This is a genomic window from Agaribacillus sp. DX54, from assembly GCF_056858335.1.
Map to the genome: position 1 here is coordinate 1 of NZ_JBXEQE010000033.1, position 57,671 is coordinate 57,671.

42 protein-coding genes and 1 tRNA gene are annotated in these 57,671 nt (G+C 42.2%); 19 read left to right on the forward strand and 24 right to left on the reverse strand.

The window, feature by feature from the left end; all coding sequences use genetic code 11:
- Nucleotides 1-23 precede the first annotated feature (23 nt).
- From AC04NP_RS24830 to AC04NP_RS24845, 4 genes are all read right to left on the reverse strand, one after another.
- On the reverse strand, nt 24-872 hold the full coding sequence (locus tag AC04NP_RS24830) for an NmrA family NAD(P)-binding protein (RefSeq protein WP_482862721.1): 849 nt from the start codon (nt 870-872) through the stop codon (nt 24-26).
- Nucleotides 873-971: 99 nt separating this feature from the next.
- A complete protein-coding gene (locus AC04NP_RS24835; RefSeq protein WP_482862723.1) occupies nt 972-1,835 on the reverse strand; it encodes a helix-turn-helix domain-containing protein in 864 nt (287 codons plus the stop codon).
- A gap of 107 nt (nt 1,836-1,942) precedes the next feature.
- Nucleotides 1,943-4,216 carry a TonB-dependent receptor domain-containing protein gene (locus AC04NP_RS24840; protein ID WP_482862724.1) on the reverse strand — a complete coding sequence of 758 codons (2,274 nt, stop codon included), beginning with the start codon at nt 4,214-4,216 and terminating at the stop codon, nt 1,943-1,945.
- Nucleotides 4,217-4,327: 111 nt separating this feature from the next.
- Nucleotides 4,328-4,711 carry a hypothetical protein gene (locus tag AC04NP_RS24845; RefSeq protein ID WP_482862725.1) on the reverse strand — a complete coding sequence of 128 codons (384 nt, stop codon included), beginning with the start codon at nt 4,709-4,711 and terminating at the stop codon, nt 4,328-4,330.
- Between the two features lie 324 nt (nt 4,712-5,035).
- Here AC04NP_RS24845 and AC04NP_RS24850 point away from each other — a divergent pair, with 324 nt between their 5' ends.
- The gene (locus AC04NP_RS24850; RefSeq protein WP_482862726.1) at nt 5,036-8,233 is read left to right on the forward strand and encodes a GEVED domain-containing protein; all 3,198 of its coding nucleotides are present in this window, start codon (nt 5,036-5,038) and stop codon (nt 8,231-8,233) included.
- Here the strand turns inward: AC04NP_RS24850 and AC04NP_RS24855 are convergent.
- Together AC04NP_RS24855 and AC04NP_RS24860 are read right to left on the reverse strand one after the other, a co-directional pair.
- Nucleotides 8,211-8,471 carry a DUF5996 family protein gene (locus AC04NP_RS24855; RefSeq protein ID WP_482862792.1) on the reverse strand — a complete coding sequence of 87 codons (261 nt, stop codon included), beginning with the start codon at nt 8,469-8,471 and terminating at the stop codon, nt 8,211-8,213. The genes AC04NP_RS24850 and AC04NP_RS24855 overlap by 23 nt on opposite strands.
- Before the next feature lie 231 nt (nt 8,472-8,702).
- Nucleotides 8,703-9,623 carry a ring-cleaving dioxygenase gene (locus AC04NP_RS24860; RefSeq protein ID WP_482862727.1) on the reverse strand — a complete coding sequence of 307 codons (921 nt, stop codon included), beginning with the start codon at nt 9,621-9,623 and terminating at the stop codon, nt 8,703-8,705.
- A 103-nt stretch (nt 9,624-9,726) separates the two neighbouring features.
- Here AC04NP_RS24860 and AC04NP_RS24865 point away from each other — a divergent pair, with 103 nt between their 5' ends.
- Complete coding sequence (locus tag AC04NP_RS24865) at nt 9,727-9,849, forward strand: hypothetical protein (RefSeq protein ID WP_482862728.1); 123 nt, start codon at nt 9,727-9,729, stop codon at nt 9,847-9,849.
- A 244-nt stretch (nt 9,850-10,093) separates the two neighbouring features.
- Here AC04NP_RS24865 and AC04NP_RS24870 read toward each other — a convergent pair whose 3' ends face one another.
- Together AC04NP_RS24870 and AC04NP_RS24875 are read right to left on the reverse strand one after the other, a co-directional pair.
- The gene (locus tag AC04NP_RS24870) at nt 10,094-11,848 is read right to left on the reverse strand and encodes a GAF domain-containing protein (protein ID WP_482862729.1); all 1,755 of its coding nucleotides are present in this window, start codon (nt 11,846-11,848) and stop codon (nt 10,094-10,096) included.
- A gap of 11 nt (nt 11,849-11,859) precedes the next feature.
- Nucleotides 11,860-12,159 carry a thioredoxin domain-containing protein gene (locus AC04NP_RS24875; protein WP_482862730.1) on the reverse strand — a complete coding sequence of 100 codons (300 nt, stop codon included), beginning with the start codon at nt 12,157-12,159 and terminating at the stop codon, nt 11,860-11,862.
- 484 nt (nt 12,160-12,643) lie between these two features.
- Here AC04NP_RS24875 and AC04NP_RS24880 point away from each other — a divergent pair, with 484 nt between their 5' ends.
- A complete protein-coding gene (locus AC04NP_RS24880; protein WP_482862731.1) occupies nt 12,644-13,174 on the forward strand; it encodes a PLDc N-terminal domain-containing protein in 531 nt (176 codons plus the stop codon).
- Nucleotides 13,175-13,320: 146 nt separating this feature from the next.
- On the opposite strand, the gene AC04NP_RS24885 is transcribed toward AC04NP_RS24880, so the two are convergent.
- The gene (locus AC04NP_RS24885; RefSeq protein WP_482862732.1) at nt 13,321-24,693 is read right to left on the reverse strand and encodes a T9SS type A sorting domain-containing protein; all 11,373 of its coding nucleotides are present in this window, start codon (nt 24,691-24,693) and stop codon (nt 13,321-13,323) included.
- A gap of 821 nt (nt 24,694-25,514) precedes the next feature.
- Between AC04NP_RS24885 and AC04NP_RS24890 the strand changes: the two genes are divergently transcribed.
- Nucleotides 25,515-25,748 (forward strand): formylglycine-generating enzyme family protein, encoded by a 234-nt coding sequence (locus AC04NP_RS24890; protein WP_482862733.1) that lies wholly within the window; start codon nt 25,515-25,517, stop codon nt 25,746-25,748.
- A gap of 268 nt (nt 25,749-26,016) precedes the next feature.
- A complete protein-coding gene (locus AC04NP_RS24895; protein WP_482862734.1) occupies nt 26,017-28,440 on the forward strand; it encodes a TonB-dependent receptor plug domain-containing protein in 2,424 nt (807 codons plus the stop codon).
- A gap of 578 nt (nt 28,441-29,018) precedes the next feature.
- On the opposite strand, the gene AC04NP_RS24900 is transcribed toward AC04NP_RS24895, so the two are convergent.
- Both AC04NP_RS24900 and AC04NP_RS24905 read right to left on the reverse strand, forming a co-directional pair.
- Nucleotides 29,019-29,684, reverse strand: a complete 666-nt coding sequence (locus tag AC04NP_RS24900; RefSeq protein WP_482862736.1) for a class I SAM-dependent methyltransferase — start codon at nt 29,682-29,684, stop codon at nt 29,019-29,021.
- A gap of 588 nt (nt 29,685-30,272) precedes the next feature.
- Nucleotides 30,273-30,902, reverse strand: coding sequence for a nucleotidyl transferase AbiEii/AbiGii toxin family protein (locus tag AC04NP_RS24905; protein ID WP_482862737.1), 630 nt, complete (start codon nt 30,900-30,902; stop codon nt 30,273-30,275).
- A 186-nt stretch (nt 30,903-31,088) separates the two neighbouring features.
- Between AC04NP_RS24905 and AC04NP_RS24910 the strand changes: the two genes are divergently transcribed.
- Genes AC04NP_RS24910 through AC04NP_RS24920 form a run of 3 tightly spaced genes read left to right on the forward strand, consistent with a single transcriptional unit; the run spans nt 31,089 to nt 34,320 of the window.
- On the forward strand, nt 31,089-32,339 hold the full coding sequence (locus tag AC04NP_RS24910; protein WP_482862738.1) for a tyrosine-type recombinase/integrase: 1,251 nt from the start codon (nt 31,089-31,091) through the stop codon (nt 32,337-32,339).
- A complete protein-coding gene (locus AC04NP_RS24915; protein WP_482862740.1) occupies nt 32,336-33,310 on the forward strand; it encodes a tyrosine-type recombinase/integrase in 975 nt (324 codons plus the stop codon). The genes AC04NP_RS24910 and AC04NP_RS24915 overlap by 4 nt, the downstream gene beginning before the upstream one ends.
- On the forward strand, nt 33,307-34,320 hold the full coding sequence (locus AC04NP_RS24920; RefSeq protein WP_482862741.1) for a tyrosine-type recombinase/integrase: 1,014 nt from the start codon (nt 33,307-33,309) through the stop codon (nt 34,318-34,320). Before AC04NP_RS24915 ends, AC04NP_RS24920 begins: the two co-directional genes overlap by 4 nt.
- Nucleotides 34,321-34,937: 617 nt before the next feature.
- Here the strand turns inward: AC04NP_RS24920 and AC04NP_RS24925 are convergent.
- Nucleotides 34,938-35,011: transfer RNA gene (locus AC04NP_RS24925), tRNA-Arg, on the reverse strand.
- Between the two features lie 376 nt (nt 35,012-35,387).
- Here AC04NP_RS24925 and AC04NP_RS24930 point away from each other — a divergent pair.
- Complete coding sequence (locus AC04NP_RS24930) at nt 35,388-36,125, forward strand: porin family protein (RefSeq protein WP_482862742.1); 738 nt, start codon at nt 35,388-35,390, stop codon at nt 36,123-36,125.
- 241 nt (nt 36,126-36,366) lie between these two features.
- On the opposite strand, the gene AC04NP_RS24935 is transcribed toward AC04NP_RS24930, so the two are convergent.
- Nucleotides 36,367-37,095 (reverse strand): phosphatase PAP2 family protein, encoded by a 729-nt coding sequence (locus AC04NP_RS24935; RefSeq protein WP_482862743.1) that lies wholly within the window; start codon nt 37,093-37,095, stop codon nt 36,367-36,369.
- Entirely contained in the window at nt 37,095-38,543 is a 1,449-nt protein-coding gene (rpoN, locus tag AC04NP_RS24940) for an RNA polymerase factor sigma-54 (RefSeq protein WP_482862744.1), read from the reverse strand. Before rpoN ends, AC04NP_RS24935 begins: the two co-directional genes overlap by 1 nt.
- Before the next feature lie 706 nt (nt 38,544-39,249).
- On the opposite strand from rpoN, the gene asnS reads away from it, so the two are divergent.
- Entirely contained in the window at nt 39,250-40,701 is a 1,452-nt protein-coding gene (asnS, locus tag AC04NP_RS24945; protein WP_482862793.1) for an asparagine--tRNA ligase, read from the forward strand.
- Between the two features lie 316 nt (nt 40,702-41,017).
- On the opposite strand, the gene AC04NP_RS24950 is transcribed toward asnS, so the two are convergent.
- Nucleotides 41,018-41,386: a T9SS type A sorting domain-containing protein gene (locus tag AC04NP_RS24950; protein ID WP_482862745.1), complete on the reverse strand. Its 369-nt coding sequence runs from the start codon at nt 41,384-41,386 to the stop codon at nt 41,018-41,020.
- Nucleotides 41,387-41,679: 293 nt separating this feature from the next.
- The gene (locus AC04NP_RS24955; RefSeq protein ID WP_482862747.1) at nt 41,680-43,209 is read right to left on the reverse strand and encodes an NAD(P)H-hydrate dehydratase; all 1,530 of its coding nucleotides are present in this window, start codon (nt 43,207-43,209) and stop codon (nt 41,680-41,682) included.
- Between the two features lie 324 nt (nt 43,210-43,533).
- On the opposite strand from AC04NP_RS24955, the gene AC04NP_RS24960 reads away from it, so the two are divergent.
- Nucleotides 43,534-44,040, forward strand: a complete 507-nt coding sequence (locus AC04NP_RS24960) for a bactofilin family protein (RefSeq protein WP_482862748.1) — start codon at nt 43,534-43,536, stop codon at nt 44,038-44,040.
- 779 nt (nt 44,041-44,819) lie between these two features.
- Complete coding sequence (locus AC04NP_RS24965; RefSeq protein ID WP_482862749.1) at nt 44,820-45,062, forward strand: DUF2442 domain-containing protein; 243 nt, start codon at nt 44,820-44,822, stop codon at nt 45,060-45,062.
- Between the two features lie 116 nt (nt 45,063-45,178).
- On the opposite strand, the gene AC04NP_RS24970 is transcribed toward AC04NP_RS24965, so the two are convergent.
- Entirely contained in the window at nt 45,179-45,556 is a 378-nt protein-coding gene (locus AC04NP_RS24970; protein WP_482862750.1) for an iron chaperone, read from the reverse strand.
- A gap of 280 nt (nt 45,557-45,836) precedes the next feature.
- Here AC04NP_RS24970 and AC04NP_RS24975 point away from each other — a divergent pair, with 280 nt between their 5' ends.
- Entirely contained in the window at nt 45,837-47,177 is a 1,341-nt protein-coding gene (locus AC04NP_RS24975) for an ATP-binding protein (protein WP_482862751.1), read from the forward strand.
- Between the two features lie 260 nt (nt 47,178-47,437).
- Here the strand turns inward: AC04NP_RS24975 and AC04NP_RS24980 are convergent, their stop codons facing one another.
- Both AC04NP_RS24980 and AC04NP_RS24985 read right to left on the reverse strand, forming a co-directional pair.
- A complete protein-coding gene (locus AC04NP_RS24980; protein ID WP_482862752.1) occupies nt 47,438-47,629 on the reverse strand; it encodes a hypothetical protein in 192 nt (63 codons plus the stop codon).
- Between the two features lie 632 nt (nt 47,630-48,261).
- Nucleotides 48,262-48,540, reverse strand: a complete 279-nt coding sequence (locus tag AC04NP_RS24985; RefSeq protein WP_482862753.1) for a hypothetical protein — start codon at nt 48,538-48,540, stop codon at nt 48,262-48,264.
- A gap of 302 nt (nt 48,541-48,842) precedes the next feature.
- On the opposite strand from AC04NP_RS24985, the gene AC04NP_RS24990 reads away from it, so the two are divergent.
- Together AC04NP_RS24990 and AC04NP_RS24995 are read left to right on the forward strand one after the other, a co-directional pair.
- The gene (locus AC04NP_RS24990; RefSeq protein ID WP_482862754.1) at nt 48,843-49,385 is read left to right on the forward strand and encodes a helix-turn-helix domain-containing protein; all 543 of its coding nucleotides are present in this window, start codon (nt 48,843-48,845) and stop codon (nt 49,383-49,385) included.
- Between the two features lie 638 nt (nt 49,386-50,023).
- Entirely contained in the window at nt 50,024-50,551 is a 528-nt protein-coding gene (locus tag AC04NP_RS24995) for a carboxypeptidase-like regulatory domain-containing protein (protein ID WP_482862755.1), read from the forward strand.
- Here AC04NP_RS24995 and AC04NP_RS25000 read toward each other — a convergent pair.
- The 5 genes from AC04NP_RS25000 to AC04NP_RS25020 form a co-directional block, all read right to left on the reverse strand.
- Nucleotides 50,452-50,952, reverse strand: a complete 501-nt coding sequence (locus tag AC04NP_RS25000) for a hypothetical protein (protein WP_482862756.1) — start codon at nt 50,950-50,952, stop codon at nt 50,452-50,454. The two genes, AC04NP_RS24995 and AC04NP_RS25000, sit on opposite strands and share 100 nt — an antisense overlap.
- Before the next feature lie 305 nt (nt 50,953-51,257).
- Complete coding sequence (locus tag AC04NP_RS25005; protein ID WP_482862757.1) at nt 51,258-51,689, reverse strand: hypothetical protein; 432 nt, start codon at nt 51,687-51,689, stop codon at nt 51,258-51,260.
- A 188-nt stretch (nt 51,690-51,877) separates the two neighbouring features.
- Nucleotides 51,878-52,150: a hypothetical protein gene (locus AC04NP_RS25010; protein ID WP_482862758.1), complete on the reverse strand. Its 273-nt coding sequence runs from the start codon at nt 52,148-52,150 to the stop codon at nt 51,878-51,880.
- Nucleotides 52,147-54,219 (reverse strand): GAF domain-containing protein, encoded by a 2,073-nt coding sequence (locus AC04NP_RS25015; RefSeq protein ID WP_482862759.1) that lies wholly within the window; start codon nt 54,217-54,219, stop codon nt 52,147-52,149. The genes AC04NP_RS25010 and AC04NP_RS25015 overlap by 4 nt, the downstream gene beginning before the upstream one ends.
- Nucleotides 54,220-54,894: 675 nt before the next feature.
- Nucleotides 54,895-55,557 (reverse strand): metal-dependent transcriptional regulator, encoded by a 663-nt coding sequence (locus AC04NP_RS25020; RefSeq protein ID WP_482862760.1) that lies wholly within the window; start codon nt 55,555-55,557, stop codon nt 54,895-54,897.
- A 101-nt stretch (nt 55,558-55,658) separates the two neighbouring features.
- Here AC04NP_RS25020 and AC04NP_RS25025 point away from each other — a divergent pair, with 101 nt between their 5' ends.
- From AC04NP_RS25025 to AC04NP_RS25040, 4 genes are read left to right on the forward strand one after another with little or no spacing between them, the layout of a single operon-like run.
- Entirely contained in the window at nt 55,659-55,835 is a 177-nt protein-coding gene (locus AC04NP_RS25025) for a hypothetical protein (protein ID WP_482862761.1), read from the forward strand.
- Between the two features lie 3 nt (nt 55,836-55,838).
- A complete protein-coding gene (locus AC04NP_RS25030) occupies nt 55,839-56,435 on the forward strand; it encodes a superoxide dismutase (RefSeq protein ID WP_482862762.1) in 597 nt (198 codons plus the stop codon).
- A 1-nt stretch (nt 56,436) separates the two neighbouring features.
- Nucleotides 56,437-56,889, forward strand: coding sequence for a tetratricopeptide repeat protein (locus AC04NP_RS25035; protein WP_482862763.1), 453 nt, complete (start codon nt 56,437-56,439; stop codon nt 56,887-56,889).
- Nucleotides 56,890-56,903: 14 nt separating this feature from the next.
- Complete coding sequence (locus AC04NP_RS25040) at nt 56,904-57,524, forward strand: peroxiredoxin (RefSeq protein WP_482862764.1); 621 nt, start codon at nt 56,904-56,906, stop codon at nt 57,522-57,524.
- Nucleotides 57,525-57,671: the final 147 nt, after the last annotated feature.

Sequence of the window (57,671 nt, forward strand, 5' to 3'; positions counted from 1 at the left end):
GCAAAGAGGTTGGCCGGGTGGTTTCAGGCCTGATTGACAGGTTGTTTCGTTGGACGCCAAATGCCACTTGCAGCCGTCTCTTTGGCATATTCTGAGAAATCCTTCGCTTTTCTCCCAAGTACTTTTTCCGTATCATTAGTAACACTGGCATTCCTGCCATCCAGCACTTCGGTGAAAAGATAGTCAATCAACCATATAAACGTTTCAGGTACCTGGCTACCGGCAAGCATTTTTTTGTACTCTTCCATGGGTAGTGTACTGAACCGGATGTCCCTGCCCGTAGCTTTTGAAATTTCGGCCGTAGCCTGTTCAAAGGTCAAAAGGCGGGGACCGGTCAGTTCATACGTCTGTCCATTATGTTTTTCATCGAGGAGTGATGCGACAACAACATCGGCAATGTCATCTGTGTCAACCAGTGGTTCAGGTGTTTCACACTCCGGCAAGACAACTTCGCCGGCAAGGATTGGCCCCAACAGGAAGCCTTCGTCAAAATTCTGGTTAAACCAACTGGCGCGAACAATGGTCCAGTCGATCCCGGCATCCATGACGATTTGTTCACAAACCCCGGCTTTATCTTCGCCCCTTCCCGAAAGTAAAACCAGCTTTTGTATACCGTTTTTCACCGCTTCAGTTGTAAACCTTTTTATGATATCCGAAGCGCCAGGCATAGCCAGGTCGGGTTGAAATGTCATGTAAACTGTGTTCATTCCTTCCAGGGCGCCGGCCCAGGTTTCAGGGTTTTCCCAGTCAAATGGGGGGTTTTCACGTCTGGAACCAAGGCGAATGGTTTTGCCAAGGTCGGTCAATCGTTCGGCCACTTTGCGGCCGGTTTTTCCTTTTCCTCCGAGAATTAAAATCTTTTTTTCCTGCATGACTAATCTATTTAAATACAACTTTATTTACCTCACAAAAATGCAACTATTGATCCGGTGGCATTTGTCGTAAAAGGATTGAGATTTGCTCGAAAAGGATTACTTTTTTATTTCGCTGGGACGGAAGCCAAATTTTTTGACAAAGGCATTTGAGAAGGAGCTTACGCTTTCATACCCCACTACCCAGGCTGCCTCCTGGATGTTGATATCTCCATCTTTCAACAGGTCATAGGCTTTGTTTAAACGCTCATTCTGAAGGTGCTTGAACACAGGGACGCCAAACAGCTCTTTGAAATTCTTCTTGAGTTTGTAGCTGTTAAGGCCAATGAGCCTCGAAAGCTCGTTTAAAGAAGGGGGTGTTTCAATGTTATTGGAGAGTATCTCTTTGGCCTGGTAGAGTTTTTCCCGGTCCTGTTTTTTGATATTACCCCCATGGCTTTCAGGATCTGAAACCAAAGCAAAAAAATGGGAAAGCAATTCTGTTACCTGACTCCTTAAAAACATCATTCTGGTTGCGCCTTTGTAAGGGGTTTTAAAGATTTTATCGACGGCATTTTGCATGTCATGCGTCATGTAAAAGTTAGGCCCTTCCACAAAGTTATCAACGGGATTGACAAGTTCATCAAGGTAGCTGGTAAATATTACGCCTTCCTGTCTTGGTAATTTCGGAAGGTTTTTGAAAGTCAAAATGATACAAATGCATTGCAGAGGTTGTTCCGAAGATATTTTATGAACAAAATCCACTTTGTGATTGGCATAAAAGGACATGGCAAATCCTTTTGTGTTGTTGAAGGTTCTTTTTTTCCTCCCATGGTTGACGTTTAATGCTACATTTCCCGTACCGTAAAAAGAGAACCCGATAACCTGATCATCAAAGCCACATTGGTCAACGATGGTTTCTTCATCGTTTGATTGTTCGATCAAAACCATAAAATCATTGATTTCTATGATATCCCGTGTCATTTAAGGTAGCTGTTGCTTATGCGTTATAACGGTCATGGCTGGTTTACGGGTTTAAATATAATACATATTTGTGAGTTGTTGGTGAAATTCCGGAGTCATCGTATGACTTAGAAATTAAGATTAAATGAAGTAAAAACATTCCGGCCCGGGGCAAAAACCGGATCGTTGGTGCCCCTGACCGATCTATTCAGGTGTTCATAGTAATTCTCATCAAACAGGTTATTCACACCGGCACTCAACCTGATGGCATCTGAGAGTCGATAAGATAATTTTACATCCAAAAGAGAAAAAGACGGGGTAACCGTTTCCCCGAATTCTGTGGAAATTTGTGATTGCTCCATAACATGCCGGAAAACGACCTCAGGATGCAGCTTGTCTTTCAGATAACTACCGCTTAAAGCGTATCTGAAATCCAGCGGGGCAATCTCGGGCAGGGGATCATCCCTTTCCAAATCCCTGGCATATGTATAGGCGACACTTACCTGGTGCTGCAGCCCGGCAAAAAGCACCTGCGTCCAGTTCAACTCAAAACCGGTTTTAAAGGCGTCATCAATATTGATAAACTGTCGAACGCCCGGGCTGGTCGGAATGCGGGGCGTCAATGTTGTATCTATGAGTGATGATATAAAATCCTGTAAATAAGAGGCAAAAATGTCGACGTTCAATGCTGTTTCATTGGTTTGCCATTCGAAAGTCAGATCTAATTGCTGGTTCACTTCGGGGTCGAGCTGTGGATTGCCCAGCATCTCAAAAGGGTCTTGTCCCACCGGGAAATAGTTGATGAAACGCTCCGTTAAGCTACCACTACGTTGTGCCCTGCCGAGCCATAGGCCCAGTTTGATTCCCTGCGGTAACCTTCTCGATACTCCGAGACTCAGGCTGGGGTTAACTTGTGTTTCCGCTGTTTCAGGATAAACCCTGGTGAATTCCTGGCTGGGCTCTTCGATGTCTGCATGATTCAACTCCGTCCTCGCTGAAAATACAAATTGGTAGTTCTCTCGATCGAGGTGATACTCTGCAAATACACCGGTTTTGCTGATCCTGCCATTTTGCCAGGCGTTATCCTGCACCGTGTTACCGGTATTTGGACCGGTCAGAAATTCGCGGGTGCGAATTCCTTCCGCACCTTCTACCCGCAGATCTGCTCCGGCATATAAAGTGCTACGGGAAAAGCTCCATACACCTTCGGTCCGGCCACCGTAATTGTAGGTATCGGCCGAGGTGGCGGCATCAAGCATGCGTGGATCGAGCGGTTTTAGAAGATTATCCATTAAATGATCGACGATTGATCCAAAAACGGTGGTATTCCATGATTTTAAAGGGCCACTGCCGAAGCTGATATCATGACGGGCATTAAACATCCAGGTATCATCTTCACGTAAATCCATCGGCAAGGCCGGAAAGTCGGCATCCCTGGCCAGGTTATAAAGGGCTGAGACCCTTAATTGCTGGTTCCCGGTCAGTTTTAAACCCAGGTTTGTGCCAATACTTACCCTTAAAAAATCGGCCTGAACCCTCTCGCCATTTCCGGCGCGGTAGTCATTTCCCTGTGACCATGAGCCAAAAATGCCCAGATCATACTTTTCTCCACTGAACCCAACCAATCCCTCACTCCTTAAAATGTCTCCATTATCTTCATATCCACCTGATAACCGGCCGTAAGTATCAGGCTGATCCGTGAAGCGGAGTTTTGATGGAATATAGTTAATAGTGGCACCAAATCCGGTACCATATCTTAAAGCATGAGGGCCTTTAAGTACCTCTATTCTGTCCATCATGTTGGGCGCCATCTGGCTGGTGGGTGGATCCATGCGGTTGGGACAGGCTGCCGTAGCACTTTGCGCACCATTTAGCACGATGTTCAGTCGATCATATTTAAATCCTCTGAAAACAGGATCAAAACCATAATTTCCGCCTTTCCTGATGCTGTTAAAAGCAGGACTTTGATTGAGTACCGAAGCCCCGTCATGTGCCATACGGTCCTGGTATTCAAGACGCAGCTTATCAGACGGAGGCTGGCTTCCCTGCCGGATAGCAATGATGGTAACCGGGTACAGGTTGATTGTAACGCTTTCCCTGTAGTAAGTCCCGGCCCTGATCATTTCTTTCACCCCGGCATCATCCAACTGCCATTCCCCATAACTCACATGAGAAAGTTTCATGGGTGTCCCTTCCCGGTAGGCAAACTCGATGGCACCTTCCTCGTTGGAAATTCCTGACGCTTCTCCATATTGAAAAGTAGCCCCGGCAATTGGTAAAAAGGTACTTTGATCAAGCAGTCGCACCAACGCCATGTTTTGGGCCAATGCTACGGAGGTATACAGGTTGAAGAAAATCACCATGCACACCACCCAATGTATCGATAGTTTGTTTAAATTCATCGTCGTGATTTGTTTGTTGACCGAATCAATTGTGTTAAAACGGCATAAAAAGTAAATTTTGTGCATCCGTGCACATTCGATAGGCAGAACTTTGTTATCTAAAGCGCTGTGTTAAATCACGCTTGGGCGGGGTGGGTGAAAAACCCGATGTATATGAAGTGAAGTGTTGAGCGGTTGGTCATAGCTAAAACCAGCTTTTGTTTGCACAGTGATGTCCTTTATAGATTGTGCTGTGGTTGTGTCAGTATAATAAGTAACTTCCTGCTTTTCCTGTGAAAATGGCCGCGGTTGATTTTGTTGGTCCTCTTCTGCTTTTTTTAGCTGTTCAGACAAATAACAGTTTCCGTTGCATACGGTGATTGGTTCTTCCTTGTTGATGCAAAGTACCCTGGCGATGTATTCCTGGTTGATTTTAAAATCAATCCATACATTCAGCTTGTTCAATGTGGGCAGGAACAAGGTAAAAATCAGTGATATGGACAGCGCTTGTTTCAACGATTGTCAGCTTTCTGCAAATATAGCAATGACCCACCTGATTTTAATAGTATTTAGCGGTTATTAATACCTGAATATCAATTTCTTCCACTATTGACTCCACGCAGGAAAAATCGCCGCAAGTCCATTACCATTTTTCATTCAACCTGATTTTGTTATTATCAATTCAAACGTAATGTTTTTGGTTTGTGTTTTATAACATCGTTTGCGCTTTTTTGACCTCTAAGGCACGCATGTAAGCATTGTGGTATGAGTGTTGGAAACTTTCCTGTTTTAACTGGTATATATTAAAATACCTGGGAAAGCGATTTTATTTAGCGCATCATGACTTTAACATTTTTTAAACATCCCCTGGCAAGTATCAGACTGTTGCCGGGATTTTTTATTACATTATCTATCGGAGTTTTGAATACCTATGCCCAGGTAAATGATTATAACTTTTCCGTTGGTGGCAAGGACTATTATGTTAGCGATGGCGTGCTGGCATTTAGTTATTATGAGCCAGGGATGGTGTTTGTAAATAAAGAAGTAAGCCGGGATGACAAACAAGTCGTTGGTACTGGCTACGAGATCGGCTTTCCCTTCTATTTTGAAGGGCAATACTTCGACCGCTTTTCTATATCCGCAAATGGTTTTTTAAAATTAGGAAATTCCGAAGCGCCGTTTCCGATTTCTACCAGTTCTTCGCTTGGCGCTACTTTTTCGGAGGATGATGCTATATTAAACAGGAATACTATTTCTTTTGCCCAGCGGGATGTTGCCCCCACTGATAAGCCGTTTGTTATGTTATCCAGACATTTATACAATCTGCCGGGTGAACGCATATTGAACTTGTCTGTTTCATTTTTTTATCCGGAAAATGGTTTATCCGTTGGTATTACATTCTTTGAAAAGGATCAATCAATACAGCTAAGGTATGCATTCAGGGATGCGGGTGAGTATCATGATTCCTTCAAAAAAATTTCTGTTGGGTTAAGGGGTAACCTGCTGACCAATGAGCCGGGAAATATACGCCTGCTACAAATTCAGGAAGGAGTCGGCACCTGGGCTAATCCTCAATTGACAAGTGATCCTTCGGCTTATTGCGACTTAAACAGCCATACCTTTGAACCTACCATGGAGGACTTTAAAGGATGGATCTACAGATTTACCCCTCCGTTGGAAAACCTGGATCCCTGTCTGCCCATGTACTTTTATGCCCACAGATCATTTCCCAACTGGACGGTGACACAATACCACAAAAAGCCAGGTGTAGTCGACCATTGTGCCATAGTTAACGGAAATACAAATGTTCCTGCTACCAGGCTGGAAATCGGCTGGGCCAAAAATCTGGCCGGTGAAGCATCTTATGATATCCTTTTAGGCGTGGCAGATGCCACGCCCGATACCCTGGCCCTAGCCACCACTGAAGCCTCATTGTCTCTTCCTAATCTTTCCAAAAGCACCAGCTACCTGCTGCAGCGCAGGGTATACGATGCCGATGGTGAGCTCATGTATACATGTCAGGCTACCTTTTCTACCGGTGAACTGGATGGTTACTGTCAGCCATCCCCACATTTTCAATGGCCAAGAACAGCAGGAGGACTTGATAAGATAAGACAGTTCAGTTTCAATACCATTAATTATAACCGCTCACCCGAAGTGGAGCAGCTACAACTACTTCCCCGCGAAACACCCTATACGACCGAATTACAAGCCGGCGAAACCTACACCTTCCGGTTAACAAATGATCTGTCTAATCACTTCGCATTTAATTTATGGTTATACCTGGATCTGAACCGGGATGGAGATTGGGATTTTGATACCGAAACTACCCTGATTGGCAGGGCCAGCAGAGGGGTTGTGTTGGAAAAGGATATTACCATACCGGAAGACATTGTATCCGGTGAGACCCGCATGCGGATAAAATTCATGTATACCGGGGCGACAAATGCCAATGCTAACCAAGCCTGTGGCAGCACCATCTATTTAGGCAACCGGCAGGACTATATCATTACTTTACTGCCCCCGGCCAATTGCCAGGATCTCTCCATGGCCCCAAAAATCACCGACATCAGTTGCTTTGGCGCCTCAGACGGTACCATTGACCTGGACATGGAAGGTGGTACAACTCCATACAATATCCGGTGGCAAAAAAACGGGGAAGACATTGCGGAAACCTCGGCGGTTCTCTCCCAACTGGGCCCGGGCACATATCGGGCATTTATCGAAGATGCAGCCGGTTGCAAGTATCAAACCGACAGAATGACAGTAACACTACCTCTCCCTTTGGATGCAGCCGTGGCGTCAACGCCCACGCGCTGTTTCAGGTCAAGTACCGGAAGTATAAAGCTCGACATAACAGGAGGCACTGCTCCCTACGATGTCGCCTTAAGCCAGGAAGAAGTGATACATTCCACCACTACCACAGACGCTACTACATTAGATGGCCTTGCGGCGGGTCAGTATAACGTAGCCGTTATTGATCATACAGGATGTACCTGGCAGCAAAGCATCACCCTATTGGAAAGTCAGGACAAACCCCTGTCAGCCCATGCCTCTACCAGGCCTGTCGTTTGTTCCGGGACACCTACAGGAAGTATTGCGCTGGCAGTATCAGGGGGAAATACCCCGTATATCGTTGAGTTAAGTCAGGAAGACATAACGCACACCACCATTACCACCTCAGATGAGGCCACCTTCGATGGTCTTATAGCAGGTCCGTACACTGCCACAGTTACCGATAATACCGGGTGCATTTGGCAACAGAATCTCAACGTAAGTGATAGCCAGGGCGAAATTCTGCAGGTTAACACATCCTCAGAGCCCAAATCCTGTTTTAAAAGCTCCATGGGAAATATCACACTGTCAATAGCCGGCGGAGCTGTTCCCTACAGCGTTACACTGAGCCATCGAGACCAGGTGTACACCGCCACTACCAAAGATGCCGCTACCTTTAACAGGTTGCCGGTCGGTCCATATACTGCCACGGTTACAGATCACACAGGGTGTACATGGCAAAAGCAAATCGACATATCAGCAAACCTGAGTGAACCATTAAAATGCACTTACACCCTGAATGAAAAATCCCCGGGGACGATATCGGTCGACTGTTCCGGGGGAACCTTGCCATATACCTATTATTGGGATGCCAACATTGCCACCGGACCGGTAACAGACCCACTGGAACCGGGAAGATATGCAGTGACTATCAAAGACCATCTGGGATGTGTCACAAGGCTCGACGGCATCAGGGTGACCGGCAAAGATTTGGTTACCGCACTACCCGGCCCGTTAAATCACTCCACCTATCGGTTATACCCAAACCCCGGCTCCGGTAAAGTGTGGTTGATCGCTGATCGATCAAAACAAGTGTCTGTTAGCATATCCAATGCTTCCGGGCAGGAATTGTCGGTTTTTAGCCTTCAATTGTCAGCAGATAATCCCGTAAAACTCCATTTACCCGACAACAGCCATGGTGTGCTGCTAATCGCCCTCACAGATGATGTTACCTCGGAAGTCATCCGCTACGTAAAAAAGTGAGTGATTTTTTGTTGCCTTCCGGATGAAATGACCTTTTTTCGCCCCAACCGGAGGTTATTTCAAAGAGATGATTCAGGAAGTGAAAATCAAATTGAAAATTACCTTTTTTATGCGGCACAGGGCCACTGGTCAATCCTCGCACACGAACCAAAAATGTGATATGCCACCAATGGTTTCTTTGGGGCATCAGATCCGGTTTAACTTTTCCCACAATCTGAAGCCAGAGATGCAAAGTGATCTTAGTATTTTCCTATGCCTCCAGCGGTAAAGGTGGGAAAATTTTTTCAGTCTTTTCTGTGATCATTGTTTAGTTATTTTGGTATTTCGGTGCCTGGTATACAGCTTTTGTTACAGCGGCTCAATATTTTCCCTGCTCATGTTCCCAGACTTTTGTTACTACCATGACAAGGATAGGGAATTGTACCGGGGTTTTCACCCTTTTTTAATCATTCTTAACCGAGCACTGGTCTTAACCGAGCACTGGCAAAACCTTCTCAATTTCAGCCCTTCGAGGCTCGTACATGACGGGTAACTTCAATCCGGAGCCAAGCGCTTCCAACGGTTCGTCGGCTGTGAATCCCGGAGGATCGGTAGCAATTTCAAACAGCACCCCGCCCGGCTCACGGAAGTATATCGACATGAAATAGTCCCTGTCGATAAGGGGCGTTACGTTGTACCCCAGGTTCGCCAATTGCGCTCTGAAGTAAAGTTGTTCCTCATTGTCTTTCACACGAAAGGCCACATGATGTACCGTTCCTCCGGCCACATGTCCCCGGTGACCATCAGGCAGGCAAACCAGGTCAATGATGGCAGCCCCTTCCGCCGCCCCGGATTCAAACCGGTAACGATTGACCACTTCGGCAGTTAACTGAAAGCCAAATAACTCTGTGAGCAACCGGGCGGTTTTTTCATAACCTTCCAGAGAAAGCGTGACATTATAAAATCCCCTGACTGCGTGCTGCGCACCTATTTTACCGCCTGTGTAAGGCTTGCGTTCGTCGTGGTCAACAGCAACTAACTCCAGCTTCAGTCCATCCGGGTCGATAAAGGTCAGGTATTCTTCACTGAGCCGTTTAGCTGGCTTATTGTAGATGATATTTTCTTTCTCAAAGCGCCTGATCCAGAAATCAAATGAGCCCGAAGGCACTGAAAATGCCGTTTCAGTGGCCTGTCCGGTGCCCCTTCTCCCCTGTTGGATTTCCTGCCATGGGAAGAAAGTGAGAATGGTACCGGGGTCACCGGTTTCCTCAAAAAACCTGCCGGCCAGGAAATAAGAACCTTCAAAAGAAAAGGACAGGTATCTTCCCAAGTTGCAGGCCAGCTCAAAGCCCGGCTGATGTCCGATGTACCGGAGAATAGGGCATTTTATCAGGGAAAAACAGGGGTACACGTAAACTTTTCAGCCAGACATTACAGATCGCTGTCATCTGCTTTGCACCACCACAGCAGGGAAAAATTACTCAAACAGCGCGTTTTCAATTTAATGCAGGGCGATGAAGATACATGATGCAGAAGGTTTGGAAAACGACGCGCTCTTTGAAGGTATCCTGGAAGGAGAGATGGCTTGTCAACCTACTTTTTCGAGGTTTAAGAACGGCTCAGCGGGGCGTTTTTGACCTTTGCTCCTGGGGGCATTATAGTAGATTCCCCGGCAGGTCATGGGGAAATTATTATTGATACCGACTCAACAGATGATCCTGCTCATGGCAGCAAGCAACAAAACTTGAAAGATCCATTTTCAAAGGAGCTGAAAGGTACTTCCTTTAGGACCGGTGGGGCAAGCTCACCTCATTATATTCTCATTTGACAGATCAGGTAGTACCGGGACCGGCCTTAAAGCATTTCTGTCCGAAACAGGAACTAATCGACGGAATCAGCCAGTTTTTTGTCCCCTTTTCCCGTCTTATTTCGTCCGTTTATATAAGGAGTGATGTCTACCACAAATTTTAAAACTCTGGTAGGTGTATTGTTCTTGTCATACAGTACGGGGGTCCCTAATTTTGTATAACGGATAAACTCGCCACGGTGAGTAATGCCTTTTGCCAGGTCGTTCCAAAACTGTTGGTATTCTTTGCTCCTGGCGTACTTGTGGTCAACGAATATCCTATGATGATATCCTTTCAGCTCTTCTTTGGAATATTTCATTACTTTGCAGAATGAATTGTTCGTATCAATGATGATCCCTGTCATATCAAATTCAATGGAGCCTATACCACCTTCATCCAGGGCTTTAAGGCGACTTTCAAACTCTGAAGACTTTCGTTCCATGTCCTCTTGGGTAGCGGATAACTCTTCCATATTTTGCTGCATTTCTTCCTCTTGTGCTTTCATAGTTTTCGCTTGCTTTTGTGATTGAGCGTAAAGTACTTTGGTACGTTCATTTACTTTGGCCGAGGTAATGATGGAGGCTATGTTTTTACTCACTTTTGTCAAGAACTCTACCTCATATTCTTCAAAATCACGAAAAGAGGCCAGCTCCATCACTCCTTCTATGATCTGGTCATTCTGGATGGGTATAATGATCAAATTGCTTGGGGTGGACTCACCCAGTCCCGAGGTGATAAAGATATATCCTTCCGGTATTTCCCTAAGGCGTATGATGCTTTTTTCCATATACGCCTGCCCAACAAGCCCCTGGCCTATTTCTATGCGTCTTTCGATGAATTTTTTACGATCGTAGGCATAGCATCCTTTTAATTCAAGATACTGCTCTCCGTTTTCATCTATTAGGATAAACATTCCGCCCTGATTAACATTCAGGTATTTCGCCAGGTATGAGATCACTTTGTAAGAAAGATCATTCAGGTTTTCAGAATACTTTCGTATGATGTCGCTGATCTCAGCAATGCCCACGTTGATAAACTTTTCCTGGCGCTCACGTTCAGCGCTGTGTTTCAGGTTATCACGCATATTGAGCAAAGCAGAGCCCATTTGATCGCCTTCCCTTAGCTCGTAAGAAGTTTTAAAATTTCCTTCTGCAATCTGGTTGGCAAACTCGATATTGTCCAGCATCCCTTCCTCCATTTCTTTGAGTTTAATGATGCTTTCTGCATTCCGGACGGTGTTATTCTCCAGGATATGGGCATAGATCATGGCCAAAACTACGCCTACTGCATAAAGACCTGCGTGAAAGAAAAAGGTAGTCAGGTCCATATATTCGAGCTGTGTGAAATAGATTTTTTGATAGACCTCGTTTTCATTGACCACCCCAAGGTATTGGATATACGCAAAGGAGGAATGGTGTATCACTACAAAGATCAATTGAGGCAGGAACACATATTTGTTTTGGTAGGTGATCAAGGCTATAATAGCAATAAATGCCGTGAAATGCATTTCAAATAAGCCATGCATCTGATGTATGAACTGGGCCATAAAAATACCAGCCACCAGGCTGGCCATATACTGATTGATGTTGCTGCCCTTGAAAAAGGTCTTGGCACTAAAATATAACACCAGGTTAAGGAGACCTACACCAATTCCCACAAAGTAAGTATCATAGAAAAAAGAAAGAAGGATGCCTAAAACAAAATAGCCGATAAGCAGGATTTCGACGATCGTATTTGATTTTGAATGAATGTCATTAAAATAAGTTTTGAGTTGTACTTCAGAAACCATATGATTTGTGTTTATAGGAAATTATAAAAGTATTTTTTAGTTGAGTTAGAAGGTAATTCACAGCCATAAGCTATTTCTGCGAACCGGGTATTTCCGGATAAGCAGAACCTGGCCTTATTATAATTGCCTCTGTAGAACAAAGTATTCTCTTTCTGGGTAACCGCCTGAGGGATGCTGTAGACGCCTAACGCTTGAGCAATCTCTCCTTTCGATTCATGTAAGATTTCTGTGCCCAGGTCATATTTTTTCTTAAACCCGTTTACAGCATTTCGGTCATTATCGTCAGTTTGAAGTACTGCAATGAACCTCACCTGACTGGAGTATTTTCTTATAATAGACTGGAATTCCCTGATGTTGAACCTGGAACAAGGGCCATCATAGTTGTAGAAACGTGTATAAGTGTTTTTATCAAGAGAAACTGCAAAGTATACATTTAAAATATTGACCTTTTTTAAGTTTTCCGGTTTTGGAGTAGGCTGGGCAAACTTATATTCCTATTCCCAAAATATCAATACAATAAGAGATAATATGCTGATAGCTAGAATTACATATAGATAGGTCTTTAATTCCATTGAGAATAAATGATGTAATGGCCTTTCACAGGCTTCTTAACTAACCTTTAAATAAGTTCGTAAATACTTGCGGCGAAAACAGGATAAACTATATGAGAGTTGGTGGTATGTAAGAAATAATAATATTTTAAACGATTTTATTTAATTATTCCACCCAATGTTTAAACGTTAATTCTCTCATGCTCTTTTAAAAACGAGCGCTATCTTAGCAAAGTGGGCTTTAATGGATGGTGATATGACCTGGCATGCTTACAGTATTCTTACCCTGTTTTTTAGTATCTCCTACCTTGTTACTATCTTATTCACGGTATTCATCATCATTTTAGAAGACAATAACCCTATTAAAACCATTTCCTGGCTGATCGTGGTCATACTCCTTCCGGTACTGGGTATGTTGTTGTACCTTAATTTTGGGCGGAACTTCAGAAAGGAGAAGCTTTTCTCCAGGAAAGGACTTGCCGATTATTTAAGTATCAAGACATTAGAACCCCATCAGCTCGATAATCTGGAGGATGAATTCATCCAAAAAGATCCGAAGCTCAAAAGCAAGCGACACATTATGCGGCTTTTACTTAATAACAGTAAGGCATTACTTACTCAAAAAAACAGGATAGAGCTACTGCATAACGGGGCTGATGCCTTTGCTTCTATCCTGGCAGCATTACGTACGGCGAAGGACCATATCCATTTGGAATACTATATCTATGAAGATGATGAGATAGGAAATAAAATAGCTTTGCAACACCCATTTTAAAAAATTATCAGCCTTAACAGCTAATACAGACCCCTTTTTAAAAAAGTGCGGAAAACAGGTGTTGGCGGCTTGGCCTGACTTGTGGAAAGCAACGCCTGTATGGAAACTTAAAAGTTACTAACTGATTTAGGAAAACCGTTTAATTTTTATAGAATAATGATTTTCTTTTTAAACGCCTGTCCGTTTTGCTCTATGATCATAATGTAAATACCACTTCCCATTTTCTGATGAATCTCAAGGGTCCTTTCAACAGCAAAATATTCTGGATCATGGATCTCTCTATAAAATATTTCACCAGCCATGTTAATGATCTTTATGCTGATCTTATTTTCTCTATTGGCTGTCAATACTTTCAGATTGATTTCGCCCTGAAGTGTCGGATTAGGAAAAATGAGGGCTTCCATGGTTTTACCTGTAAATTCATTTTTCACACTTACCACATTTGAATATTCAAATTGTCCATCAAAATCCATTTGTCTCAGGCGATAGAAGGACTGACCGAAGAAGGGGGTTTTATCTACAAAACTGTAATTGATGGTTTCATTAGAAGTTCCATTTCCATCTTTTTTACCAATGACCTCCCAGTTTTCGCCATTTTCAGATCGTTGCACTTCGAAGAAATCATTGTTAATTTCAGAAGCGGTTGTCCAGTCAAGTACTACCTGGTTGTTTTCCAACCTCGCTGTAAAATTCAATAATTCAACGGGCAGCGTATTACTGAAATTCTCCGAAGCAAGGACAAAATCGCTAAAGGTAGTGAAGGCATTGGAAGTTATAAAGCCCGCGGGAGTAGCTGATCCGAACCCTCCTATGCTTACCCAATTTCCCGAACCATCACTTTTGGCAATCCTGAGATCGCCGAGATCAGGAGCATCGGTGGATACATCGTCATCCACACCATAATCAATTCTTACCGTTGCACTGGCTACCGCAGCCGGACTGCTTTGGGTTATATTATAGTATCTTATGGACGAGACATTGGTAAGGCCGCCAGTCAATGTCCTGGTGGTGGGAGGTCCCGAAAATATTTGGGTGGTATAAGTTCTTGAAGTAGGCGTACCGGTTTGTGTTACTGACAATGTCAGGGGCCTGTAGTTGGTACCGTCACCCAATGGGTATACCAGATTGTTGTAGGTGTTGTTATCCGGCACTGTATAGGCCAATACACCGTTGATATGACTCGTGTTGCCTCCCCCACTGATTGAAGCGCCGGTAGCATCTAACGTGAAGAAACCAGTTGGCGTTGAGATAATATCCCCACTGGTAAGTGTCAATGTCCCGCTGAGGGTACTATTTCCACTTAGCGTCAAATCACCTGCACCGTTTTTTGTCAGGTTATTGAAGGCGATCGATCCCGTCAATGCCTGCGCGGCGGTCCCGTCAAAAGTGACTGTTCCTGCACTGGCGAGTGTGGTAGTACCTCCATTGTCAATAAAATCACCCTCCAGGGAAATGGGATCGATGTTGGAAGCATTGAAAGTCGCCCCCGATTCCACGGTAATGCCACCGGAAAGATCCAGGCTTCCGGAAGTGGCGGTGAGTGTTCCGCTGTTAACGGTGACATTTTCGTTGACAGTTATCGAGGAAGTAAAAGTAAAAGGATCCGACCCATCGATCGTCAGGCTCTGAAAGGTCACCGGGTTGCTGACATTTTGGGCGACGGTGCCGTTAAATGTAACAGTCGATGGGCTGGAACTGGTAAAGCCGGTTCCGGCTACATTATTAAAATCACCGCCTACGGTAAAGTTATTGCTACCTAAAGCCACGTTTCCGCCGGTGATGTTAAAATCACCGGTTGTTTCATTATTGTTACCCACAATGTTCAGCGTTTGAGCAGTTTTATCGACTGTAAGGATACCAAAGACCGTGGTACCTGCCATGGATTGGGCGGTGGTGGTATTGTTAAAGGTAACAGTTCCTGTATTACTGAATCCGGAACTTCCGGCAGAGTTACTCCAGTTACCGGAAACATCAATGTTGTTGGCTCCTGCATTTACAATACCGGAGGCGCTCTGGATTGTAAAATTGTTTACAGTGATGGATGAATTAATAGTTTTTGATCCTGTATTGTCAAATGCCAGGTTAAAAAACGTCAGGGATGGCAGGGTTTGGGTGGCTGCTCCGTTCAAGGTAAATGTACCTTGTCGTGGTATCAGCGTTCCACTGTTGGGGGTATTTAAGTTCCCTCCTAAAGTCAAACTGTAGTTTTGCACATTATCTGCATCCAGGGTGCTTGCGTCAATGGTCAGATCCCCTAATACAGTAGTAATAGCACCCAACGTTTTAGTGTCACCACCACTGATGGTTAGATTGTTGTAAATCAAAGGTGAAGATGGCAAGGCATATGGTCCTGCACCATTGTAGTATTCGACCGTACCTTGTCCGGCATCGAAGAATGTCGTTCCTAATGTGGTGTAAGCCGGGAATGTACCGCTGGCTAACCTTAGTGTACCCGTTCCGTCAACCGGGCCAAAGGTATGGCCGGTAGTAGTACCCAAATCAAGCGTTCCGTTGATTGTCAGATCCGAGGCGCTTTGGGTATTACCGGATATGGTAATGGCATGGGCCGCCTGGATCTCAACCTCATTATCGGCGTTCGGCAGACTGGCAGGTGTGCTTCCCGAACCATCAGGTTGGGAATTCCAGTTCGCAAGTGTACTCCAGTCTCCGCTGTTAACACTGTAGAGCTTAGGGAAAATGGCTCCCGGTTCCCCGGCGATCCATTCCGTCATTGTCACTGTGACATTGGTACCTCCCAGGTTGCTGCCAAACCGATTGCTGGCAGGTAAAACAAAATCATTGCCCGGCTGAATCCAGTTGGAACCATCCCAGTATCGGGAAATGTAGCTTACCTCGGTTCCCTGAACATCCGCATCTGCATAGATAAAGTCGAAAGTGGCAGTGATGTTATTAAGTCCTCCTGAAAGATTCACCAGGAAATAACGATTAAGTGCTTTATTCGCATCACCTGAGAGATTACTATTTGCACCTGTAACAGATCTTACAGTCATGCTTCCGCCCGCATTGACTGTTGCAGCATCAATCACGGCAGGTGTGTAGGAAGTTCCTACTCCGATAGGATATGTAAAATCAAAACTGCCGGCCGTGGATGTTCCATTTTTAATCAAAGAAGAACCTGTGGTAGTACCCCCTGTTACAATCATTCTGTCAGCACTGAAAGTACCTGAAATGCTTCCGGCAGTGCCGATGGTTAAATCATGGCCGCTTCCTGTTAAAACGATATTCCCGTCATTTTGCATGTTTAATATACCGGTAACTGTGACGGCATCATTTAAAGTCAAGGTAAGACCGGAGGCCTTGGCCATTGTCAGGTTATTGAAATTCGTTGCCCCAGCTAAAGACTGGTTGCCGGTCAGGTTATTAAAGGTCACTGTCCCCTGATTAGTAATCGCGTCCGCATTTCCGGTGTTATTTGAAAGGTCACCGCCAATAAGAAGCGGATCGGAATTCAGATTTAATATACCGGAAGTAAGGGTAAGATGATTATCGACGGTCAATTGATTAGTGTTATCGAATGTCCTCACACCCGCTGCATTATTAACTACAAGGTTGTAAAACTCTTCAGGCTCAGTTTGCCGGTCCACCTGAATATTCTGAAGGGTTGTACCGTCAAAGGTGACTGTTCCCGTACCAGGCACAAAGGCACTGTTGTTCCGGGCATCCCGGTACCAGTTGCCGGCCAGACTGATGTTAAATGTAGTTGCCTCCAGTTGCACCCTTTGGTTGATGGTAAGGTTACCATTGACGTCGATATTGTCTCCCAGGGTTTTGGTTGATTCCCCTCCGGCATTTACCCCATTGCCTCTTGAAAGCGTAAGGTTCCCATAAGGGGCGCCATTTAATCCTGAAATCACTTCCGTGTCATCTCTGCCATCATAATGAACCGTACTTCCCACATCCAGGGTATAAGTGGCATAATTTGCCGGAAAATTGTCTCCGTCCCCCGTCCGCAAGGTCGTACCTGCCAGCATGGAAAAAGTACCACCATTGGTAGTTCTGTCGGCTGTGAAAGCATTTAAATCAAAACTTCCCCCACTCATGGCCAGATTACCAATCACTGAGATATTGTTTGTTAGTGTTTTGGTCCCGGATCCTGAAATGGTCAGGTTATTATAGGTAGGCTGTACCGGGATATTATAATTATTGCCACTACCATACTCGATGGTTCCGCCTCCTGAAGCCACAAATACAGCGTCTAAACTCGGCAATACCGGAGTAATCGCAGTAGCAGGGCTAAGTTTCAGGATACCGGTGCCTTGTACCGTACCCAGTTGACTAATATCTTCTTCTACAGCATCGACAGTACCTCCGGCATCGATTTGTGTGCTGGCAGATTGTGCAACGGTTCCATTCTGAATGGTAACTGTATGGGTATTAGCGATAATGACAGGATTTGTACTACCGGGAATGCTGCCCGCATCGGCTCCGCCGTGACCAGTAGTAGACCAGGTACCGGTGGCACTCCAGTCTCCGCCGCCTGTTGCATTTCTGCTATAATAAATCAATGGGTTTGAAAAGGGCGACTCTCCGGCAGTGTAAGCCTGACCGCTTAGTGCCCCCGTAGAAGTTACATTAATCTGATCGTTGGGATCATCTACATTTCCCGTATTTCCTTCTGTCCAGGTAGTACCGTCAAAAGAGGCATCAAGATAGTTGGCTTCCGAACCGTTATTGAGATCCGTAACCTCGAGATACTGATAATTATGCGTGATACTGGGATTTCCACCAAATCCTGACGTTGAAATCAGCCAGTAATAATCCAGTGAATTTGTTGGGGCGCTGGGATGTTGACTGGCAACCGGGATTACATTAATTGTACCGGTAGCTGCGTTACCCGTGGTAACGGTCAAAGTAACAGGCCTGTATCCGCCGCCAGTCCCCAGGGGAAATACAAATGTCTCATTGTTTAGTGCAGGAAATGACTTGGTAATACCGGAAGCTGAATTGCTTCCATCGGTTTGGACCATGGTCGTAGCAGAGGGCGTACCCTGAATAGCTGTACTGGCAGTATTGGTTAAAAGTAAACTGTTGGACCCGATATCCAGAATACCACCGCTTAATGTTAGTTGATTGGTCACCTCCGTAGCGCTGCTGGTAACCGTCAACCCGTTGGCATTGTTAAGCCCAAGATCATAAAAAGACACAGGCTGACCTGCTAAAGTTTGGGCAACGGTTCCGTTAAAAGTAACTTGCCGGCTATTGGTGGCGGCGTCAAAAATACCAGCCGTAGTGGTCCAGTTCCCTTCAACCGTTAAATCAGTACCTGATGCCAATTGTACTGAAGTTCCGGTATTATTGATTTCCAGATGATGGAAAGTGGCAGAGCCAGTGATTATTTGTGTACCGGAAATACCATTGAAAGTGGTAGTACTGGGATTGCCGGTTAGAAATGTTCCATTGGTAATGGTAAAATTACCACGGACAGACATGTCGACATCGTCTTGCGTCGGATTACCCCCATTTGCCCTGAACAATTTGAAATCAGCATCTGTATTCATGGTAAAATCGTTCAGCACCACAAAATCCAGTTCTCCATTCCGGGCAGCCCCGACATCAGAGTTACCCGAACCATTACCAATATTCAAATTCCAGAAAGGTGCTCCTGAAGTTACCTGAATTTGACGGTTGGTCACGGTGCTGTTAGTGATTATTTCCACGGTACCACCGGTGACATTATGGTTTACCCCATTAATTATTCTGAATCCGGTACCAGAGCCCGTGGCATTATTTCTCATGATACGGATCGTTCCGTTAGACATGGTAAAGGAACTACCTGCGTTTGTGATAGCAAAATCTCCTAGTACTCCGGAATTGCCGGTTAGTGATTTATTATTTGAAACGATGACCGTGCCACCGGATTGACTATAATCGATAGCAGTGGTTGTAGGGTTGCCCCTGATCGCTCCTCCCACTGTTAATGTACCACCATCGACCGCGATGGCAGGATTGCCGGTGATATATACAATGTCATTGTCTTGCAATCCTGTTGCATCATCCCCGATATGGATGGCTCCATCAGATATTTGTAACGTTCCGGCCAGTAAAAGACTGTTGCTGGCCGAGGTGATTTCCACCTGGGCTCCGGCATCATTAACCCATAACCTCCCGGTGGCCGGCAGACTGTAATCAACACCACCTGTACTTAAAGTAATGGTATGTGCGGAACTTAACTTGAACGTACCATTCTGAATTTCCAGGGACTTTGAAGTACCGTTCGCAGGTGCCGAAAGTGTGAAATTGGTTGATGTTACCTCTAATTCGGGGGTTTGGGAAGTACCTTTGTTAACAATCAGCCTGTTAAAATCAGTGGTAGCCCCACTTCCTGATAATGTGGCATTTGTAGCTCCTGTAAAGGTCACATCAGCGTCACTTCCCGCAGTATTTAAATCAAAAGTATTATTATTTGTGAAATTTCCCCCTATGTTTAAATGATGCAGGGTTGTTCCGGCAGGTATTACATCAATAGTTCCTTCATTGGACAAATTGCCTGAAACATCTATGCTCCTGGCCGTTCCATCCGGTAACCTCAATGTGGCGGTTGCCGAGCTGACATCGATATTCCCTCCCACTGACAGGTTACCAGCCACCGTACCGCTGATCAATGCCGTTGCACTACCTGCAATGGTCAGATTACCGGTCAAGTTAAAATCGGCATCCGGAAAGGTTTTGGAACCACCTGATCCTGAAATACTTAAATTATGAAAAGCTGCAGGCGTGGAGGGTAATGTATAGGTTCCTGACCCACTATAATCAACCGTTCCACCGGAACTGCCTAAAAAGTCGGTGTAGGAACCACCGGGGAATTCAGGTGATGTTGTGGAATTAGACATGATTCTCAGGATTCCGGAACCTACGACTGTTCCAAAATTATGCCCGGTAGTGCCATCGGCAATTTCCAATGTGCCATCTGCCTGCAATTCCAGACTGGCTGCTCCGAGATTACCTACATTGGCGATAATGGTATTGCCACCTCCTATGAATACAGGTCGGTTACTACCGGGAATGGTAGAAGCCACCGGCCCATTAATAGCCGAGGTAGACCAGGAGGAGGCCAAATCCCAATTGCTTGTCCCACCTGTATTAGTACTATAGTAGGTAAGCACTACCCCAAACTCTGAAGGTTCACCGACGGTAAAATCACCATTGAGGTAATTGACAGCCGGGAAGCTAATAGCATTGGTAATGGTATTCACCAACGATATATCACTGATGCTGGTCCAGGTTACCGGAACATATCTCGCAGGAATATAGCCTGCTTCATTGCCCTGAACATCTGCATCCACATACGTATAAGTATGAGTAGCTGTGACATCGCTAAACCCGGTGTTGCTAACAGACCAATAATAATTTAACTCGAGTAAAGCAGCATCACTGGTGAAGGGATTTGCGCCGTTTACAGGTTTAACTGTTATAATTCCTCCTGTCCCGGTGCTGGTTACATTGATGGTAGCGGGCGTATATTTGCCTGATACACCGACAGGCCAGGTAAATGCACCTGTTCCTGCGTAGGCCTTGCTAACACCGCCGGCAGCTACACTGCCTTCTACCCGGATCATTTTATTTTGATCAGGGCTACTCACACTAACCGATCCGGCAGCACCAATGTTTAAAACGTAGGTATCTATATTTAAAATGCCATTGGTCAGGGTCAGTACACCATTTACAGTCTGATCAGCGGTAAATAAGGCATTATTCGTTGCGTCATCCAACTCCAGATTCTCAAATATTCCTGTTCCGTCACCTCCGATACTATGAACCGATACACCACCGGTTACCAAAATTTTACCTGTACCGGTGTGCGTTGAAGAATTAGAAACATTACCATTTACCGTCAATGTGTTCCCTCCATCTGCCAAAACGCCACTTGCGATGGTTACATCCCCTTCTGCGATCAAATCCGTATGCTGGGCCAGTGTTTGCCCATTTGTCAGGTTCACAATCAATGACTGATTACCCAAACCACTCCATTCAGGCGTTTGTGTGGTTTTGTCATTGCCGATATATTCTATCGTATAATCATCGGTGCCCTGCACTGCACCAGTCATTATACCACTGGCATCTGTGTTGGTTCTAAGAATTTTTGAACCGGATGTCATTGTCAAATTGGTTCCGGTAACAAAAGTTCCACCAGATAAGGTCAGGGTAGATCTCACGGATTCAGCAGCACTCAGCGTTTTTGTACCGGTACCTGAGATTGTCAAAAATCCAAATTGTGCTGTTCCGGGAATATCGACTGCTGCATTGCCGGCACCATCATATTCAACGATACTGTTAATATCTAACGAGTAGTTGGTAAAGGCCGTGCTGCTTCCCGGAAAATGGTTGAGTCCATTGGTGTTACCGATTGTTAATTGTCCGGATGCTCCCAATGTAAATGTACCTCCTTCTGCATCCCGGTTGATTGTATTAGTATTGATATCCAAAATACCGGCAGCTACCGTCAAATCACCACTGATTTGATAACTGTTTCCGGAATTAACAATTTCCACAAACCGGTTATCACCCGAAGGATTATTAACGGTAAATGTGCCATAAGTATGGGAGTCATCGATATTCACATCAAACCCTTCCGAAGAGCCGGTTTCAGTGGCAGTTCCATTCCCAAACCTAAAAGTACTGCCGCTAAAATCAACTGGCGAAGGGAAAGCATCTATCCCGCTAAGAAAATCACCGGAAGAAGGGTTTCCCTGTGGAGAAATTCTTAACGCCTGACCACCTCCGGCATTGGCATTAGGATTTACTATGGTAATTATGCCACCGGTAAAATCTACAATACCCCGTTCGAGGTAAAAAATATGGTTAGTGCCTAACAAATTTTGACTGCCCAACGGATTGATATTAAATTCTCCACCACTCATTAAAAACCTTGCATTGGCATCCCGCAATCTGAAGCCACCGTTAAGATTCAGCACGCCCGTTCCCGATATTTCCAAAGCACTGAAGTTAAGGCTACCGAATGCGGGATTTGTATTGTCATTTCCTATATCAAAAATACTATTCCCATCACCTATATTAACCGTACCCCCACTGATGCTTACCTGTGTTGCTGCTGCGGGATTAGTAGCATAAATAAACCGGTTGTTACCGTTACTGTCGGTGGTACCTACATTGAAGGTTCCCCCGGAAATGGTAGCACTGGTTCCGGAATCCACCGTAAAACTGGCGGTAACGTTACAGGTTCCACCATTCATGACAAACCGGGCTCCGGTCGTATTTAAACGAAAGTTTCCAATGTTTCCTCCCCCCACTTGCAACAGACCATCACTATTCAAAGTGACTATGGCATTAGCCCCATCGACGTCCAGTATATTCCTGGTCGCCGGTGTTGGTAATTGGACGGCCAGATTAGGAGCAATGGAGAGTGTGGCTGAACTGGCTCCCCCTGTTCCATCACCGATGGTAAGTATTTCATTGCCACTGCCATTGTTACTCAGGTTAATGGGGTTATTATTGGAAATTGAAGTGAGTCCGGCGTTAGATAATACGTTAAAATTTCCATCATTGATCAATACATTTCCCCCGTCTCTCAACTGAATAAGATTCCCTGCAGTGATAGAGGTAATGCTTTTCCCTACTTCTATGGTACCGCCATTGAGCGTTAAATCACCATCAATCAAAAATCTGGTATCGCTGGCACTGGTTATTAAAGGCTCTATATCGAGCAGCCCGCTGTTCATGGTATAGCTTCCGGTTCCTGAAATAGTTAAACCCGAACCAAATGTAACCGTGGAAGCTCCGGAAGCAATAAAAGCACCCTGGACGCCGGAACCTCCTGTTACACCGGTGTTGTTACCAGCGACAAAAGGAAGTCCATCATTCAGATTTACATTGCCCAATAATACATAGTTTCCAAAAGTAACCGTGGTTCCGGCATCACTGATTGTCAAAGTACTTTCAGTGCCGCTACCGATCACCGACCTCGTGACTCCTGCACCCGATCCTGTCCCCACATTCAATGTCGCCCCATTGCTGATGGTCATATTAACAACAGTAGCTACATTATTTTTCTCAAAATTGTCCTGGATATTCACCACTCCCCCCGAGACATTGAATGTAAATGTTCCTGTGGCGGCCCGGAATCGCACATTACCTTCTCCGGATGTCGGGTTACCAATATTTACCACCCCACCGGTAACTGTAAAGCCGGTATTACCGGCATCAAATATTATGCTCCGGGCATTGGCAGTGGTAGTAGCATTGAGAATATTGAAGGTACCTCCATTAACAATCAACTGTGCCCCGGTCTGATTTAACTCCAGAAGGTCAGGGGCAGCCGTTATATTTTCTCCGATATCTACAGTCCCATCGTTTAGGGTAAAAGTACAATCTTCATTCAAATCAAATACATCACCGAACATGTCGAAGTTAGTGCCTGCATCGTCGATCACTAAACTGGCACCATTGCCAGGGCCGCCATTCAACACAAAATTTCCCGTACCATTGCCCACACCCGAGGTCTGTCCTACAGACAGCGTGGCACCGTTTGATACCGTAAGACCGGTTCCGGCCTGAAGGGTAACGTCGTGCGTATAACAAGAGGTACCATTGATGGTTGATCCCGGGCCGTCAACGGTCAGTGTACCATCGGTTGGCCTGTTGGTAGCCGTGCCATCTCCATCACCTATATTTAACAGGCCTGTACCACCAACGGTGAGGGTACCATTAAGGATTAGGTTCGCTATAATTCCGGTTCCGACACCACTGGCACCACTGTTAAACCTTCCCCCGCTGATTGTTAAATCCCCGTTTATGGTTCCTGTTCTGTCCTGGGAGGGATTGACAATCATATCAAAGGTACCATTGAGGATTTCGATGGAAGTATTAATAGTAAAGCCACCATTATCTTCTCCCGTATATGTCGCTGTGTTATTATGCACGTAGGTGCCGGCAGTGAAAGCAGAGCGGTCACCGCCAATGGAATTAGTGAAGTTTATTGAGCTGTTGATCATCCGGTTGTCCGGTCCTATACCCGAATTGTTATAAGTCACTTCATAGGTGTCATAAGTCCCTTCGCCGCTGATGGTTTGATTGGTTGCTCCATTAAAGGCAAGGTTGACGATTCTATTGGTGGTAGAAGCCTGCAGATCAAATGTTCCCGCATTTGTAAGGTTTCCACCTATACGCAAAGTATGCGTCCTGTTCCTGGCTACTCCCGGCAATGCCGGCGTCCCCGAACCTCCTTCTACTGATAAAAGCTGACCATTGCTGTTAACTATCACATTACCAGTAACAGCCAGGTTAAAATTTGCATTTAAGCCTCCACTGTTTGTAAAAGGAAATCTCAACACACCATTGGCTCCGTCGTCATCAATGGTCAGATTACCAATGGTCGTATTGTCGTTGTATGTTATTGTATGATTGGACCCGATCAAAACGATATCATCTACCTCATCTCCGGGAATTGTGGCCGCGGCAGCTCCTGCATGGGAAATAGTTGACCATGTATTCACATCGTTCCAATTTCCATCTTGACGGCTATAATAAGTAGTTTGTGCCATTGTCAGGTTATACCACCCAAAAAGGCATATAATAAATAAAAAAATTTTCCTCATATGTAGAATCTTTTCACAAGCCCTGAATAGATTTCGACCAATATTTTAACTACTTTTAGACCAAGTTTTCTTTGTTCAAACACCTAAAATGGGGATTAAACACATTCATTTTATACTCGTAAATATCTGCAGAATTAGAAAAAGTAACTAATATTCAGAAGCCAGCCATTGTCAAAAAGGTGTAATAAAATCCTGGAAACTTTATATTTCTAAAGATCTTCCGGACATTAAAATCACTTTGATCGTAGGAAAAGAAAGCTAAAATTAAATTTTATAAAGAATTTATTGACTTTTTTATGCATTCAATAATTCTTATCCAAACCTTTACAGGTGATATAATTTCCGGTAAATTCCGGGAAGCCCTCACCCAACCTTCAGAATAATATTACTTGTAATGACTACATATAATCCCCTGAATCAAATGGATAGAAAAGGTGTAGCTTATACATATAGGGGAAAAAGGGTTATGGGCTAACGGGTATCAGATAATAAAAAAGGCCGTCCCGGTTGTAAGACGGCCTGATGATAAACCCTGTTCTGTTAATCTAACGTATTCCGAATAACTATTCCTTACTGATTCTATGCACCGGTTTTCCGGAGTTTTCATCAATAGTAAAGGTTTCCTCTGTTACTGCCGGGCAGTAACCACATTATATATTGGGGGGAGGACTCCAGTGACTACCATGTGCATGAATATGCATGGGCATTTTCCAAAGCTGAGGGCATAAGTCATCCGGTAGGATTGAAAAAACCAAATAAATGGGGGATTGTATGATATGTCAGAAAATGCATGGGAGTGGTGCCCGGATTGGGGTGGGCCTTATGATTCGAATCAATTGATTGATCCTGCCGGCCCCAAAGATGACAAGAAAAAGATCTACAGAGGAGGAAGTTGGTTCAACAAGCCTGCCACTGTAAGATCAGCGAATAGAAATGGACATGAACCTGATATGAGAGGCGCAAATGCCGGATGGAGACTTGTGCTGCAGGTACAGCAGTAGTTGAAAAATCGAATAGATAATTCAACGATTTTAAAAAAGCCCCGGCAATCAAAAGGAGCTAAACAAGTATGGTTTTCCGGAAAATTCTACCCCTTGAAAATGTATTGGAAAGAATAAAGTTTATTCAAACACAAAATATAACCACATTTCAGTTTTGAAGTTTCACCAATTTTTTAATATTTTGCCAATCACTTTCTATGGGATATTTTTTTTGGAGCCCGGATTTTCTCAGCCACGCTATGTAAATACTAGTAAAATGAATAACTGAATGAGAATATGCTTACTCCTTGTACTGACCATACAAGTGAATTTCGCCAATTGTCAGTTTATTGACCGTTTAAAGTCAAAATTTGATACATTTACCACGCAGAACTGGCAGGAAAAAGTTTATGTACATACGGATAAAAATCTATATGCAGCAGGCGAAACCATCTGGTTTCGCACATACCTTGTAGAAGCCTATTCCTTAAAGTCCGAATTGGCTATCAGCAGTATTGTGCATGTGGAACTGATAAGTCCCGGGGGTGATATTCTGGTCTCCAGGATGATCCATACGACGGCCACTGCAGGTGCCGGAGATATCCTGTTAAGTCCTGACAGTATCGGTACCAACCTCAGTACGGGAAAATACCGGATCAGAGCCTATACCAACCTGCAACTCAATAGCGGTCCTCCGTTTTTTGAAAAGGAAATACAGATCATTTCAAGAACTTCACCACCGGCTTCTCCGGAGCATAGTCGGGATAGTTTGATTCTACAGTTTTTTCCGGAAGGGGGAGAACTCGTAAATAACATCAGAAGCCAGGTAGCTTTCAAAGCTGCTAATCCTTCCGGTGGTGTGATGGTTAAAGGGGAGGTGCGCGACGACAATGGAACCACAGTAGGCTGGTTTCAAAGTTTTCATAATGGGATGGGTCTTTTTCAGTTAACCCCTCTGCCCGGCAGGAGTTATTTTGCCAGGGTAAATGACCGGGATTATCCAATCCCGGCTGCTTTGTCCAGAGGATATACGCTTCAACTATCAACCCACAAAAAAGGGTATATCACGCTAGTGGCCAACAGCACCTTAACCAGGGGGCTGGAAGGAGTGGTTCTGGTGGGCCAGGCGCGTGGCAAGATATTCTATGCCCAGGAACTAACTGACCGGGAGACAAAGTTTGCCGGCAATATTCCCGGCACCGGCCTGCCGCCGGGAGTGATTCAGTTCACCCTCTTTGATGAAAAGGGCATTCCCCAATGCGAACGCCTGGTTTTTATGCAGAATCCGCGCTTTGAATTGGATGTGGCCGTATCCACAGACAAACAGGTTTACCAACCACGGTCGTCAGTTGTACTCACCCTGGATACTGATTATATTATGGCCAATATGTCACTAAGTGTCACAGACATGGAGTTAGTAAGTAACGACTCTACAACTGGTAACATTTTTACACACCTGCTGCTAACATCAGACCTGAAGGGCCATATTGAAGATCCGGCGTATTATTTTTTACCGGGCACCCCCCCTATATACCTGGATCTTGTCATGCTTACCCATGGGTACAGGCGGTTTACCTGGAAGGAAGTGGATGGATGGAATAACCCCCTGCCTGAATACTATCCTGAGCGGGGATTTAATATTAGTGGTATCCTGACAGATGAATATAACCAAGGCAAGCCCGTGGTCGGAGAAGTGTCCCTGACTGTGATGCCGGATTTGATTGATGTGCAAAAGGTACGGACGAATAACAGCGGCAGGTTCATTTTTATGGGAAATGACTTTTTTCAGGAATCCAACTTGTTTCTGCAGGCAAAAAAGCTGACTGTGAAGAAATCAGGAAAAACGAAGCCGTCGGATAATGTCGTCATTAATTTGGATGAATATAAGGTCCCCGAGATCGAATCGCTGCCTGCGGAGTCGTTTTCACAACCAGCCACCCCCGCTAATTTTAACCGTTACCTTGCCTCCATAGATTTAGGGATTCAACGGGATAATACCACTATCCTTCTTGATGAAGTGGAGGTGGAGGCTAAAAGACCGGACCCATTTGCCGAATATGATGCTTATGGCGGAATGCCGAGCTCCCGCCTTGTAATGGATAGCCTGGGGGTCGACGCCCTGGTAGCCACCAACATCGCACAGTTGCTGCAGGGAAGGGTGGCAGGTGTGCAGGTAAACGGGACAAGTATTTCTATTCGTGGCGCCGCGGCAAGTTTAGGCAGTGGTGGAACAGGACCACTTTTTTTACTGGACAACATGCCGGTGGACAGCCAGACCATCATGTCTTTCCCCCCGCAGATGGTGCATAGCATTGCCATTTATAAAGGCCCTGAAACCGCTTTTTGGGGGGCGAGAGGAGCAAATGGCGTAATTATTGTTCATACCAAAAAGGGTGAGGATTTTTTGCAACCCGATAAACCGAGTTACAATATAAAAAATCTTATCCATCACGGCTACTACAGGGCACGTGAGTTTTATTCACCGGCCTATGATGGGAAGCAGATCGGCAAAAAGCGGGATAACCGCGTAACTTTGCACTGGGAGCCTAACATACAACCAGATAGCACAGGAACCGCCCGCATCAGGTTTTTCACCGGCGATAATGAAAGCATTTACCGTATTGAAGTCGAGGGAATTACCCCAAAAGGACAAATAATACGAGAGGAGCGATATTTTCGCTGTGAAGAGGGAGTAATTTTGGAGGACCAGTGATTACAGTTACTTGAATTGATTGAATTATGGTGCCTATGTCTAAATCCAACCTTTGTCAATTCAAAGGGCAGATATTTCTTCAAAAAAGCTATAATCAATGACCAAAATTTTTTCTCCGTATCCCAAAATTCAGGCGGGCAAAGTTTAATGGCATTTTCGAGCATATCAATACTTGCGCTAAATTGTCGCCACAGCGTTTCTTTTAAAGACTTATCCATTTTAGTTCTATTTAATTTTGCGTTTCCTATAATGACCGCTAACGCATCTCGTGTAGGGTATCGTTTGGCGTTTCAAAGCACTTTCCTATCAATCCGCCACAAAGTTCCCCAAGGTCAGACAATTGACCAAACATCTAACAAAAATAACTAATTCATAAACATATGATATTCAATAATTTACAAATTACTTATATAGTAGTTTCCCAACAGCGTTGCTCCCATCCGCAGAAAATAACAGAACTTTAGTTATATGAGAGCTTAGAAAATAAAAACAAGTCTAAACTTTATATGACCCGCCAAATACGCTATACACAATGTTGGCGGATGTGGTGGTAGGTCAATTCCTTATCACCGATCCCTTTATTTCTTCGATTCAAAATTATAAAACATCAGGTTTGACATTTTTTCGCCAAGTTGTTTTTTTATTAAAACATATCCATAGTCATTCATTTCTTGTAAAAAGCGGGCTTCTGTGAGTTTAGGATACTTACAATCAGCGTGGATTTCGCCCTCCGTATTACCCATTCTTTCCATTATAACCAGCACGCCGCCTTCATTAAGCAATTGATGAGTTTCCATCATAATCCCTTCTCGCGATTCAATTTCATGAAATACGTTGAGCATCAAAACCCTATCAAATATACCATAAGGCAAACCCGTGGAGTTTTCAGTTCCTAATACAAAGTTAAAATCCGCACTAATAGATGAACCCATTAAATTTTCATGGAATTTCAAAACTTCTTCGAACTGATATAATCTCGAAGAATCAATCTCCTGCAGGTACCAGGTAATTCCTTCGATGAAACATGAAATCTGGATTTCCCTTATTCCATTACCTGCACCAATGCTCGCTATCGTTTCCCCCTGCTGGCAAGCGTTCAGGTAATAGTAGCTTTCATAATCCCGCCTAATTTCCGAATGACTATCCGGAAACCGTTTGTAATTATAAGGTGTGTTAACTGACTTACAAGAAAAGATAAGGGCAACACAAATATTTAGTAAGCGTGCTTTAAACTGAATATTCATCTTATTAAATTATTCAATATTTTTTAAAACGCTATGTCTGGGAATAAAAATGGATATATTCGTAGTACTAAGAATTGCAGCTCTTGGTGCATTTTTTATTAAGAATGGAAAGAAATATTCAGAGAATAGAAAAAAGGAAATAAGTTATTGATCATCATACAATAAAAAAGGTGAAATTCATTGCAAAATTTCACCTTTTGTGAACTCAGAGGGACAAATGTCGAACTTTTATACTGATTTAGAGGCGTTTGACCAGGATTTGGAGAAAATAGTGAAGCTAGGGAAGTGTATAAAAGCGGCTTAGTTATTTTTAAAGGTCATTATTCATTTGTAATAGATGGTATTTGATCAGACGATGGTGAGATATCTGACACTTGGTGCGTGTCCGATCAAAACTTACCCCTTCCCATTGCAAAGTTATATTGCAAACAGAACCCGTCAAGGGTAAAATAAACAGCACCAACGCATTATCCCACGCTGCTGCCCTTGACTGAACCTGTTTGAAATAATGATTGAGCAATTAACAGGTGTAAGGAAGATTATAATTAGTTTCAAAAGCCTGTCTAATCAAGTCCTAACTATTACAATTCATTTTTTCAGGAATTTATCTACTTTCCTTAAATGTCTCGAAAGTTCACGAAATACATCATTGTAACCGGGTAAATCTTTGACCTGATGCTGCAAACTGGTTTCCCATCTCTTTTTGAAAGTTTGCTCTTTGTCCAGAACAACCTTAGTAAAGTTTTCTGCTTCAACTTTTTTATTCCTGGCTTTGCTTTTGAAGGCAAACCAATAGTCTAAAATATCAAAAGATTTTTCCTCTAGCAACAACCATAAATCGTACAAGTCCCTGGGTTGGGAACGCCCCATAACCGCAGCCATCTTTTCAATAAGCACTTCTGCCAATGGATAGCACTTGACTGTAAATTCTGTATGTTTAATGTCAGAATAATCTCTGTAAACAGCCCTTTCCTCAACCTCATACTCCATCTGTTCATGGCGGGTGATGTCCACCTTGATTCTTCTGGCAGCATGGAAACTGCCACCTAAAGAAGCCACATATTCAATGTAAAAAGTGTAAGTATCAAAGAAGTTATGTTTAGGCCGTTCTAACCTGAACTCCATGGCAGTTTCTTCTGTCACAAAATCGAAAACTTCCTTAAAGGCAGCTTCCATTTTCTCATCTTCCAGATCATCATTTAACAAAGTAAAATCCATGTCCTCTGAAAGCGATAATCTTCAAAGTACACTTTCTTTAGTACTGTCCCTCCTTTTTATGTATAGCTCAACGTTATGTATAGCCTTCTCCTCATACCCCCTGCACAATGAGCTAATCAGCTTAAAAAAAATATAACACTACACATAATATTTCATAATATTCCTGTTTTAACAAAACATTAAAATATGAAACAGGAACAATGTGAATCAAAAATTTATGATGTTATTGAAAGAGCATCGCAATATGTTAGATATAATCTCGGGTTTTCGGACACTGTCATCAAAAAACACGAAGCCAATTGGCTTTGTTTCTTAGAGTTTGCTGCAAATAAACAGCTAGAGCATGACTGGGAAAACGCTTTTACGCAATTTATAGGATACCTTTCAAGAGAAAAACCTAAGTCGGCAAATCAGGACAACTCCGTACTTTATTCCGTCAAGCTATTGAAGGAGTATCTCAGAAGTGGTAAAATATTACATAATAAGGAGCTTTTGATATTTCATGGAGAGATCGGGATCAGAATGAAAGAATATATCTCTGAAAAAATATCGGAACATCTTCGGCCATCATCTATCCACACTTACCGACATCAATTATCCCGCTTTTCAAATTACCTATCCAAAAGCGCAATAAATCATATTAGTGATATCCGGGTTGAACATATACTTCTCTATATCATGGAGCTTCCGCCGGAGCATAAGAGCAATACGTATATTGCGATCAGCATAGTTAAAAGATTTCTCAAGTGGTTGTACGATCAAAAAGTATTGGCTCTGAACCTGTCTATACAGATTCCGAGCGGACGATATGTCCAGCAATCTTCACTACCCGCTATTTACACCCAGGACGAGGTGGAACTAACTCTGAAAAATGGTGTTGATCGTGGATACCCCACGGGTAAAAGGGACTATCTTATCCTACTGCTTGCTGCACGATTAGGTCTTCGCGCATCGGATATTTGTAATCTGAAATTTGAAAATATACAGTGGGATAAAAATAATATACTGATCGAGCAGGTAAAAACAGGCAGGGTACTAGAGGTGCCCTTGCTTGCAGAAGTAGGGAATGCCATCATTGACTATCTTCAATATGGTCGCCCTAAATCAGAAGAGCCCTATATCGTTCTTACTGCTGTTTCTCCCTTCCGCAAAATGATATCTTCGTCTATCTCAGGTATTACTACCGCAGCTTTTAAACGTGCCGGAGTAAATATTGCCAACAAGAAACATGGGCCACATGCATTAAGGCACTCTCTTGTAGCCCGAATGCTTGAAGGACAAACGATTCTTCCAGTTATTTCCGAAGTGTTGGGCCACGAAAATACCAATTCAACAATGTATTATATGCGTATTGATATAAGCTCACTAAATGCATGTATGTTGGATGTCGTATCGGTTAAGGAAGGTTTTTATGATCAATTTAAATGGCAATCATGAGTAAAATAATATACAAAGGCATTTATGCCTCCCTAATCCAGGACTTTATAGATTTCAAACAGCATTGTGGATTTAAGTACAGTACCGAGAAAAAAATACTTCTTCAATTCGACAAGCTTACTCAAGCAAGATGTGAAGAAAAGGTAGGGATAAGTGCGCAGTTAGCGCACTTATGGAGTATTAGAAGAGATAATGAATCGGAAGCCTACCGGTACAAACGTTGCATAACGCTGAATCAGTTTGTATTGCATCTCAATAGAAAAGGAATAGAGGCAGCTATGGCCAAAGCCCCAAAACCGAAAAAGAATTTCACACCGCACATCTATACCCGGAAAGAGCTGAACAACATTTTTGATGTATGCGATAATCTAAGATGTGATTATATCAGAAGAGATTCACTGTATATCGTAATGCCCGCCTTGATACGCTTTCTCTCCGGTACGGGAGTCAGAATCGGAGAAGCACTTGACTTGAGAACAGACGACATAAACCTAATGCACAATCATCTGACACTTAGGGATACAAAAAACGGAAAAGAGCGCTTGTTGCCGTTTTCAGAATCAATAGCAATTGTATTAAGGGAATACTCGAAGCACAGGGATAGACTCGTCCCACAAAAGAAAACAGATTATTTTTTCCTTACTGCAAGAGGCAGGAAATGCCGTCCCGAGCAGATATATAAGGTGTTCCGTAAAGTGCTTATTGCAGCATCCATACCTTTCAAAGGAGGACACTACGGTCCAGGTCTACAGTCTTTTCGACACACCTTTGCTGTGCGATCTCTAGCCAGTATGGTTGAAAACGGTATGGATATCTATTGCTCACTGCCTATACTTTCAACTTATCTAGGCCATCAATCCCTGGAAGCCACTAATCAGTATGTCCGTTTGACAGCGGAGCAACATCCTGGGCTTATACAAAATATTGAAAGGGTACTTATTAACGTTTTTCCATCAATTGAAAACTCATGAAACCTACAGACTTTTCCAAATATCTAACGGATTACTTAGCCAAATATCTAGTCCACGAACGCGGTGCAAGTCCCAACACCATTAAATCATATAGAGACACTTTTGTTCAATTTATAAACTATATGGTCAATGTGAAACGAACAGCCTTGCAGAAAATTACCCTATCTATTATGACCAGGGAATTAATCATTGGATTTCTTGATTGGCTGCAGCAGGAAAAAAAATGCAGCTCCGCTACAAGGAACAATCGATTAGCGGCACTGCACTCATTCCTTCACTATGTTCAATATCATCATCCTGACCAGTTGTTCGAGTATCAAAGAATATTTTCCATAAAATCCAAAAAACATAAAAAAGAAAGTATAAATTACCTAAGTATAGACGGAGTTCGGTTGCTCTTAAAACAGCCTGATTTACAAACTATCAAAGGGAGGCGTGACTTGGCGCTTTTATCCCTTCTCTATGATACCGGAGCCAGAGTTCAGGAGATGGCCGACTTGACCGTACAGGATGTTCATACCGAAGCACCATATACTGTTCGAATAACCGGTAAGGGACAAAAGATTAGAATCGTCCCGTTAATGGAAGACCAAATGAGAATCCTTTTTTCGTACATGAAAGAAAATGAGCTTTTACGCAATGAATGCAGACCTTATCCACTTTTCTTTAATAATAGAAAGGAGAAACTAACAAGAGGAGGTATAACCTATATAGTGCAAAAATATGCTCAAACGGCCAGAAAAGAAGATTCCAGCCTTATTCCCTGGAAAATAAGTTGTCATTCTGTTCGCCATTCGAAGGCTATGCATCTTTTACAAGCAGGTATAAATCTTGTTTATATCCGGGATATACTGGGACATGTATCCATTCAAACAACTGAAATATACGCAAGGGCCAACTCCAAACAGAAGCAAGAAGCCATTCAAAAAGCGTATGTGTCAGTCTCTCCAGACATCGATCCTCTTTGGGTCAATAACGATAAGTTGGTAGAGTGGCTAAAATCGTTTTAATATTATGTATAGAAATAATAAGATTAGGTGGTGTTATTGCTCACTGTATCAAGACTTAACGTCTTGGTACAGTACATAACGTTAAGCTATACATAAAAAGTTAGCTTTATTTTACCGATTGGTGCTTAACAATTCGCTAAGTCCCACAACAAGGCACTTATTCTCATTATACCCATCTCAATCTAATAGATTTTTAATGCAATTCATAGCTATATTGGCTACACGCGTATAAATTTTCTGTTGTTTTACTCGAACTATATCCCAAAAGAAGCTAAATGTGCCGCTGATTTAGCCCATCTTCAAGGAGGTGCGTAGCAAACGAATGCCTTCACACGCTTGACCAAGCAAAGCCATTCTTACGCCAAAAGTAGGAAACTCTTACACCGTGGCAGCAACAGAGTTTTTAGACTTGCGGCTGTCATTCTTGCCACCGTAAGATAGGGTGGACGGGACTCGAATCCCTAACACGCTATTTTTCAACAAATTGTAAAAATAAGTTAATCAAAACTGGTTTTACAGTTGGCTTGTTGCATTATTGTAGAAATACTATAACCGATTGATTTACAAAGGAAATGAAACAAAAAAGACAAGCTGTAAACTTAGCTTGCCCCGTTTTGTGAACTCGGAGGGATTCGAACCCCCAACCTCCTGGGCCGTAACCAGGTGCACTATCCAGTTATGCTACGAGTCCTATTTACTCACTTAGCTTCAACAAATATGAGCCATAAATAAAGCTTCGGCTGGCTCTTTCCTCCTCATGCTCCGTAGCAAAGATGAAAGTGGCAATGCGATAAGCACTGCCCACCGAAGCCTTAGCCTAAGTGAAAACAAATCTATACAAATATTAAGCTTTTACCCAAATTTTCACTCACGAAAATTTTAGTCCCATATTTTAACCATAAGGACTAAACCCCCACCCCACCCCCCAAACTCAAACTCACACTCAAACTCAAACTCTATTCGTGGGCAAAGATTAATACACCATATAACAAGAAAAATTATATAATGCTCCTTAAATTATACTATATTTGCCCAGCTATTTGTCCGTTTGACTACTTAATCCTAAGATGAGAAAAATAACTTCACTTTTGATGGCCCTTCTTCTTTCTTTTGGTGCCGTTGCGTTGGAAAATGATGATGACAATGACAAGAAAAAGAAAAAGCAGAAGGCACGACCTGATCTGCCGGGTATTTTGCTGATAGATGTGGGGTTCAACTTCCTTCAGGATAATCCGGAGGGGATGGATGTTGGATTCTGGGGTTCAAAAATTGTGAATTTCTACTACTACTTGGATATTCCCATAGGAAAATCCCACTTTTCCTTTGGACCGGGCATAGGTTTAGGGTTGGAAAAGTATAGTTTTGACGACAATAATACCTTGACATTGAATAATTCAGGCAACACAGAGATTACTGAATTGGCTAATCTTCTCAATGATGACGTAGAAATAAAAAAGAGTAAAATTGCAGCTAACTACATCGACATACCTGTGGAATTCCGGTTTCATGTCAACAAAGAAAACCATGACCAGGGATTCAGGGCTGCCATTGGTGGCAAGGTGGGTTTTCTGTTTGACGGACATACAAAAATCAAGTATGAAGAAGACGGGGATAACAAAAAAATCAAGCAAAAAGATCATTTTAATTTACAACGCTTCCGCTATGGTGTGACAGCCCGAATCGGTTTTCCGGGAATTAACCTGTTTGGCTATTACAGCCTGTCGGAACTATTCGAAAGTGGCAGAGGGCCCGACGAAACCACCGCAACCTCCTTCAATCTAGGCATTTCCATATCAGGTTTTTAAAATCTCAGAAAATTTCGGTAACCCACACAAAAGTCGTAAACTTGCACCGTATTGGGCTTAAGTTCCGGACGTTGCCACGATAAACAGGATCAATGAAGAAAAAAAACTAACTCCCTGAGGCTTCACATCAACACACCAACATTCCATCGTTCCATTTTCCCAATACCGCACTACTCCGCCATTCCAACACTCCAACTTCGCAACCTCCAACCACCGTCTCAAATCCAAACCATCCAACTGCTCACACAAAAAAATAAATCGACCCAAAACTGACACCAAACCCCAGCAAAGCCCCGGCATATACCTGACTGCTGTCATGATCATTCAATTGCAGACGTGACGACATCACTAATCCTGACAAAATGATCAAAGCCAAAATAGGATACATCAACTGATTGTCCTGGAATTTCAGACTCACGGCCAGTATAAAGCCTAATGCGCCCACAATTCCTGCACTATGGGCACTGATTTTCCATCTGATGGTAATAATGGTGATCAAAAAAATCGTAATGGTAATGCTCAGTAGAATCACGCTGAAAATCACATTAAATTTCCACTGCATCAAAAACAAGTAGGAGCACAGTCCATAATAAATAGTGATAAAAACAAATGGTACCACCCTTTCTTCCTTACTTTTCATCCAGAGACTTTTGGGCGCGGGAAACTCATCGTTATAATCTTCACTTTCATTGATGACAGCCACTGCATCGTTATAAGAGATGTTTTTGACATATTTTAACCTAAGCACCCGGATGAAATAGACCACATAGTTAAGTCTGATTAAAGACACACTGATCAGGGGCAGCACATAGGTAAGAAAAAAAATTATGGTCAAAAGCTGCAGGAAAGCTGAATCCGGAAGGGGCTTCACAGCAAGTGGCACGAAGTACAACAATATGGCAAATACCAGGGTAGGCATCAGCAGGGGATGCAAAACAAGGGATGTAATCTTTGCTAACCTGTTAGACACTATAACTCTTTTCTAAGCCTGGCCACCGGCAGGTTAAGCTGCTCACGGTACTTGGCAACCGTCCTTCGCGCAATGTTGTACCCTTTGGCCTTTAAAAGTTTCTCTAATTTATCATCAGACAGTGGTTTTTTCTTGTCCTCATCCTCAATCAGGTTCTGCAAGGCGTGTTTGACCTCCCTGCTGCTGACGTCTTCACCGGAATCGGTAGAAATACCTTCGGAAAAGAAATACTTCAAGGGAAAAATACCAAATTCTGTTTGTATCGATTTACTGTTCGCCACCCGCGATACGGTAGATATATCCATGTTGATTCTGCTGGCAATATCTTTTAGTATCATGGGACGCAGCTTGCTTTCATCACCTTCCTGGAAAAACTCATATTGATAGGTAATAATGGCATTCATCGTATTTAGCAGTGTTTGTTGCCGCTGCTTGATAGCATCGATGAACCATTTTGCCGCATCCAACTTTTGTTTTACAAAAGATACTGTTTCTTTAAGCTTTTTATCCTTCTTGTTGCTTTTGTCATAAGCAGACAACATGTCTGAATAAGAACTGCTTACCCTGAGTTCGGGGGCATTCCTGGAATTCAGTGTTAAATCCAGCTCACCGTTATTATTTGTCAATATAAAATCCGGTATCAGGTACTGGGTTTTAACCAGCCCTCCTGAAACACCACCTGGTTTCGGGTTTAACTTGGTTATGACGGCGATGGCTTCCTTCAGCAAGTCTTCGTCATCGACATTCAGCTTTTTGAGTATTTTGTCATAGTGTTTTTTGGTGAACTCATCAAAGCAATCATTGACAATGCGGGAAGCCAGTACCACAGCGTCGCTTTGATCCAGCTTTCTTCTGAGTTGAATAGATAAACACTCCTGAAGATTCCTGGCGGCAATACCGGAGGGGTCGAAGTCCTGTATCTTAAACAGTATGTCTTCTACTTCATCCAAATCGGTTTCCAGATTCTGTGAGAATGCCAGATCGTTAACAATGGCATCCAGGTCCCTTCTGATATATCCGTCACTTTCAATACTGCCAATCAACTGCAGGGAAATAGTTTCCTGCCTTTGGTCCAAACGCAAAAACCCCAGTTGGTCCAATAACTGTTCGTTGAGTGTAGCAGCAGTCGTGATAGGAATATCCTTATCTTCTTCAGTCGGGTAATTGCCATCTCCCTGCATTTTGTAGCCGCTGAAATCTTCATCCCTCAAATAATCTTCGACATTTACGTCATCTTCTTTGTTATAAGTATCTTCCTCAAAATCATCCTGTGATGATATCTCCTCCGGAGTCTCTTCCTTTCCTTCCTCCAGCGCAGGGTTAATTTCCAGCTCCTCTTCGATCCGGGTTTCCAGCTCCACAGTCGGGATTTGTAACAGCTTGATAAACTGGATCTGCTGTGGTGATAACTTCTGCGATAAAGTTTGACTTAAATTAAGCTTCTGCATGTACAGCTCTTCAATTAAATCTTTTGTCGTTTGAAATTTTAATAAAGATAAACGGCGAAATTCTCATCTTTTGTATAATTTAACTTAAAAGATATACATGTTAAGATCATACAATTTTTACACCGGCTCATCACACTTTATTAAAAGGATTAAAATAGCTGATCTCAGCTAATCAACCTAAATTTGAATTAATTGTTATTTAATTCAAATTTATAATAATTCTTTTATTCTTTGATAAAAACAGCAAATTATCGTTTTTTTGCTAACATTTTACAGGAGGTCGGTGCACCTGATATTAGGGAAATCTTTTAAGGCAGGTTGTTGCATGATAAAGGTTGTAGTAAAAAGAAATGAAGGTAAGGTTTCAAGGGAAAAAAACTGTTACCTTGTGAATGAAAGCAAAAGAACCAACTGGTGTGATGTTACATGTTTGGTTTACGAATAGCTCATAGCTTAGCGCAAGCGTCCCGTGGGTGTAGCACAGCGTTTTCGACAAAATTCTTGGTGTCTTGGTGCCTTTGTAGTTAACCATTTTTCACCACGAAGGTACAAAGACGCAAAGAGACACGGAGGTTTTCACATGTAAAATAAAAATACATATTCTTAATTTGTGCAATAGCCAAGGGGCGCTAGAGTTAGTGTGAGATGCTTACGCCAGAGGCAGGGAGATTTCCAGGATAAAATTTTAATTAAGATGTTAGTAAAAGTGAGTAAAAGCAAAAGAACCAGAATCATTGATGTGTTGAACAGTGATCAGTTTGAATCGACTGTGGTGGTAAAAGGCTGGGTAAGGACAAAAAGGGACAGCAAAAACGTAGTCTTTATCGCCATGAATGACGGCTCGGTTATCCGCAATTTGCAGGTCGTTGTCGATGCAGGTTCTGTCAGCGAAGAAATTCTGGATAAAATCACTACCGGTGCCTGTATATCGGTGACCGGAAAGATCACCGCATCGCAGGGTAAGGGACAGACGGTAGAAGTACTGGCGCAGGAAATAGAGGTGCTGGGCGAGGCCGATCCCGAGAAATTCCCATTACAACCTAAGCGGCATTCACTGGAATTTTTGCGGGAAATTGCCCACCTCAGGCCGAGAACCAATACTTTTGGTGCTATTTTCCGCATTCGCCATGCCATGATCATTGCTGTACATCAATTTTTTACAGAAAAAGGCTTTTTAAATGTGCATACACCCATTATCACGGCTTCTGATGCTGAGGGTGCCGGGGAAACTTTTGTCGTTACCAACATGGATTTGGAAAAACCTCCAAGAGGTGATGACGGACAGATTGATTACAGTAAAGATTTTTTTGGAAAAAAAACCAACCTCACCGTATCGGGCCAGTTGGAAGGGGAGTTGGCAGCCCTGGCATTGTCGGAGATATATACCTTCGGGCCTTCCTTCCGGGCCGAAAACTCTAATACCAGTCGTCATTTATCAGAGTTCTGGATGATTGAACCGGAGATGGCATTCTATGACCTGGAAGACAATATGGATCTGGCCGAAGAATTTGTAAAATACCTGGTTAAATACGCGATGGAACATTGCCGGGAAGATTTGGCGTTTTTAAACAAGAGGGCTGAAGATGAAGACAAAAACAAAAAACAGGAAGACCGGAGGCCCATGTCTTTACTGGAAAGCCTGGAGTTTGTAGGAAATCATGATTTCGAAAGGATTTCCTATACCGAAGCTATCGAGATATTAAAAAACTCTAAACCCAACAAAAAGAAACGCTTTCAGTTTTTAATCGAGGACTGGGGGGCTGACCTGCAATCCGAACATGAACGTTACCTGGTAGAAAAACACTTTAAAAAACCTGTGATTATCTACAATTATCCAGCTAACATCAAGGCTTTTTATATGCGTGTCAATGAAGATGGAAAAACTGTGGCGGCCATGGACGTACTCTTTCCCGGGATTGGTGAAATAATCGGAGGCTCACAAAGAGAGGAACGTTATACCCGGTTGGTGGAAAAAATGGAAAAAACAGGTATTCACGTTGATGATCTACAATGGTATTTGGACACCCGGAAATTCGGAACAGCTCCTCACAGTGGTTTTGGACTTGGTTTTGAAAGGTTTTTGCAATTTGTTACAGGCATGAATAACATCAGGGATGTCATTCCTTTCCCCAGAACACCCGGTAACGCTGAGTTTTAAACTTAAAGTTGAAGCTTCAACCGGAACTCGTTGAGACAACAGACAACAACCTTGGCTTCAGACTGTGAATGAAACTGTCAATAAATAAAATTTTTGAACAATTGACTCAACACAAATCAAATTACAAACTTGCGTCATTTTAGGCTAAAGTTTCAAAATTAACCGAGAGAATACATTCAGATAATAAAGGCAGGTTCAGTCTCCCGCTAAAGCTATCAAGGGGTGGGGTTTTAAATGTCATTAAGTCTGGCACAAGCTAAAACCTAAGTTATTTAAGAAGAAAAAAGCGATTGAAGTTCAACCGCCTTTAAAACAATTACCTTATAACTTTCTGAAATTTAAATGCCCTCCTGTAGAGGGTACCATTATCTTTAATAATCAATATATAATGTCCTGCCGCATATTGCCGAACAGGTATTCTGTATTGACTGTCGTCGATTTTTACTACTTCTGTACGAACTTTGTTGCCTATCAGGCTCACTACCTCAAACGCCGGGTCCACAAAATTATCTCCTGAAGATTTTATAGTCAGATATTCAAAAGCCGGATTAGGAAACAACTCTACCTGATAATCCTTTTTAACTACTTCCCCGTTAACTCTCGCTATATGAGGCTTTTGCTGACCACTGACCCAACCAACAAAACCGAAAACACACAAAATTAATAATAGTAATATTCTTTTCATATCTTGAACCTATCATTTCACCAAATTACTTATATAAAGTATACAGCAAAAAGCACACCAAGGTTTTATATTTTCCTAAAAAATTAAAAAGCCCTTGGATAACTTTTGTATCAGGGTCAGAATTTCAAACAGTATATATAGGTAAAAGGGTGTTAGGAAGGTTTGTTTTATATTAAACCATGACAAATGTACAAAAAAAAATTCCCGAAGCCAGTAACTAGTACTTAATTTGTGTTGACAGCCAGGTAATATTGTAGCAAATATTCACATTTTTTATCCTGATAATTAATTGTTTAAGTATAAAGTTCAGGTTTTTCAGGGCATTTGGATCGCAGTTGCCGGAATGCAGCGGACAGGAATTCAATAATATCACCGGAGATCAAAGCCTCTTCCCCTTTTTCAGCCGCCGCCAGATCGCCTGCCAAACCATGCAGGTAAACACCCAGGGTAGCCGCCACCTCAGCTATGTAGCCCTGGCCAAGCAAAGAGGTAATAATTCCTGTCAACACATCACCACTGCCGGCAGTGGCCATGCCCGGATTGCCCGTACTGTTAAAAAAGGTACGCCCGTCCGGTGTGGAAACAGTGGTGTGGGCACCTTTGAAAACTATGTATATATTGTATTGTTGCGAAAATTCCCTTTGCAAATCCAGGCGTTGATAGTCATTATCCCAGGTGCCTGCAATTCTTTCAAACTCCTTGGGATGTGGGGTCAGAATCGATTGAGGGGGGATTTTATCCCGCAAGTGTTTGTGCTGACTTATTATATTCAGCCCGTCGGCATCAATAACAACAGGTCGGCGATACTGATTCAGCAATTCCTCCATCAGACGTGCCGTTTCTTCGTGGGTGTCAATGCCCGGGCCAATGCCGATGACATCGCAATCCGGCTTTTCAGGAAGCCATGATATAAACCGGTCACCTTCATCGATAGAAACCATCGCCTCCGGCACGGCAATCTGCATGATTTCATATCCGCACCCGGGTACATGCACAGTCAGCAACCCAGTACCTGTCCTCAAACAGGCACGGCTCGACAGTATGGCCGCTCCCATCTTGCCGGCACTCCCTGTAAAAAGCAAAGCCCTGCCAAAATTTCCTTTATGAGCAAACTTGTCCCTGGTTTTTAGCATAGGCTGCATATCAGCCGGTTGCAGAAAAAAATCAGCGCATTCTGTCCGATCGATAAACTCCGGGCTCAGGCCAATATCCACTACTTCCCACTCCCCTACCCAAAGCCGGTTTTCAGGTAATAAAAATGCCATTTTTGGTAATTGAAATGAAATGGTTAGTTGCGGCTCTATGATGACACCACCTGAACCCGGCCGGTCTGCAAACAACCCCGACGCAATATCAACCGAAACCACGATAGCGCCCGACTGGTTTATTGTCTCAATCACCTCAGCAAATAAACCAGTGACCGGCCTGTCCAGCCCTGAACCGAAAATAGCATCAATTAGCAGTATGTTTTCAGGTATTTGAGGTATTTCATAGCTACTGCCTATAGTTGACTTTTCTACACCTTCAGGAATTCTTTTTTCATTGATGGCAAAATCGGCAGATGATTTATCACTAACGCTTACTACAAAAATTTTGACGTTATATTTTTTTTCAGTCAATATTCTGCCAATGGCCAGCCCGTCACCCCCATTGTTGCCAGTGCCGCAAAAAATCCATACGGCTTTATCCGTCATATAATGTTGCACAAAACTTTTCACAAAAGCCAGCGATGCCCGCTCCATGAGATCAATGGAAGGAATCGGTTCATTCCTGATCGTGTAAGCGTCGGCCGCTCTGATTTGTGCTGAAGAAAATATTTTCATAAAATTTTTCAAATTATCAAAGGCCCGCAAACCTGTTGGATCCAATCATCGACAAATACCAATAATTTAAGCTACAAATTTTCATGTAAAAACCGAAGATTAAACTTTTAAGGTCAAAAATCTACTACACTTTAATAAAAAAAAATTTTAATGTGTACTTGAAGTAATGAAGCGATAATTATTATCAAATTTTTAGAAATCAGATCGTTATGTAATTTTGAGGTGACTTTTAGAGAGAATTCGCTCTTAAATTGTTTTAGGAATACTTTAAATTAGTGCTAACTTTGGATTGAATCCGTATTACCAACCAAAACAACAGATGCTATGTTCAATAATAAACAAGAGGAAAAGCTAGCGCAAGAAGCCAGTAACATCAGCAATACCATAGGTAAAGGTACTACACTGAATGGTAGTATCGAGACTTATGGTAATTTAAGAATCGAGGGAAAAGTTTATGGAGATATTACCGCCAAATCAAAGGTTGTCATAGGTAAATCTGCCTATATAGAGGGCAACATTCTGGCGCAAAACGCTGATATTGAGGGTGAGGTCAAAGGTAAGGTTGAGATCAGTGACATTCTGGTTTTAAAGCCCACTGCAAAAATCCGCGGTGATATCCTCACCAATAAGTTAATTGTCGAATCAGGTGCCCAGTTTAACGGTCAAAGTAAAATGGGACAAAAGGTCAGGGAAATTCAAATTGGAAAAAGCGACTACGGCAATGCTATGCCAAAATATGCCAGGAAAGAAACGCCCAAAAGCGAAGAGCCTGTGAAGGAAAACACCAAAATGGCCAAAGATATGCCTAAACCTTCAGTAGCTTCCAATTAAGAAAAAGGCTGATTAATCAATTAACATAACCCGGAAGAACTTTTTGCAGGAGGCTGTTTGTTAGCTTGTCTAAAACCTCCTATATAATGGCAGATTGAAAGATCTGGACCAGATTGCTATGCTCTGGCCAATCACTAATGCTTTTAGAAGAGCGGGCACCATCATATCAGCTTTATTTCAAAGAAATCCCCATAAAAATTGTCAAGGTATTGGTAGTTTGTGCGCAACGAATCAACTGTATGAATAAAGCGGTTAGCAAACGCACGCTTTTAAAATATTCGATCGTCAAATTTAAAACCACTTGCCTGCCCAAAGTTTGAAATACTGTAGTTTCCCATAGTAACCTGTAACAAATTGTCCCGGACAAAATAATTCTTACTTCTTAAAATCTGTAAAATCCTGCTATTAAAATCAAGTAACTTGAACTTATCTAAAAAAGATGCGCATAGATACAAGAATGTCGACCTGAACCAGAAAAGAATCGCCGTTAAATTACCTGGTAACAAAATGGTGTTTTACTGGTAGATTTTTGCAACAATATTGAAGATTTTAGGGACTTAGTTGCTTAATAGAATAATTGAATTATTAATTAGTATTAAAATGTAAGTTTAACTGTGTTTTTTGAGTTTATTATCATGAGATAGTTTTTTTATCGGATTCAACCGCATACAACATACTCGGCTAACCCTAATTTACATACCTGCCCATAAACCGGGCAATACAAACTTTCGACTAACCCTGACAGAAAACCAATTTAGACTAAGTAAAACGGAAATGAAATGGTAAATGAAAAATTTGCAGCGGCAGACATCAGATTTCAGGAACAATTCATGTGTGTGGAGTTATTGGACGGTAGTATTTTCAAAGTCCCGCTGAAGTATTTGCCAATATTGAATCAATCCACCCAGGATGAGCGCGAAAATTGGGAATTATGTGGCAATGGCTTCGCTATTTGCTGGCCAGATCTGAATAACTACATTCTGACAGCCTCAGAATTAATCAGGGAATTTAAAGAAGTATAGTGTGAGTTTGGGTGTGGGTTTGAGTGTGGGGGAGGAACTTTTGGTTTTGAAGAAATAATGTGGGTGGAAGGGGGTAAGTAAGGCCTTATTAACTATCGTAGACATTTTAGTGTGTATTAGCAGCCAATGTCCTCTCCATTCTTCCAAAGTTCGACCGCCCGGTCTACAAATTCGTCAATGCCGGTATCGGAAATAGCCACCGACTTTTTGAACCTGATACATCCTTTGCCTACGTCAATCCCCTTCAATAAGCTGCCATCGGGGTCTATTTTTTTTGCATCACCCGTATAAAGGCTTACATAATTTTTTTGTGCATTTAGGTAAAAAATGGTGCCCCTATCATCACTGTAATTAAGCATTTTGTATTCGATACCTTCCACAAAATCCGGCGCTTTTGACTTAATCAACGTTCTCAGGTGCTCCAGCTTTTCACGTTTCCAATCATCCTCGAGTGCCTCGATGTATTCTTCCGGTGTTTTTACGTCATATTGCATGGTATAGCTCCTCAGATATTTTTGGAGAAATTACAGCATTTACTTTTGCTATACAATCGCAAATTATAAAAAAATCCTGAAAACCAACGGAGTAATAGTATGCAACAATTATTCAAAGAATTAAGTATATTGGCTGACACGATACAATATCTTTGTGAAAAATAATGGAAGACAGCTTAAAATACTATCTCGACAATACAGTAGTTACCAGAGGAGCTATTGAAAGCCGTTTATTCCACACCCCATAACAAAGCTGCGATATCCTACAAGGCTGGTATATGTGCTTCTTCGAAAATATGCCAAAGACTTTTTAAAATCCGGAATCGAACCCCGATTTGTCAGCCTGTCAGGGCTTAGAGGGGTTGGAAAAACTACTTTGTTATGGCAAACAGCCAATTACATCTATCATGAACACTCAAAAAATATCTATTTTTTTAATGTCAACACATTAAAAAACCTGGGAATCGATCTGCATATCGCCTTGGAAGAATTTCAAAGAAATATCATAAAAAAGCGGTTTAATGAATTAAAAGAGCCTATTACATTGCTGTTTGACGAAGTTCACGATGACGAACACTGGAGCAAAACCTTAAAAATTCTCTATGATGAAGCGAGATCAGCCTTTATGCTTTGCACAGGTTCATCGGCCTTGTTGTTGAATCAGACCGCCGACTTAGCGAGAAGAATGCGCATTGAAAAAATCTATCCCTTCAAGTTTATTGAATTTATTGCGGCAAAAACCTGCATGGAGCAAGATGGTAATATGGTTTTCCCGGAGAAGGGATTGGCGAGTGATTTGAAGGAAGCCTTGTTTTACAGCGAAAATGCGGAAGAGGCTTTTATCAAAGTTCAGTCATTTGGCAGCATAGTCACTACCTATTATAACAAAATTGAATCTGTAAAACCCTTGGAAATAAAAAAGCTCCTGCAGGGTTACATCAGTTATCAGAATATACCCAATTTTTTGTTTTTCAAAGATAAATTCACAATAAACGATAGTATTCTCGATTTGTTTAAAAGAATAATTCTGGAGGACATTCCCAAGCTAAATCCGACCTATTCGGATCATGTAAAAATAGAGCGGCTTATGCTGAGACTGGCAGGCTCTGACGAAATTAATACCGAAAAACTGGCGGGGTTAGTGGGCATTAAAAAGACTGAAATTAATGACCTGATTGACATACTGGCCAAAGCTGAATTACTAAACGTGTTAATACCTTTTGGCGGTTTGGATACTAAAATCTTGAAAAACAAAAAGGCATTTTTTATGTCTCCTTCACTGCGAAGGGCATTGCTATCCACGTTGTATGGACAAACTCTACCTGAGCAGTTCAGGAGTAAGCTGGTTGAAGACATCGTGGTAATGTATTTAAGAAGAGTGCTGAGAGATGGTGTAATTTCATATACAACCGGTAGCCATATAGTAAATCCCGATTTTGTAGTTGAAACAAGGGAAAAGCCTGTATTACTCGAAATAGGCACTAGTAAAACCGCTATGAAACAACTCAGGCACAGTAAGGTTAACTACCGTTATGGTTTGTTGATATCGAGCGGAGCTTCCTCCCCCGCCTTAAAAAATGATTGCATACATATTCCCCTCAATTGGTTTTTATTATTATAAAACAAAGATCAAACACCAGGGTATTTATGATAAGAAAAGAAGTAAAAGGAGTAAAACAAAGGTACACCTTTGTAATTACTCCCTGAAAATAAAAGTAATAGTGTTTTCGTTGCGTTGAATTAGAGGGCTTGGTTAAAAAAAATTCAGGGTTAGTACATTATTGGCTCATCTTGTGAATGAAAAACGAAACCTTGCTCTGAAACCCCAATCACGCCACAATTAAAACGGTTCATAGGTAAACTCCTAACGTTTCCACTACATTAACTATCGGCTTCCGTGGCTTTTTCAACGTCATGAATTTTCATCAAACCCTCATCTATCCCATGCTTTGCGGCTATCAATCGCAAAAGAAACTCCTTCAGCACGCTGTAATCGAGCGCTTTATGCATTTCTTTTTTGAATTCAAGCTCTTCTGCATGTTCTATAGAGTAAACTACTTTATATTTATGCATGACAAAAAGTTTTGGTTAAACACAAAAAATTCACCTGATACCTATATATACGTGAATAAGAATTTTAGTAACCTTCTCAAGCTTTAAGTGACCTTGATTTAAATTGTTCATACAGAACACTTTAGGCTGTTAAAAGCATTGTTATATGGCCAAAACTCCTCATCGCACCTACTATCGTCCGCATTTCAGAGTGGCCAAAAGGGCAATCTTTCTCGTCCACATTTCTGGCAGGACAGAGGGGCAGGCTAATGCGGAGGCCATGGCCTGGCGTTTGCAACGCCGGGGAAATCGTTTTTGTAAGGAGGCGTAGCTTTGTTTTAGTTAAAATAAGTTGAAAACTCAGACCACTATCGTCCACATGTCTGGCAGGACAGAGGGACAGACTAATGCGGAGTCCATGGCCTGGCGTTTGCAACGCCGGGGAAATGGTTTTTATAAGGAGGTGTAGCTATGTTTTAGTTAAAATGAGTTGAAAACTCAGTACCAGGGAATCCTCATCACAGATGAGGAGGGTTTAGGGGATAATCCTCATGACGAAGAAGGACCAGAAGTGCTAAAGTGATCGGGATCAAAAAGAAATGGGGGATTGAAGCGAACCGGTCAAGCAGAAAAAAATCACGGAATAACGGGTTTTACGAAGCTTTTGTCATAGCCGGTTGATTTGATATGCTGTGATTATCAATGCCCTCCAAATCGTAAATCAAATTGTGCAACAACCACAGGATCATGATTTTATCCTCATAGTCCCCCATGTCTCTGATGTGCTCATCCATGCTGATATCATAAATGATTTCAAAAACAATCTTTTTCAGTTGCCTGGTTTCCTTGAAAACTAACAGGTTTTCGATCCCTCGCATCTCAGGATACTTTTTGCCAAGATTAAATATGGCTTCTTTTAATGCTTGTCTCATTTTATATATTGTTAATAGGTTAAAATTGGTTGTTTTCCAAAAGGCTACATAATTTATCTTCATGGTTAAATAGTTTTAAATGGCTGTTTTTCGTGCCCAGCCTACCTTGCTCAAATTGATACCAGATCAATTTAACTTGCTTACAGGAAATTTTCCACGTTCGCCAGCAATCGATTGAATTGAGCACAAATTAAGCATAAAATGTAATATAGGCAAATTATGATACAATTATTATTCCCTTATATGACAGATTACTTAGCGTGAAATGTTATTTAGGTAAATTATAGTTTTATATTAGCTGCATGATCGAAGTGTATCAAGCCATAAAAGAATTAAGAATTGCCAAGGGTTATAGCCAGACGCAAATGGCTAAAAAGCTCAATATTTCTCAGGGCAGCTATGGCAGGGTGGAAAGAGGAGAAACCCCATTAACCATCGAAAGACTCAACGAAGTGGTCAACCTCTTAGACGCATCTGTCGAGGAAATCTTCAACTCGACCCCAGTCAACGAATCCATTTCAAAACTAAACCAACAAGTAACCGCCCAACTGGAAAAAATCAAACAACTGGAAAGTGATCTGGAAAGCGCTAAACATTATAACGCATTGTTAAGAAGTATCAATGAGAATCTCAGGGAAAGCTTAGGGTTTCTCCTGGAAAATGATAGGGCTGGCTTTCAAAATGACTGGATCAGGGAAAAAGGGGCTTTGTCTGAAAATGACCGCTATGAGTGTTTGACAGAATTTTTTCAACTAAACCACATTAAAAGGGTATTTGAGCTAAAGCAGGTGGAAGACAGTAAGTGGATACAACTATGGAAAAAATACGGAGAGTCTAAGCTGTAATTAACCGAAACGCCTGCATGAAGCTTTATCCCTGATCGTCCCCCCTAGCGTCCGTATTTCAGAGTGGCCAAAAGGGCAATCTTTCTCGTCCACATGTCTGGCAGGACAGAGGGGCAGACTAATGCGGAGTCCATGGCCTGGCGTTTGCAACGCCGGGGAAATGGTTTTTATAAGGAGGTGTAGCTATGTTTTAGTTAAAATGAGTTGAAAACTCAGTACCAGGGAATCCTCATCACGATTGAGGGCTAAGGGGTCCAGGGGGGAATCCTCATTTCAAAGAGGTACCAGAAGTGCTAAAGTGATCGGGATCAAAAAGAAATGGGGGATTGAAGCGAACCGGTCAAGTAACAGAAGAATGTGGATCAAGGGCAAGGGGCTGAGAAGATTTTTATGTTATCAGTGGACAGCACCAATATTAAACATATTATCTTTCTGATTATCAAATATTTAAATCAGTAACTATTTGCTAATTTTTTACCTTGTCCACTGTCGTTAATACTGTACTCACACTATGTTAACATTTTAGTTAAAAAAGCTTGATCTAAACTTAGGCATTTGATAACCTGCTTTTCGGCTTTCGGGAAAGGTCATGCCATAATTTTGCTAACAGTTCACTCATCCACCAATGCATGATAAGTATGAAAAGGACACTTTACCTGATTATTCTATTGACTTCCATTCCGTGTCTGGATTTTGCTCAACAGGTGATAAAGGGCCGGGTGGTTGCGCAAAAGACCAATGAGCCGCTACCTGGTGTTAACATTGTTATCCAGGAAACAATGACCGGAACCGTTACTAATCATAACGGTGAGTTTAGTCTTGAAATTGATCCGTCGAAGCACAACATGATCGTCGTAAGTTTTATCGGTTTTAGTTCAAAAACCATTGAGATCAGCGAATTGAATGACCTTGAAAACCTCAGCATTACCCTTCATGAAAAAATGACAGGTCTGGAAGAGGTGGTCATCAGCGGCCAGGGTGATAATATCAGTAAGCGCAGGCTTTCAACTGAGGTAACTTCGGTCGATGGGCAGTCCTTGAGGGAGATACCGGGCATCAGGCTGGATCAACTGCTGCAATCCAAACTGCCCAATGTGCAACTCAGGTTGGCCAGCGGGCAGCCGGGTACGGCTTCGATCATCAGGTCGCGGGGTTCTTCAAAATAATAAGGCCAGATACCGTAAATTTCACTGGTGCTGTCCTGATCTTGTGCCGCTATTATCGCTTCGATCACTTTATGGGCACGTTCAATATATCCGGGATCACCGGTCTCCAGCAGCTTTACCGCATAACGCGAAGTACCTCTGACAGGATGATTGTACATGCCCACACGGGTGGAATGGTAACGGTTGGCAGTTTTGGGGATAAAAGTTTTCAGAGAATTGTATTCGGGGTCAAATTCATCTTCCATCGCGTTCACCTCTTTGATCATCAACGCCCTGACCTCTTCATCGGGCCTGAACTTTTTCGAATTTTCAATAAGGGCCTGGTGTACCGAGGGCTTGCAACCGAAGACAAGCAATAATAAAGAAATTATAGAAAGTGGTGTCACATAATCGTTTTTCATGTTTATCTTTATTTGGATTTATAACCTGAATACTAATTTATCGCCTCCGGGTCAAGCTGACTTTCCTTACCCTTTTCTTTTGCTTTTATCGCGCTATGGAATTCTCAAGGATCGACAGACCATATTTCTTTAATAAGCATCAAATATATTAAAACCGGACAAAAGTACTGAAGGATGGCAGCCATGGCTTACGGCCATAGCAAGAGTAAATGGCAACTGGATTTTGATTCTTTCCGGAAGTAAAGCTGTCTTTTCCTTTTGAGCATACCTGAGAACAGGTTTGATTTTGGTAATGGCGCTATTTATCAGAAACCACTGAATTGGTAATAGCCTGTACTATGCTGCGCCTTTAAATCCAACAGCTTTTTAAAAAATGACTTATTCTCTTTATAACTCCCATTTTTCCCAAACTGAATAAACCGTCCTTGCGCATGGATGCTGATGCTGTCGGTTTTGTAGATAACCAACTGATAGTAGGGAATTGCCCAGCTATAGGTTTTCGAATGGCCCGAAATATTGATCACAATGCCCTTGGGACGCCGTTCAATCCTGCCCCGGAGAGCTTCCGAAACCGGATCGAAGTATGAATTCAAATTTGGGCCCACTTTCTCAATCAACATCCAGCGGGAACGAACATTTTTTAATTTTATCTTTTGAAAAAATGAGTAAGGCTTATCCACCAGATCAGCAATGAATTGCTGATCTGTTCTGTTGATATGGGTGGTTTCTAAAATCATGGGATGAATAATTGACAATACACTTAAGTTTTAAAACAAATCACCTTTAGAGAGATTAATTAAACTCAACGAGATTATGCTACACAAGGTCAAAAGTAGCGGTAACAATAAAACACTACCGGACCGAAGAAGTTTGAAATTCATCTTATTGAATGTCGACAGAATTTAGCGGATCGGCATATTTTCCTTTAAAGGGCTGTCAAAATTTCCGCAATAAATGTCGAAGTATCTATAATTTTTTGTATATCGATTAATTCAATCGTATCCTTTTCGGAATGGATCACAGTATCCGTAATACTAAAAATATTTTGAGAGGTGATGGCCAGTGCCGGAATACCGCTACCCACAAACAACATATTCATACCTCTGAGATGCAAAGCAACAGGGTTCTCCCGGTACTGGTCGCTTATTTCTGAAAATGTATGGGCAATGTCTGTTTCATGAGAAATAGGGTGCCTCATTCGCCGGTTCCACGTACCCCTGCCAAAACCTGTTTGTTTTTCACTTCCTTGATGATGGCCAGTTTGATCACTTTTGTTACTGCTCCTTCCTGATCAATAACTGGTGTATAGGTGGCAGAAATCAATACTTCGGATCCATCTTTCGCTACGTTCTTAAAGTCGCCGGACTGTTGTTTTCCATTTGCCAGGTTTTCCCAAAGTGAGTGGTACTCATCCGAGTTTGCCAGTTCCGTATCCACAAAGATCCTGTGGTGTTTTCCCTGTATTTCTTCCAATGAATATTGCATCGCCTCGGTAAAGAGTTTATTTGCCTTCAATACATAGCCCTTTGGATCGAATTCTATTTGAGCCACAGTGGAGTTTATAGCTTCAAGTTGCGCTGAAATTTCCAATTCCTTCCTCGCCATTTCTTCCTGAGTCGCTTCCAGTTCTTCAACGTTTTGTCGCATTTCTTCTTCCTGTGCCCTCATTTCTTCTGCCTGTTCCTGCGATTCCTGAAGCAGGTAGGTGGTCCGGATGTTTACTTTAATATTTGAAATGACCGAAGCAATTTGCTCTCCGATCTTTTTTACGAAATCTATCTGGTAATCTTCAAAGGATTTGAAGCTTGCCATTTCAATGACCCCGTTTACCGTCTCGTTGGTCATTACCGGGCAAATTAAGATACTTCTAGGCCTGGTGCCACCAAGCCCGGAGGTTATGTTGATGTAATCTTCAGGAATCTCAGTCAATACAGTCGACTTTTTTTCAAGATAAACCTGACCCACCAGCCCTTCTCCGGGTTTTACTTCTTTTTCCAAAAATTTTTGACGGTTGTAGGCATAACAAGCCATCATTTTTAGGGTTAAGTTTTCATCTTCGTCCTCCTCAACCTGAAAAATTGCACCCTGATTGGCATCGAGATATTTGACCAGAAAAGTAATAATGCCATAGTGCAACTCAGCGAAATTTTCATTTGATCTGAGAATTTCACCCAAATCAGCCATGCCCTTGGTCACCCAGTTTCGTTTTTTATCCTCTATAGCAACTGCCTGCAGTTTATCTCTCATCTGAACCAGGGCATTACCTAAGGAATCTTTCTCACCAGATGGTTGAAATTTATATTCAAACCGCCCCTCTCCGATCTCCAGGGCAAAGTCCGATGCCTTTTTAAGATTAGCAGATAGATTCTTGCTCGCCTGAATAATGTCGTTTAATTCATCTTTTGAGGCCAAAGTATCCTCGGGCAGTTCCCCTACTTCCAGACGTCTAAGAATATCTACCGGTTTTTGGATCGAAAATTTTAAAGAACGGATAATAAACAGGGCCACAAACAACCAAAACAACGATGACCCCAGTGACAGTATGATCACTATAGTATTGGTATGTTTGATATCTTCTTTCAGTTGAACAACATCGGATTTCAATACTTCCCGCTGAGTGTTATTCAAAGGCAACAACAGGTTTCGAAGTTCTTTTCGCATATCGGAGGCAGACCTTGCCACCAGGTTGTTGAGTTCATCTCTGAATGCTTCTCGTTGAACAATATCATAAGCATATAAGTCTATCGTGGAAGTATCAAAGGCTGTCAGCTTTGCTTCAATATTTTTGAGATGGGTTTCGTAGTATTGGTCAAGCTCATTTTGTAAATCTTTGTATTTACCGGCAACGACTATAGCTTTCTTCAAATTCTGCTGATCTTCTTCATTTAACAGACGCTTCAGACTGATTAAGTTTTTGATGGCGGGGTCTATCTGGTTTTCCCAAATATCCAAACGCTCTTCTTTAAAACGTATTTCGCCTGTCATAAAGTAGGCCCGCTGTGAAGCGGATACCCTGTTTGTTCCGCTAATAACATCGGCTGTCGTAATAGGAACAGGAATGCGAATCTTTCGAATCAGGTCCACAGCATCCAAGGCCGTTAGGTTTTGAGTGGTTACGATGAAAGTGAAAATTACCATCGTCAACATAAATACCAGAATCATGGCCATTACCTTGCCGCTTATCTTATGGTAATTTAAAATTCCTCGAATCTTTTGAAAGCTATTTTGAGGATTTTGCTGGTTATTGGTGTTGTTTATATTTTCCATAGTCAAGTTATCAACCGTAATTTGTCTCCCAATACCAACAAAATTAAAAATTACTGAATTGTTTAGGCATCACGACGAATTGCAGATATGGCCAATGTAATAAATCCATGAAAAGCTTATCCTGAGAATCGGTTAATATGTCAACTATCGATTCATCAGATAATGAAGCATTTGGAGCGGTAACTTGTTTTGTTTAAAATGCTCCCGTATAAAACCCAATAACTTTTATCACTGATAAACAGCGGCTTAATAACCGTAATACCAAAACGATCAAACGTAACCGGAATCCGGGCGGGTAGTGGTTACCGGTGATGTGTCTTGGTAAAAGTGGTTCCGGACTGCCTGATCCAACCATGACTGGCGCTGTACTTGTGCCTGAATGACAAATTATTGAGAGGTTTGATTTATTTTTAATACAGAAATTTAATTATTATTTAGCAAAAACCAGGGCAATTTATTACCTGGTTCTAAAAGGGGAAAAGGGATTCATTATCTTGAAATTATTAAGTATTCTGGTCATACATGGTTCTAATAGTTAACCAATAACATGGTTGGAAATGCTAATCATAGTTATTGTTTGGTTTCACTTTTATAAAGAAAACGGGCTTTACATGTTTACCCCTTCAATAGGAACCATCTTAAATTTCAATCGACCTTTATTTTACACCATAAATTTTAGCAATAGCTAACATAAAGATTATCGGCTACCTTTTGGGATACAGTATGGCGCTTTCCATCCACTTCAATGACCAAAGAATTGTCAAAAGAAACTTTATCCATAACCGAAACACATGTCCCCACATGAATAGATAGCCGCTCTAAATATTGAAGAAAAGCAGCAGATGTATCCTTAACCATCATAACCTTACATACGTCACCCTTCTGCATACTTGAAAGTACCGCGGAAGGAGTAGTCGGTGTGCTTCCATCAGAACGCGGAATCGGATCTCCGTGTGGGTCATATTCGGGATGGCCAAGAAACCAATCCAGTTTTTCAACAAGTTCATCGGAACGAATATGCTCAAGTTGTTCAGCAATATCATGTACCCTATCCCAGCTAAAACCAAGCTTATCAACCAAAAATGTCTCCCAAAGCCTATGTTTTCTTACAACCAGAAGGGCAATTTGCCTTCCTTTATCCGTGAAAGATATTTTTCCGTATTTCTCATAATCAATAAGCTCCTTCTTCCGGAGCTTTTTGAGCATGTTGTTCACGCTGGCGGGTTTTAAAGATAACAAATCGGCCAGTGCATTGGTACCAGCCTCCTGTTTTCCTTGCTTTCCGGAAACGAGGCGGAACAATGCTTTTAAATAATCTTCTTCCGTGTGTGAAATCATAATACTCGCAAAAGTAAAATAATTTAACTAATAAGTATTGTTAGATATATCTAACTTTTATATTTTTGCATGTCTAACACGTGTTAAAACATGATATCATTATGGAATACGTCATAGAATTATTGGAAGCGGAAAAAAGACAAATAGACCGAAAAATCAAAGATTCAGGTCTTATGAAAAAAGATATGAAAAAAGCAGTGGTTGAACTATCTAAGGTCACCGAAATAAAAAAAGCTTTAAAGATTTTAAAATTGAAAACCAATAAACATAGAAATTAACATATGAAGATTACACATCAACTCCCTGAATTACCGTATGATAAAGAAGCACTTGCCCCCATCATAACCAAAGAGGCCTTCGACTATCATTATGGCAAGCACCACCTGGCTTATGTGAACAACTTAAATAAATTGATTAGAGATACGCCATTGGCCGATGCTTCTATGGAGAAAATTATACAAACCGGATTTCAGGATAACAACGCAGGGCTTTTTAATAATGCTGCCCAACACTGGAATCACAGTTTCTTTTGGCACTGCCTTTCTCCCAATGGCGGGAAAGAGCCGGAAGGAAAAATTAAAGAACTCATTGTGCGGGATTTTGAAAGTTTTGAAAAGTTTAAAGAAGAATTCTCTGCCAGTGCTACTAAATTGTTTGGTTCCGGTTGGGCCTGGTTGGCCCAAAACCAGGAAGGAACCTTAGAAATTCTACCGATGAAAGATGCCCAAACACCTATAATTGAAAACAAAATCCCTATCCTCACCCTCGATGTATGGGAGCATGCTTATTACATTGATTACAGAAATGCACGCCCAAAATTCGTAGAAATTTTTTGGGACATTGTAAACTGGAACTTCGCCAACAAAAACCTAAGATAAAATGAGCGAATTATGTTTACACCGGATTGAGAACCATTGGAAAGCAAAAGTCACTGGATCCAACGAACTGTTCGGCAAGGAGAAATTCCAAGAAGCTTTAATGGGTTATGAGGAGGCGCTGTACCGTGCCGAGGTATTAAACAATCATCCACTCGAATGTATGCAGGCAGGTATTCCATTTATTCAGATATACATTATATCGTGCAATAACCTCGCCAACACTTATGTAGAATTGAAACAGCCGCAGAAAGGAGAAAATATCTTAAAACGGGTGTTTCACTACCTCTTACATCTGGCAAGCAAAGATTATTTAAACACAGATGAAGTTCAAAGTGAATTAAAGCGGGCTTCCTTAACCTTAACAGATTTTATAAAGAAAAACGGAGGGCACCAAAAACAACCGGAAGCCCTGTTTGCTCCGCTGAAAGAACAAAAATCAACAAGAAATTACTAAAAAGCTGAATGTATATGTGTAATTCATTAAAAAAACCAATCAATGGCCAACAAATGCAACTTATTCAAAAAGGGCCATTAACCATCGGTGACAAACTCCCGGCATTTACCAAAAAAGCGGTGATTTCAACTGAAAATGGTGTTGAAATAACAGAAATTAATCACAAATATATCGATGGTAAATGGGCTTTACTCTTTTGGTGGCCTAAAGACTTTACCTTTGTGTGCCCCACCGAAATTATCGGATTTGACAAAAAGTCTGCTGAATTTTCTATGCGGAATGCAAACATAATCGGAGCCTCTACCGATTCGGAATACGTACATTTAAGCTGGAGACAACATCATCCTGATTTGGCAAATCTATCTTTTCCAATGATTGCCGATACCTCTAAATCCTTAGCAGAAGAAATGGGTATTTTAGATGACGATGAAAAAGTGGCTTATCGTGCGACATTTATCATTGACCCGCAAGGTGTCATACAATGGGTTAGCGTGTATTCCATGAATGTAGGAAGGAATGTCGATGAAGCACTTCGGGTGCTGGACGCTTTGCAAACCGAAGAATTAACCGCCTGTGGTTGGAACAAAGGTGAGCAGACCCTGACCGCTACGTTAAAGGAGGAAAAATCAGATTAAAACAATCAAAATATGCATTATAACCAGAATTGATTTGGATCGGGTACCGATCGCCTTCCTATAACCTGGAAAACCGTTCGGAGGCTCTAACGTGTACATAGAAGGATCATAAGTAAGCGGTTTTTAACATAGAAATTACTGTAGAAA

Excerpts from the sequence above, each read along its gene's own strand:
- AC04NP_RS24830 (WP_482862721.1), bottom strand. The coding sequence starts at position 872 with ATGCAGGAAAAAAAGATTTTAATTCTCGGAGGAAAAGGAAAAACCGGC.
- AC04NP_RS24835 (WP_482862723.1), bottom strand. The coding sequence starts at position 1,835 with ATGACACGGGATATCATAGAAATCAATGATTTTATGGTTTTGATCGAA.
- AC04NP_RS24840 (WP_482862724.1), bottom strand. The coding sequence starts at position 4,216 with ATGAATTTAAACAAACTATCGATACATTGGGTGGTGTGCATGGTGATT.
- AC04NP_RS24850 (WP_482862726.1), top strand. The coding sequence starts at position 5,036 with ATGACTTTAACATTTTTTAAACATCCCCTGGCAAGTATCAGACTGTTG.
- AC04NP_RS24865 (WP_482862728.1), top strand. The coding sequence starts at position 9,727 with ATGAAGATACATGATGCAGAAGGTTTGGAAAACGACGCGCTCTTTGAA.
- AC04NP_RS24870 (WP_482862729.1), bottom strand. The coding sequence starts at position 11,848 with ATGGTTTCTGAAGTACAACTCAAAACTTATTTTAATGACATTCATTCA.
- AC04NP_RS24880 (WP_482862731.1), top strand. The coding sequence starts at position 12,644 with ATGGATGGTGATATGACCTGGCATGCTTACAGTATTCTTACCCTGTTT.
- AC04NP_RS24885 (WP_482862732.1), bottom strand. The coding sequence starts at position 24,693 with ATGGCACAAACTACTTATTATAGCCGTCAAGATGGAAATTGGAACGAT.
- AC04NP_RS24895 (WP_482862734.1), top strand. The coding sequence starts at position 26,017 with ATGAGAATATGCTTACTCCTTGTACTGACCATACAAGTGAATTTCGCC.
- AC04NP_RS24900 (WP_482862736.1), bottom strand. The coding sequence starts at position 29,684 with ATGAATATTCAGTTTAAAGCACGCTTACTAAATATTTGTGTTGCCCTT.
- AC04NP_RS24905 (WP_482862737.1), bottom strand. The coding sequence starts at position 30,902 with ATGGATTTTACTTTGTTAAATGATGATCTGGAAGATGAGAAAATGGAA.
- AC04NP_RS24910 (WP_482862738.1), top strand. The coding sequence starts at position 31,089 with ATGAAACAGGAACAATGTGAATCAAAAATTTATGATGTTATTGAAAGA.
- AC04NP_RS24915 (WP_482862740.1), top strand. The coding sequence starts at position 32,336 with ATGAGTAAAATAATATACAAAGGCATTTATGCCTCCCTAATCCAGGAC.
- AC04NP_RS24920 (WP_482862741.1), top strand. The coding sequence starts at position 33,307 with ATGAAACCTACAGACTTTTCCAAATATCTAACGGATTACTTAGCCAAA.
- AC04NP_RS24930 (WP_482862742.1), top strand. The coding sequence starts at position 35,388 with ATGAGAAAAATAACTTCACTTTTGATGGCCCTTCTTCTTTCTTTTGGT.
- rpoN (WP_482862744.1), bottom strand. The coding sequence starts at position 38,543 with ATGCAGAAGCTTAATTTAAGTCAAACTTTATCGCAGAAGTTATCACCA.
- AC04NP_RS24950 (WP_482862745.1), bottom strand. The coding sequence starts at position 41,386 with ATGAAAAGAATATTACTATTATTAATTTTGTGTGTTTTCGGTTTTGTT.
- AC04NP_RS24955 (WP_482862747.1), bottom strand. The coding sequence starts at position 43,209 with ATGAAAATATTTTCTTCAGCACAAATCAGAGCGGCCGACGCTTACACG.
- AC04NP_RS24960 (WP_482862748.1), top strand. The coding sequence starts at position 43,534 with ATGTTCAATAATAAACAAGAGGAAAAGCTAGCGCAAGAAGCCAGTAAC.
- AC04NP_RS24965 (WP_482862749.1), top strand. The coding sequence starts at position 44,820 with ATGGTAAATGAAAAATTTGCAGCGGCAGACATCAGATTTCAGGAACAA.
- AC04NP_RS24970 (WP_482862750.1), bottom strand. The coding sequence starts at position 45,556 with ATGCAATATGACGTAAAAACACCGGAAGAATACATCGAGGCACTCGAG.
- AC04NP_RS24980 (WP_482862752.1), bottom strand. The coding sequence starts at position 47,629 with ATGCATAAATATAAAGTAGTTTACTCTATAGAACATGCAGAAGAGCTT.
- AC04NP_RS24985 (WP_482862753.1), bottom strand. The coding sequence starts at position 48,540 with ATGAGACAAGCATTAAAAGAAGCCATATTTAATCTTGGCAAAAAGTAT.
- AC04NP_RS24990 (WP_482862754.1), top strand. The coding sequence starts at position 48,843 with ATGATCGAAGTGTATCAAGCCATAAAAGAATTAAGAATTGCCAAGGGT.
- AC04NP_RS24995 (WP_482862755.1), top strand. The coding sequence starts at position 50,024 with ATGAAAAGGACACTTTACCTGATTATTCTATTGACTTCCATTCCGTGT.
- AC04NP_RS25000 (WP_482862756.1), bottom strand. The coding sequence starts at position 50,952 with ATGAAAAACGATTATGTGACACCACTTTCTATAATTTCTTTATTATTG.
- AC04NP_RS25005 (WP_482862757.1), bottom strand. The coding sequence starts at position 51,689 with ATGATTTTAGAAACCACCCATATCAACAGAACAGATCAGCAATTCATT.
- AC04NP_RS25010 (WP_482862758.1), bottom strand. The coding sequence starts at position 52,150 with ATGAGGCACCCTATTTCTCATGAAACAGACATTGCCCATACATTTTCA.
- AC04NP_RS25015 (WP_482862759.1), bottom strand. The coding sequence starts at position 54,219 with ATGGAAAATATAAACAACACCAATAACCAGCAAAATCCTCAAAATAGC.
- AC04NP_RS25020 (WP_482862760.1), bottom strand. The coding sequence starts at position 55,557 with ATGATTTCACACACGGAAGAAGATTATTTAAAAGCATTGTTCCGCCTC.
- AC04NP_RS25025 (WP_482862761.1), top strand. The coding sequence starts at position 55,659 with ATGGAATACGTCATAGAATTATTGGAAGCGGAAAAAAGACAAATAGAC.
- AC04NP_RS25030 (WP_482862762.1), top strand. The coding sequence starts at position 55,839 with ATGAAGATTACACATCAACTCCCTGAATTACCGTATGATAAAGAAGCA.
- AC04NP_RS25035 (WP_482862763.1), top strand. The coding sequence starts at position 56,437 with ATGAGCGAATTATGTTTACACCGGATTGAGAACCATTGGAAAGCAAAA.
- AC04NP_RS25040 (WP_482862764.1), top strand. The coding sequence starts at position 56,904 with ATGTGTAATTCATTAAAAAAACCAATCAATGGCCAACAAATGCAACTT.